This is a genomic window from Saccharothrix longispora (assembly GCF_030852425.1).
Lineage (GTDB): Bacteria > Actinomycetota > Actinomycetes > Mycobacteriales > Pseudonocardiaceae > Actinosynnema > Actinosynnema longispora.
Window position 1 is genome coordinate 1 of record NZ_NSDM01000004.1, and the last position, 56,888, is coordinate 56,888.

54 protein-coding genes and 2 pseudogenes (1 of these 56 running past the window's edge) are annotated in these 56,888 nt (G+C 73.9%); 36 read left to right on the forward strand and 20 right to left on the reverse strand.

Going from position 1 to position 56,888, the window contains the following annotated elements:
* Nucleotides 1–124 (forward strand): annotated as a pseudogene (locus CKY47_RS10695) (IS481 family transposase); the annotation flags it as partial.
* Nucleotides 125–136: 12 nt separating this feature from the next.
* Here the strand turns inward: CKY47_RS10695 and CKY47_RS10700 are convergent.
* Complete coding sequence (locus CKY47_RS10700) at nt 137–769, reverse strand: peptide deformylase (RefSeq protein ID WP_306745559.1); 633 nt, start codon at nt 767–769, stop codon at nt 137–139.
* A 111-nt stretch (nt 770–880) separates the two neighbouring features.
* Between CKY47_RS10700 and CKY47_RS10705 the strand changes: the two genes are divergently transcribed.
* Nucleotides 881–1,177: a DUF3263 domain-containing protein gene (locus CKY47_RS10705; protein ID WP_306745560.1), complete on the forward strand. Its 297-nt coding sequence runs from the start codon at nt 881–883 to the stop codon at nt 1,175–1,177.
* Entirely contained in the window at nt 1,174–1,833 is a 660-nt protein-coding gene (locus CKY47_RS10710) for a LytR C-terminal domain-containing protein (RefSeq protein WP_306745561.1), read from the forward strand. The genes CKY47_RS10705 and CKY47_RS10710 overlap by 4 nt, the downstream gene beginning before the upstream one ends.
* Nucleotides 1,834–1,890: 57 nt before the next feature.
* Here CKY47_RS10710 and CKY47_RS10715 read toward each other — a convergent pair whose 3' ends face one another.
* The 4 genes from CKY47_RS10715 to moeA all read right to left on the reverse strand — a co-directional run bounded on the left by CKY47_RS10715 (nt 1,891) and on the right by moeA (nt 7,917).
* The gene (locus tag CKY47_RS10715; RefSeq protein ID WP_306745562.1) at nt 1,891–4,236 is read right to left on the reverse strand and encodes an AAA family ATPase; all 2,346 of its coding nucleotides are present in this window, start codon (nt 4,234–4,236) and stop codon (nt 1,891–1,893) included.
* A 605-nt stretch (nt 4,237–4,841) separates the two neighbouring features.
* Complete coding sequence (pssA, locus tag CKY47_RS10720; RefSeq protein WP_306745563.1) at nt 4,842–5,810, reverse strand: CDP-diacylglycerol--serine O-phosphatidyltransferase; 969 nt, start codon at nt 5,808–5,810, stop codon at nt 4,842–4,844.
* A gap of 4 nt (nt 5,811–5,814) precedes the next feature.
* Nucleotides 5,815–6,528, reverse strand: a complete 714-nt coding sequence (locus CKY47_RS10725; protein WP_306745564.1) for a phosphatidylserine decarboxylase — start codon at nt 6,526–6,528, stop codon at nt 5,815–5,817.
* A gap of 174 nt (nt 6,529–6,702) precedes the next feature.
* Entirely contained in the window at nt 6,703–7,917 is a 1,215-nt protein-coding gene (gene moeA, locus CKY47_RS10730) for a molybdopterin molybdotransferase MoeA (RefSeq protein WP_306745565.1), read from the reverse strand.
* Between the two features lie 54 nt (nt 7,918–7,971).
* On the opposite strand from moeA, the gene CKY47_RS10735 reads away from it, so the two are divergent.
* The 6 genes from CKY47_RS10735 (at nt 7,972) to CKY47_RS10760 (ending at nt 13,791) form a co-directional block, all read left to right on the forward strand.
* A complete protein-coding gene (locus CKY47_RS10735) occupies nt 7,972–8,616 on the forward strand; it encodes an AIM24 family protein (RefSeq protein WP_306746004.1) in 645 nt (214 codons plus the stop codon).
* 79 nt (nt 8,617–8,695) lie between these two features.
* Nucleotides 8,696–8,902 (forward strand): cold-shock protein, encoded by a 207-nt coding sequence (locus tag CKY47_RS10740; protein ID WP_033432301.1) that lies wholly within the window; start codon nt 8,696–8,698, stop codon nt 8,900–8,902.
* A 135-nt stretch (nt 8,903–9,037) separates the two neighbouring features.
* Nucleotides 9,038–10,363 (forward strand): serine/threonine-protein kinase, encoded by a 1,326-nt coding sequence (locus CKY47_RS10745; RefSeq protein ID WP_306745566.1) that lies wholly within the window; start codon nt 9,038–9,040, stop codon nt 10,361–10,363.
* Between the two features lie 214 nt (nt 10,364–10,577).
* Nucleotides 10,578–12,200: a chaperonin GroEL gene (gene groL, locus CKY47_RS10750; RefSeq protein ID WP_306745567.1), complete on the forward strand. Its 1,623-nt coding sequence runs from the start codon at nt 10,578–10,580 to the stop codon at nt 12,198–12,200.
* A 323-nt stretch (nt 12,201–12,523) separates the two neighbouring features.
* Nucleotides 12,524–13,303 (forward strand): phosphodiesterase, encoded by a 780-nt coding sequence (locus CKY47_RS10755; protein WP_306745568.1) that lies wholly within the window; start codon nt 12,524–12,526, stop codon nt 13,301–13,303.
* Nucleotides 13,300–13,791: an NUDIX domain-containing protein gene (locus CKY47_RS10760; RefSeq protein WP_306745569.1), complete on the forward strand. Its 492-nt coding sequence runs from the start codon at nt 13,300–13,302 to the stop codon at nt 13,789–13,791. Before CKY47_RS10755 ends, CKY47_RS10760 begins: the two co-directional genes overlap by 4 nt.
* 41 nt (nt 13,792–13,832) lie before the next feature.
* Here the strand turns inward: CKY47_RS10760 and CKY47_RS10765 are convergent, their stop codons facing one another.
* From CKY47_RS10765 to CKY47_RS10780, 4 genes are all read right to left on the reverse strand, one after another.
* Entirely contained in the window at nt 13,833–16,511 is a 2,679-nt protein-coding gene (locus CKY47_RS10765) for a CHAT domain-containing protein (RefSeq protein WP_306745570.1), read from the reverse strand.
* A gap of 250 nt (nt 16,512–16,761) precedes the next feature.
* A complete protein-coding gene (locus tag CKY47_RS10770; RefSeq protein ID WP_371320657.1) occupies nt 16,762–17,184 on the reverse strand; it encodes a carboxypeptidase regulatory-like domain-containing protein in 423 nt (140 codons plus the stop codon).
* 59 nt (nt 17,185–17,243) lie between these two features.
* A complete protein-coding gene (locus CKY47_RS10775; protein ID WP_306745572.1) occupies nt 17,244–17,849 on the reverse strand; it encodes an RNA polymerase sigma factor in 606 nt (201 codons plus the stop codon).
* Between the two features lie 185 nt (nt 17,850–18,034).
* On the reverse strand, nt 18,035–18,190 hold the full coding sequence (locus tag CKY47_RS10780; RefSeq protein WP_306745573.1) for a hypothetical protein: 156 nt from the start codon (nt 18,188–18,190) through the stop codon (nt 18,035–18,037).
* A gap of 166 nt (nt 18,191–18,356) precedes the next feature.
* Here CKY47_RS10780 and CKY47_RS10785 point away from each other — a divergent pair, with 166 nt between their 5' ends.
* The 5 genes from CKY47_RS10785 to CKY47_RS10805 all read left to right on the forward strand — a co-directional run bounded on the left by CKY47_RS10785 (nt 18,357) and on the right by CKY47_RS10805 (nt 23,478).
* Entirely contained in the window at nt 18,357–19,010 is a 654-nt protein-coding gene (locus tag CKY47_RS10785) for a copper homeostasis protein CutC (RefSeq protein WP_306745574.1), read from the forward strand.
* A 94-nt stretch (nt 19,011–19,104) separates the two neighbouring features.
* The gene (locus CKY47_RS10790; protein ID WP_306745575.1) at nt 19,105–20,382 is read left to right on the forward strand and encodes an extracellular solute-binding protein; all 1,278 of its coding nucleotides are present in this window, start codon (nt 19,105–19,107) and stop codon (nt 20,380–20,382) included.
* Nucleotides 20,379–21,272 carry a carbohydrate ABC transporter permease gene (locus tag CKY47_RS10795; RefSeq protein ID WP_306745576.1) on the forward strand — a complete coding sequence of 298 codons (894 nt, stop codon included), beginning with the start codon at nt 20,379–20,381 and terminating at the stop codon, nt 21,270–21,272. Before CKY47_RS10790 ends, CKY47_RS10795 begins: the two co-directional genes overlap by 4 nt.
* Nucleotides 21,273–21,277: 5 nt before the next feature.
* Nucleotides 21,278–22,126, forward strand: coding sequence for a carbohydrate ABC transporter permease (locus tag CKY47_RS10800; protein WP_371320658.1), 849 nt, complete (start codon nt 21,278–21,280; stop codon nt 22,124–22,126).
* Entirely contained in the window at nt 22,123–23,478 is a 1,356-nt protein-coding gene (locus CKY47_RS10805; protein WP_306745578.1) for a beta-N-acetylhexosaminidase, read from the forward strand. Before CKY47_RS10800 ends, CKY47_RS10805 begins: the two co-directional genes overlap by 4 nt.
* A gap of 12 nt (nt 23,479–23,490) precedes the next feature.
* Here CKY47_RS10805 and CKY47_RS10810 read toward each other — a convergent pair whose 3' ends face one another.
* Nucleotides 23,491–23,736, reverse strand: coding sequence for a PspC domain-containing protein (locus tag CKY47_RS10810; RefSeq protein ID WP_306745579.1), 246 nt, complete (start codon nt 23,734–23,736; stop codon nt 23,491–23,493).
* A 184-nt stretch (nt 23,737–23,920) separates the two neighbouring features.
* On the opposite strand from CKY47_RS10810, the gene CKY47_RS10815 reads away from it, so the two are divergent.
* The 8 genes from CKY47_RS10815 (at nt 23,921) to CKY47_RS10850 (ending at nt 32,642) form a co-directional block, all read left to right on the forward strand.
* Entirely contained in the window at nt 23,921–24,835 is a 915-nt protein-coding gene (locus CKY47_RS10815) for an AAA family ATPase (protein ID WP_306745580.1), read from the forward strand.
* On the forward strand, nt 24,832–25,917 hold the full coding sequence (locus CKY47_RS10820; RefSeq protein ID WP_306745581.1) for a vWA domain-containing protein: 1,086 nt from the start codon (nt 24,832–24,834) through the stop codon (nt 25,915–25,917). Before CKY47_RS10815 ends, CKY47_RS10820 begins: the two co-directional genes overlap by 4 nt.
* Nucleotides 25,910–27,031: an XdhC family protein gene (locus CKY47_RS10825; protein WP_306745582.1), complete on the forward strand. Its 1,122-nt coding sequence runs from the start codon at nt 25,910–25,912 to the stop codon at nt 27,029–27,031. Before CKY47_RS10820 ends, CKY47_RS10825 begins: the two co-directional genes overlap by 8 nt.
* A 59-nt stretch (nt 27,032–27,090) precedes the next feature.
* Entirely contained in the window at nt 27,091–27,567 is a 477-nt protein-coding gene (locus CKY47_RS10830; RefSeq protein ID WP_306745583.1) for a (2Fe-2S)-binding protein, read from the forward strand.
* Nucleotides 27,564–30,041 carry a xanthine dehydrogenase family protein molybdopterin-binding subunit gene (locus CKY47_RS10835; RefSeq protein ID WP_306745584.1) on the forward strand — a complete coding sequence of 826 codons (2,478 nt, stop codon included), beginning with the start codon at nt 27,564–27,566 and terminating at the stop codon, nt 30,039–30,041. Before CKY47_RS10830 ends, CKY47_RS10835 begins: the two co-directional genes overlap by 4 nt.
* Nucleotides 30,038–30,898 (forward strand): FAD binding domain-containing protein, encoded by an 861-nt coding sequence (locus CKY47_RS10840; protein WP_306745585.1) that lies wholly within the window; start codon nt 30,038–30,040, stop codon nt 30,896–30,898. Before CKY47_RS10835 ends, CKY47_RS10840 begins: the two co-directional genes overlap by 4 nt.
* Entirely contained in the window at nt 30,895–31,545 is a 651-nt protein-coding gene (locus CKY47_RS10845; protein WP_306745586.1) for an SRPBCC family protein, read from the forward strand. Before CKY47_RS10840 ends, CKY47_RS10845 begins: the two co-directional genes overlap by 4 nt.
* Before the next feature lie 71 nt (nt 31,546–31,616).
* On the forward strand, nt 31,617–32,642 hold the full coding sequence (locus CKY47_RS10850) for a CapA family protein (protein WP_306745587.1): 1,026 nt from the start codon (nt 31,617–31,619) through the stop codon (nt 32,640–32,642).
* Between the two features lie 154 nt (nt 32,643–32,796).
* Here the strand turns inward: CKY47_RS10850 and CKY47_RS10855 are convergent, their stop codons facing one another.
* From CKY47_RS10855 to CKY47_RS10865, 3 genes are all read right to left on the reverse strand, one after another.
* Nucleotides 32,797–33,735 (reverse strand): o-succinylbenzoate synthase, encoded by a 939-nt coding sequence (locus CKY47_RS10855; protein ID WP_306745588.1) that lies wholly within the window; start codon nt 33,733–33,735, stop codon nt 32,797–32,799.
* A 9-nt stretch (nt 33,736–33,744) separates the two neighbouring features.
* Nucleotides 33,745–34,236, reverse strand: a complete 492-nt coding sequence (locus CKY47_RS10860; RefSeq protein ID WP_306745589.1) for a hypothetical protein — start codon at nt 34,234–34,236, stop codon at nt 33,745–33,747.
* Between the two features lie 200 nt (nt 34,237–34,436).
* On the reverse strand, nt 34,437–36,098 hold the full coding sequence (locus CKY47_RS10865; RefSeq protein ID WP_306745590.1) for a DNA repair helicase XPB: 1,662 nt from the start codon (nt 36,096–36,098) through the stop codon (nt 34,437–34,439).
* 217 nt (nt 36,099–36,315) lie between these two features.
* On the opposite strand from CKY47_RS10865, the gene CKY47_RS10870 reads away from it, so the two are divergent.
* From CKY47_RS10870 to CKY47_RS10885, 4 genes are all read left to right on the forward strand, one after another.
* A complete protein-coding gene (locus CKY47_RS10870; RefSeq protein WP_306745591.1) occupies nt 36,316–36,942 on the forward strand; it encodes an LppU/SCO3897 family protein in 627 nt (208 codons plus the stop codon).
* A gap of 68 nt (nt 36,943–37,010) precedes the next feature.
* Nucleotides 37,011–38,198: an LppU/SCO3897 family protein gene (locus CKY47_RS10875; RefSeq protein ID WP_306745592.1), complete on the forward strand. Its 1,188-nt coding sequence runs from the start codon at nt 37,011–37,013 to the stop codon at nt 38,196–38,198.
* A gap of 72 nt (nt 38,199–38,270) precedes the next feature.
* Entirely contained in the window at nt 38,271–38,732 is a 462-nt protein-coding gene (locus CKY47_RS10880) for an LppU/SCO3897 family protein (RefSeq protein WP_306745593.1), read from the forward strand.
* Between the two features lie 82 nt (nt 38,733–38,814).
* Complete coding sequence (locus CKY47_RS10885; RefSeq protein WP_306745594.1) at nt 38,815–39,672, forward strand: LppU/SCO3897 family protein; 858 nt, start codon at nt 38,815–38,817, stop codon at nt 39,670–39,672.
* A 58-nt stretch (nt 39,673–39,730) separates the two neighbouring features.
* Here CKY47_RS10885 and CKY47_RS10890 read toward each other — a convergent pair whose 3' ends face one another.
* On the reverse strand, nt 39,731–40,708 hold the full coding sequence (locus CKY47_RS10890) for an ABC transporter substrate-binding protein (protein ID WP_306745595.1): 978 nt from the start codon (nt 40,706–40,708) through the stop codon (nt 39,731–39,733).
* A gap of 337 nt (nt 40,709–41,045) precedes the next feature.
* Between CKY47_RS10890 and CKY47_RS10895 the strand changes: the two genes are divergently transcribed.
* Genes CKY47_RS10895 through CKY47_RS10910 form a run of 4 tightly spaced genes read left to right on the forward strand, consistent with a single transcriptional unit; the run spans nt 41,046 to nt 46,310 of the window.
* A complete protein-coding gene (locus CKY47_RS10895) occupies nt 41,046–44,519 on the forward strand; it encodes a sensor histidine kinase (protein WP_371320651.1) in 3,474 nt (1,157 codons plus the stop codon).
* Nucleotides 44,516–44,935: a roadblock/LC7 domain-containing protein gene (locus tag CKY47_RS10900; protein ID WP_033442969.1), complete on the forward strand. Its 420-nt coding sequence runs from the start codon at nt 44,516–44,518 to the stop codon at nt 44,933–44,935. Before CKY47_RS10895 ends, CKY47_RS10900 begins: the two co-directional genes overlap by 4 nt.
* A gap of 30 nt (nt 44,936–44,965) precedes the next feature.
* On the forward strand, nt 44,966–45,724 hold the full coding sequence (locus CKY47_RS10905) for a DUF742 domain-containing protein (protein WP_306745597.1): 759 nt from the start codon (nt 44,966–44,968) through the stop codon (nt 45,722–45,724).
* Nucleotides 45,705–46,310, forward strand: coding sequence for a GTP-binding protein (locus CKY47_RS10910; RefSeq protein WP_073887831.1), 606 nt, complete (start codon nt 45,705–45,707; stop codon nt 46,308–46,310). The genes CKY47_RS10905 and CKY47_RS10910 overlap by 20 nt, the downstream gene beginning before the upstream one ends.
* A 479-nt stretch (nt 46,311–46,789) precedes the next feature.
* Here the strand turns inward: CKY47_RS10910 and CKY47_RS10915 are convergent, their stop codons facing one another.
* Nucleotides 46,790–49,036: a helicase-associated domain-containing protein gene (locus CKY47_RS10915; protein WP_306745598.1), complete on the reverse strand. Its 2,247-nt coding sequence runs from the start codon at nt 49,034–49,036 to the stop codon at nt 46,790–46,792.
* A gap of 58 nt (nt 49,037–49,094) precedes the next feature.
* The gene (locus CKY47_RS10920) at nt 49,095–49,502 is read right to left on the reverse strand and encodes a RidA family protein (protein WP_306745599.1); all 408 of its coding nucleotides are present in this window, start codon (nt 49,500–49,502) and stop codon (nt 49,095–49,097) included.
* A 60-nt stretch (nt 49,503–49,562) separates the two neighbouring features.
* Here CKY47_RS10920 and CKY47_RS10925 point away from each other — a divergent pair, with 60 nt between their 5' ends.
* Nucleotides 49,563–50,174: a TetR/AcrR family transcriptional regulator gene (locus CKY47_RS10925; protein ID WP_306745600.1), complete on the forward strand. Its 612-nt coding sequence runs from the start codon at nt 49,563–49,565 to the stop codon at nt 50,172–50,174.
* Between the two features lie 56 nt (nt 50,175–50,230).
* Here CKY47_RS10925 and CKY47_RS10930 read toward each other — a convergent pair whose 3' ends face one another.
* Nucleotides 50,231–50,806 carry a 3'-5' exonuclease gene (locus CKY47_RS10930; protein WP_306745601.1) on the reverse strand — a complete coding sequence of 192 codons (576 nt, stop codon included), beginning with the start codon at nt 50,804–50,806 and terminating at the stop codon, nt 50,231–50,233.
* A 134-nt stretch (nt 50,807–50,940) separates the two neighbouring features.
* Between CKY47_RS10930 and CKY47_RS10935 the strand changes: the two genes are divergently transcribed.
* The 4 genes and pseudogenes from CKY47_RS10935 to CKY47_RS36880 all read left to right on the forward strand — a co-directional run bounded on the left by CKY47_RS10935 (nt 50,941) and on the right by CKY47_RS36880 (nt 54,055).
* Nucleotides 50,941–51,126, forward strand: coding sequence for a hypothetical protein (locus CKY47_RS10935; RefSeq protein WP_306745602.1), 186 nt, complete (start codon nt 50,941–50,943; stop codon nt 51,124–51,126).
* 98 nt (nt 51,127–51,224) lie between these two features.
* Nucleotides 51,225–52,619, forward strand: coding sequence for an NAD-dependent malic enzyme (locus CKY47_RS10940; protein WP_306745603.1), 1,395 nt, complete (start codon nt 51,225–51,227; stop codon nt 52,617–52,619).
* Nucleotides 52,620–52,668: 49 nt separating this feature from the next.
* On the forward strand, nt 52,669–53,142 hold the full coding sequence (moaC, locus tag CKY47_RS10945; protein WP_306745604.1) for a cyclic pyranopterin monophosphate synthase MoaC: 474 nt from the start codon (nt 52,669–52,671) through the stop codon (nt 53,140–53,142).
* 32 nt (nt 53,143–53,174) lie between these two features.
* A pseudogene (locus tag CKY47_RS36880) lies at nt 53,175–54,055 on the forward strand (molybdenum cofactor biosynthesis protein MoaE).
* A gap of 87 nt (nt 54,056–54,142) precedes the next feature.
* Here the strand turns inward: CKY47_RS36880 and CKY47_RS10960 are convergent.
* The 3 genes from CKY47_RS10960 to moaA all read right to left on the reverse strand — a co-directional run bounded on the left by CKY47_RS10960 (nt 54,143) and on the right by moaA (nt 56,600).
* A complete protein-coding gene (locus tag CKY47_RS10960) occupies nt 54,143–54,808 on the reverse strand; it encodes a LysM peptidoglycan-binding domain-containing protein (RefSeq protein ID WP_306745608.1) in 666 nt (221 codons plus the stop codon).
* A 379-nt stretch (nt 54,809–55,187) separates the two neighbouring features.
* Complete coding sequence (locus CKY47_RS10965; protein ID WP_472909120.1) at nt 55,188–55,475, reverse strand: MoaD/ThiS family protein; 288 nt, start codon at nt 55,473–55,475, stop codon at nt 55,188–55,190.
* Nucleotides 55,476–55,541: 66 nt separating this feature from the next.
* Nucleotides 55,542–56,600 (reverse strand): GTP 3',8-cyclase MoaA, encoded by a 1,059-nt coding sequence (gene moaA, locus CKY47_RS10970; protein WP_306745610.1) that lies wholly within the window; start codon nt 56,598–56,600, stop codon nt 55,542–55,544.
* A gap of 116 nt (nt 56,601–56,716) precedes the next feature.
* On the opposite strand from moaA, the gene CKY47_RS10975 reads away from it, so the two are divergent.
* On the forward strand, nt 56,717–56,888 hold the 5' end (the start) of the coding sequence (locus CKY47_RS10975; protein WP_306745611.1) for a MarR family winged helix-turn-helix transcriptional regulator. The gene runs 293 nt beyond the window's last position; the window shows 172 of its 465 coding nt (coding positions 1–172); its start codon is at nt 56,717–56,719; its stop codon lies beyond the right edge, outside the window.

Consider the following 56,888-nt stretch of genomic DNA (forward strand, 5'->3'; position numbering starts at 1 on the left):
AACCGAACGACGAGCGGCACTGCCGCGATGGCTGCACACCTACAATCACCACCGCGGCCACACCGCGCTCAAGGGCCAACCACCCGCCAGCCGCGTCCCCAACCTCACAGGACAGAACATCTAGCGCCCGCGGGCGTCAGTGCCGGTGACCGTGCCCGTGGTCGTCGTGCCCGTGCCCGTCGTGGTCGTCGTCCTCGTCGTCCGCGAACGGGTCCGGCGAGGTGGCCGGGTCCCAGCTCAGCCCCGGCACGCCCCACCCGTTCGCCTTGAGCATCTTCCTCGCCGCCCGCTTGTGCCGCCCCACGAGCCGGTCGAGGTAGATGAACCCGTCGAGGTGGTCCGTCTCGTGCTGGAGGCAGCGCGCGAAGAACCCCGTGCCCTCCACCTCCACCGGCCGGCCCTCGCCGTCGACCCCGGTCACCTTCGCCCACGACGCCCGCCCCGTCGGGTACGCCTCGCCCGGCGCCGACAGGCAACCCTCGAAGTCGTCGTCCGGGTCCGGCATGCCCAGCGGGACCTCCGAGGTCTCCAGCACCGGGTTCACCACCACACCCCGGTGCCGCACGCCCTCGTCGTCCGGGCAGTCGTAGACGAACAACCGCAGGTCGATCCCGATCTGGTTCGCCGCGAGCCCCACGCCGTGCGCCGCCGCCATCGTCTCGTACATGTCGTCGACGAGCGTGCGCAACGCCTCGTCGAACACCTCGACGGGACGGGTCGGGGTGTGGAGGACGGGATCGCCGGCGATCCGGATGGGGTGAACTGCCATGACGGGCAGCCTAACGGCGCGTTCCGGCGGACGCGCCGGGCGATGAACCGACCCCGGCGAAGATCACGTGATTGAATGGCACCCACGCACGGGACACGGCTGAGGAGCCAGATGGACGCCGCAGAGGCACTGGCGCCGGCGGAGGGGCCGGCCGACGGTTTGAACGACCGGGAACGCGAGATCCTGGCCTTCGAACGCCAGTGGTGGAAGTACGCGGGTGCCAAGGAACAAGCGATCAAAGAGCTGTTCGACATGTCCGCGACGCGGTACTACCAGCTGCTCAACGCGTTGATCGAGAAGGAAGAGGCGTTGGCCGCCGACCCGATGTTGATCAAGAGATTGCGCCGGTCCCGCTCCGGGAGGCAACGCGCCCGCCTGGCGAAGCGGGCGGGTGTCGAGCGCCGATGACGAACCCCGAACAGCCCGCGGGCTCCGCGCAACCCGCCCGCGCCGCGGGTTACGTGCTGCTCGGCGTGTCCGCCATCGCCCTGGTCGTCGGAGTGGTCAGCCTGTTCACCGGCGGCCCCGACGACGAACCCCCCGCCGCCCAGTCCACCCCGCCGTCGGCGTCCTCGTCCGCCTCGCCCGACCCGTCGGACCCGTCCGGCTCGGACACCGGCACGCCCACCTCACCGGACGCGCCCGCCGAGTCCTCCGCCGGCCAGGCCCCGACCACCGAACCGCCCGCCACCACCGGCGGCCCGACGACCACCACCGCCCCCGGCGCGGCCACCCCCGGAACCCCGCCACCCCCGGTGACCCCGAAGCCCCAGGTGCGCGTCTACAACAACAGCACCACCCCCAACCTCGCCTCCCGCGCGTCCGACGACGTGCAGAAAGCGGGCTGGCCGGTCGCCGAGACCGGGAACTACTCCCAGGGCGTCATCCCGACCACCACCGTCTACTACCGGCCCGGCACCGACGAGGAGGAGTCGGCGAAACTGCTGGCCACCACCCTCGGCGCCCGCGTCGAGGCCCGCTTCGACGGCATCCGGGACGCGCACGCCGGGATCATCGTGATCGTCACCAACGACTACCGCGGCCCGTCCGGCAAGGTCTCCTGACCCGCCCCTCGCCACAGGTGCCCCGACCCCTCCGGCCGGGGCACCCGCCGCGAACGGCTACGCCCTCGCGCGGCTCTCCGCGTACGCCGCCAGCGACGCGAGCTGAGCCGGGTCCAACGACGGCCGGACCGCGGCACGCGCCGTGGCCAGGTGAGCCGCAGTCACCTCCGCCGCCTCCAACGACTCGCGCATCGCCGTCAAGGCGGCCTCCCGCACCAGCGCCGCGCAGTCGGCCGCCGAATAGCCCTCCAACTCCTCCGCCAGCGCGGCCAGGTCCACGTCGTCCGCCAACGGCGTGTTCCGCGACGACGCCCGCAGGATCTCCGCCCGCGCCTCGCCGTCCGGCGGCGGCACGTACACCAGCCGCTCCAACCGGCCCGGCCGCAGCAACGCCGGGTCGATCAGCTCCGGCCGGTTCGTCGCACCCAGCACGATCACGTCCCGCAACGGCTCCACCCCGTCCAGCTCGGTCAGCAGCGCCGCGACCACCCGGTCCGCCACACCCGAGTCCGACGACTGCCCCCGCCTCGGGGCCAGCGCGTCCACCTCGTCCAGGAACACCAGCGCCGGCGCCGCCTCCGCCGCCCGCCGGAACAACTCGCGCACCGCCCGCTCGGACTCGCCCACGAACTTGTCCATCAGCTCCGCGCCCTTGACCGACAGCACGTTCAACCGCCCCGTCCCGGCCAGCGCGCGCACCAGGAACGTCTTCCCGCACCCCGGAGGCCCGTACAGCAGCAACCCGCGCGGCGGTGCCACACCCAGCCGCGCGAACGAGTCCGGGTACTGCAACGGCCACAACGCCGCCTCGGTCAGCGCCTGCTTCACCTCGACCATGTCGCCGACGTCCGCCAACGTCAGCCCACCCGTCCGCAACGTGTCCGAAGTGGACATCGAGATCGGGCGCACCGTGTCCAGCGCACCCAGCAGGTCCACCTGCCCGACCCGCGGCTCGGCCGCCTCGCGCTGCCGCAACGCCGCCCGGACGGCCGCCTCGCGCCGCAGCGCCAGCAGGTCCGCGACCACGAACCCGGGCGTCCGGTCCGCCACCGCACCCAGGTCCACATCGGACTCCACCGGCACGTCCCGCAGCAGCACCCGCAGCAGGTCCGTCCGCGCCTCCCCGTCCGGCAGCGGCAGCACCAGCTCCCGGTCCACCAACTCCGGCGCCCGCAACCGCGGGTCGACGGCCTCCGGGTGCGCGGTCGTCACGACCAGCGCCACCCCGTCCGGACGCCCCCGCAACGCGTCCAGCACCACCGTGGCCACCGGCGGCGGGGAGGACGCGGGCAGCAGCACCTCGACGTCCGTCACCAGCAGCACCGCCGGCGCCTGCGCGGCGGCGATCGCGTCGGCCACCCGCTGCGCCGTGGCGTTCGCCTCCAGGACCGCGATGCTGGGCGCGGCGACCTCCACGACAGCGGCCCCGGCCGCGGCCGCGACCGCGCGCACCAACGTCGCCTTGCCGACCCCCTCGGGTCCGCTGACCAGTGCCGCGAGCCGCGAGGTGGTGCCCAGCTTCGCCAACAGCTCGGGGTGGGTGAAGCTCAGGTCGAGCCACTCGGCCAACCGCTTGGCCGCGTCCCGCTGCCCCACCAGGTCCGCGACGGGCACAGCCGGCACCGCCGACGCGACGCCCACCACGACCCCGGAATCCGCGCCGAGGCCCTCCACCCCGGCCCCACTCCCGGAAGCCGCCGCGCCACCACCCGCCGATGTTCCCGCCGGTTCCGCCCCGGTACCTCCCGGCGCCGCCCCGGCACCCGCACCCCGGCCGGCGGGCCACGAGCCCCCGACCGCGGCGACAACCCCCGCGGGTCCGCTCGTGACCGGCACGACATCGCCCGTCCGAGCCCCGTCCCGCCACCCGACGACGGTCGAAGGCTGAACCGCCACCGGCCCACCGGCCGGCTCGGTGGCGGTGATCGTGAGCAGTTCGTTGGTCCAGGTCATGCCGATCGCGTTGGACAGCTTCCGCCGCGTGGCGCTCACGTCGGCGCCGGGCGGCGGCGCGAGGTCCTGGGGCAGCAGCGACACCGCGTCGCCGACCGTCAGCACCTTCCCGGTCAGCGCCATGCGCAGCGTCTCGGGCGTGAGCGACGTGCTGGCCAGCCGCGACCCGGCCACCGTGACCGCACGGGCGGCGGCGACCTCGACCGGGGCCACGACGACCTCCGAGCCCTCGGCGAGCCCGAGGTTCGACAGGGTCACGTCGTCCACCAGCGCCACGCCGGGCGGACCGTCACCGGCGGCGGCGAGGGCGGCGCTGACCCGGGCGCCGGTGAGGCGCACGGCGTCCCACGCGCGCAGACCCAGCGCGTCGAGCACCTCGGGGTGCAGGCGCACCACGCCGCGGCGGGTGTCCAGGGCCGACGGGGACAGGCGGGCCGTCAGGGTGATCACGCCGTGGAGCGTAGTGCGGGTTCGCGGTCGGCGACGGTTCGTCCCGCCCCGTGCCCGCCCGGGACCCCCACGACCACGGCGTCGAGCGCTCCCCGGGAGTGGTCCGGGTACGGCGTCGGGTGTGGTGTCGACGTCGGACCCGGCGTCAGGTGTCAGGTGTCAGGTGTGGTGGCGGAGAGGAGCGGGAGGGGTGCGGGTGGCGGATCGGCAGGGGTGTGGCTGGTCGGCGGCTCCTTCGTTTCCAACCGAGTCCCGAGACCCCCGATCACGTACATGTTTTCCCGATGATCACCCCATCGTGTCGCCCAAGGTCAGGAAAGCGCAGGTCGTGCTCCGCATTGCCCGACCACAGTGCCCGGCCACCCCGCCACCCGACAACCTGCCGACCCCGACCTGTGGACAACTCCGAACCCGCACGAGGAACACCGGGGAAAGAAACCGGGGCCCGGGGGAATCCCCGAGCCCCGGAACCGGGACCGAAACGCCGATCCGAACGCCGACCCGAACCCGAACCCGAACCCGATCCGAATCCGATCCCGTTCCCGAATCCGAATCCGGTCCGAACCGCGATCACACAGCGCGTTCCCGAACCGCGGACCGTGAAGTCACGGCCGGTCCTGCCGGCGCAATCCCATGTGCCGCCAGCCGCGCCTCTTCCCGGCGCGGCCCGCCCCGTTCGTCTCGGCCGCCACCTGCGTGGGGTCGACCCGACGCGGCCTGCGCACCGCGCGCCGCGCCGCGCCGGCCACCCGGCCGCCGAGCGGTTGCCGCAACCCCAGCCGACGCGCCGCCACGCCGTGCGCGCGCTTGATGGCGCGCCGGTCCGCCGCGGGCACCGACCACGCCTCCGGGTGCTTGGCCAACCACCGGTACCGGCGCACCGAGTACGGCAGGTGCCCCAGGTACACGAGCATCGCCGCGATCAGCGCCACCAGCGGGAACGTGATGACCGCCGCCGCCAGCAGGCCCACCAGCACCAGCAGCGGGGCGACGTAGCGCGGCGGGACCTTGATGGTCTTCACCGACAGCGTCGGGATGCGGCTGACCAGCAGCAGCGCGACGGCGACGGTCCACACCGCGACCACCGGCCCGCTGGACCACCACCCCGGCCGGCCGATCTGCTCGTCCACGATCAGCGGCAGCAGCAGCAGCAGCCCGCCGGCGGGCGCGGGCACGCCGACGAAGAACTCCTTCGCGTACGGCGGCTGCTCGACCTCCAGCAGGGTGTTGAACCGCGCCAGTCGCAGCACCATGCACACCGCGAACACCAGCGCGATGACCCAGCCCTGGCGGCTGCCCTCGAACTGCCACACGTAGATCACCAGGGCGGGCGCGACGCCGAACGAGATGGCGTCGGCCAGCGAGTCCAGTTCGGCGCCCATCTTGCTGGTGGCGTCGAGCAGCCGGGCCAGCCGGCCGTCGAGCCCGTCGAACAGCGCCGCCGCCGCGATGGCGCCGATGGCCGCGCCCCACATGCCGCTCAGGGCGAAGTGCACGGACGACAGGCCGGCGCTCATCGCCAGGACGGTGATGGCGTTCGGCAGCAGCCTGATGCCCGGCCCGCTGGGAGCCATCCGCTCAGCCCTCCGAGGGGAGTTCGGCGAGCACGGTCTCGCCGCCGATGGTGCGCTGACCGGCCTCGACGAGCACGCGGCTGCCGAGCGGCACGTAGAGGTCGACGCGGGAGCCGAACCGGATCAGGCCGTAGGTCTGCCCGGCGGCCACCTTGTCGCCCTCGGCGACCTGGCACACGATGCGACGCGCCACGAGCCCGGCGATCTGCACGACGACCACGTCGTGACCGCCCTCTGAGGTGAGCCACACGGTGTTGCGCTCGTTGTCCTCGCTGGCCTTGTCCAGGTCGGCGGACAGGAACTTGCCGGGCCGGTACGACACCTGCCGCACCAGGCCGGGCACGGGCACGCGCTGCACGTGCACGTCGAACACGGACAGGAACACGCTGATGCGCGTCATCGGCGCGCTGCCCAGGCCCAGCTCGGCGGGCGGCGCGGCCTCGACGACGTGGGACACGGTGCCGTCGGCGGGCGCGACCGCCAGGCCGGGCCGGGTGGGCGTGGTGCGCGCGGGCTCGCGGAAGAACCACGCGACCCACGCCGTCAGCAGCGCGCCGGCCACGCCGAAGCGCTTGGAGAACCGGCGCAGCAGCAGCGTCGCGACGGCGGCACCGGCCACGAAGGGGCGGCCGGCGGGGTGCATCGGGGGGACGATCCCCCTGGCCAGCTGGACGAAGTGGGAGACGGCACCACTGTTCTGGTCGCGATCGGAGGTCATGGCTCTTCCGTAATAGGGCTGTGCTTCCGGCCCGCCACACGCTACGCGGCTTCGCCGGTCCCCGTCGTGCCCGCCCGTGCGTCCCCCGACGAACGCACGCGCGGGCAGGACGGGCGCGACCGGAGTGTAAGCCCGATCACATCACATGATCAACGCTTGGCCGTGACGGCGGGACTACCGACCGTGCAGGAGCCGGACGACGACCTCGTCGTCCTGGGCCAGCGACGTCACGTCCTCGGGCACCTCGATCAGGCAGTTGCTCACCGCCAGCGCCGACAGCAGGTGCGACCCCGGCCCGCCCACCGGCGTCACCACCCGCCCCGACGCCGGGTCGAACAGCCCCCGCCGGAACTGGGTGCGCCCCGCCGGCGACGTCACCGGCGCGCTCAACCGGGCCGTCGCCGACGGCCGCTCCACCTCCGCGAACCCCATCGCCGCCCGCAGCGCCGGCCGCACGAACACCTCGAACGACACCTGCGCGCTCACCGGGTTCCCCGGCAGCGTCGCCACCGCCACGCCCCGGTACCGGCCCGCGCCCTGCGGCCCGCCCGGCTGCATCGCGACCTTCGTGAACTCCACCCCGCGACCGGTGAACGCGTCCTTCACCACCTCGTACGCGCCCGCGCTCACCCCGCCCGAGGTCAGCAGCAGGTCCACCGACCCGAGCCGCGGCTCCAGCGCCGCGCGGAACCGCTCCACGTCGTCCGGCACGAACCGCAGCAGCTCCGCCTCGCCGCCCGCCTCCCGCACCGCCGCCGCGAGCATCACGCCGTTCGACTCGAAGATCTGCCCGCGCTCCAGCGCCCCGCCCGGCCCCACCAGCTCCGACCCGGTCGACAGCACCAGCACCCGGGGCCGCCTGCGCACCGGCAGCGACCCGAACCCCAGCGCCGCCGCCAGCCCCAGCTGCGCCGGGCCCAGCGCGGTGCCCGCCACCAGCACGGTCGCGCCCACCGCCACGTCGTCGGCCGCGCGCCGCACGTTCTGCTCCACCGCCACGGCCCGGTCCACCCGCACCGACGACGTGCCCCCGTCGGTCCACTCCACCTGCACCACGGCGTCCGCGCCCGGCGGCAGCGGCGCGCCCGTCATGATCCGGTGCGCCGTGCCCGGCGCCAGCGGCGCGTCCCCCGCCGCCCCCGCCGGGAGGTCCCGCTCCACCGGCAGCACCACCGGCGGCGACGCCACGTCCGCCGCGCGCACCGCGTACCCGTCCATCGCGGAGTTGTCGAAGGGCGGCAGCGGGATCGGCGCCACCACGTCCCGGGCCAGCACCAGGTCCAGGCAGTCGGACACCGGCAGGTCGACCACCGGCATCACGCCCACGAGGCCGGCGACGCGGGACTTGTGATCAGCGACTCGGGTCAGCGCGTTCGTCACGCCCCCCATCCTGCCCGGCGCGTGGCAGACTGCTCCGACCGGCTGATCACGACAGGGGGAACGTTGCAGGTCCGGACGCGCCACACCCCCACCTTCGGGGTGGCCAGACTCGTGCTCGCGCCGGCGGAACCGGTGCTCGTCGAGCGGTCATCCGTGCTCGCCACCAGCTACGGCATCGGCATCGACACCAAGGTCAAGGCGCCCGGCGTCACCGCCGCCCTGTGCACCGCGGGCCCCGAGGGCGGCTGGGTCGACGTCGCCCCGCCGCTGCCGGGCGACCTGCACGTCCTCGAACTCGACGGCGCCACCGGCTGGTGCGTCGCCCGCGACAGCTGGCTCGCCGCCTCCGCCACCGCCCGCCTCGACCCGGCCGCGCCCCCCGTGCGCGCCCTGCACGGCGGCGACCACGGCTTCCTCGCCTACGCGTTCGGCAGCGGCCCCGTCGTGCTCTCCTGCTACGGCACCCTCGACGTGGTCACCCTCGACGCGGGTGAGCTCGTCACCCTCGCCGCCGGGCACGTCGTCGCCTTCGCGGACACCCTCCAGTGCAGGCTGCGCGCCGTTTCCCCGGACGCGCCGCAATCCGTGCGCAACGGCGGTGGACTCGCCCTGGACTTCGCCGGACCGGGTCTCGTGCTCACCCGGACGCGCAGTCCGCGGTCACTCGTCACTTGGTTGCGCGACAACGGATTCAGCGCGCGCTCATGACTCCATAAGGAGGTATCGGCGAACCCCCTCGTGCCTCTAGCGTGGCGGTTTGCTCAGGTATTTCTCGAAGGAGGACGTCTTGGCTGTCGGCACGGTCAAGTGGTTCAACTCGGAGAAGGGGTACGGCTTCATCGCCGCCGACGGTGGGCCGGACGTGTTCGTCCACTACTCGGCGATCCAGATGGAGGGCTTCCGCACGCTGGCCGAGGGCGACCGCGTGGAGTTCGAGATCCAGGCCGGCCGTGACGGCCGGAGCCAGGCGTCGGACGTCCGGAAGGCATCGTGATCCCCGCCCGGCCCGCCACGCGGCGGGTCGGGCCGCTCACCGGACCACACCGCCGGGCCTTCCCGACCGGCCTCCGGTGCCGGTTTGCCGGGAACCCTTCGCACGTCGCGCCGTCCGGACGTTAGGCTGCCTCGCGTGTCGGAGGACCTGAGCGGGCGGCGGCTGGGGCACTACCGGATCGACGGCGTGCTCGGGCGCGGGGGGATGAGCGTCACCTACCGGGCCACGGACGTCAGGCTCGGCCGCAAGGTCGCGCTGAAGGTCATCGGCGAGCACCTCACCGCCGACGCCGAGTTCCGCGAGCGGTTCGTGGACGAGGCGCGCAACACCTCGGCGATCGACCACGCCAACATCGTGCCGCTGTACGACTTCGACGAGGTCGACGGCCTGCTCTACATCGCGATGCGCCTGGTGGACGGCCAGGACCTCGCCGCGCTCATCAAGGACGGCCCCCTCTCGCCCGCGCGCACGCTCACGCTGCTCGGCCAGGTCGCCGAAGCGCTCGACATGCTGCACGGCAAGGGCCTCGTCCACCTCGACGTGAAACCGGCGAACGTGCTGGTCACGGCCAAGGAAGCGGTGCGCGAGCACGTGTACCTGGCCGACTTCGGCCTCACCCGGCGCGGCGCCACCGGCCACCGCACCCGCACCGGCGACTTCCTCGGCTCGCCCACCTACGCCGCGCCCGAGCACCTGCGCGGCGAACCCCTCGACGGCCGCACCGACCAGTACGCGCTCACGTGCATGCTGTTCGCCTGCCTGTCCGGCCGGCCGCCGTACCAGGGCGGCGTGCAGGAGGTCATCCAAGGCCACCTCGCGTCCGAGACGCCGTCGCTGACCGCGCTCGTGTCGCTGCCGCCCGCCATCGACGACGTGCTGCGCAAGGGCACCTCCAAGGACCCGTCCCAGCGCTACGCCTCGTGCGCGGAGCTGATCAACGCCGCCCGCGTCGCGCTGTCCGCCGCACCCCAGGGCGCCCCGCCGCCCCGCCGCACCGACTCCGGCTCCATGCCCGCGCTCGGGGCCCAGGGGCAGGGCGGTGGTGCCCAGGCCGGTGGTGCGCAGGCCGGTGGCGTGCAGGGTGGTGGCGTGCAGGGTGGTGGCGTGCCCGGCCGGCAGCAGCCGGCCCAGCAGGGCCAGCCCGGCCAGCAGCCCTACCGGCCGCCGTACCAGCAGCAGCCCCCCGGGTTCCTCCAGGAGCCGGTCCGGCTGCGCCCGCCCGCGCAGGTGGGCGCGTCCGCGTTCGCCGGCACCGGCAGGACCCGGCCCGCCTGGTTCGCGCCCGTCGTCGTGGGCGCCGTCGCGATCGCGGCCATCGTCGTCCTCGTGTTCATCCTCACCCCGAAGGATGAACCGCCGCGACCCGTCGACGAGACCGGCACCACCCAGTCCATCGACGTCGGAGGCACTTCCGACACCAAGCCGCTGCCCACCAGCGTGCCCGTGCGCACGTCCCGCTGACCTGCACTTCTTGCACTCTCCTGCGGCGAGTGCTAAACACGGTACTGGCACTCGGAACACCTGAGTGCCAACACGCAGGCTGGGACGGTGAGGCCGGCTCCTCCGGGGGCGGGTCGTCCGTCGCGGGCACCGAGCCTGGCCGAAGCACCGTGTTCCGCTGTGGGCTCGCGCCCCCAGTGGCCCCATTCGTAATCAGGCGGAGGAACACACCGCAATGGCCAAGATGATCGCGTTCGACGAGGATGCCCGCCGCGGCCTTGAGCGTGGCATGAACCAGCTCGCCGACGCCGTCAAGGTGACGCTCGGCCCCAAGGGCCGCAACGTCGTGCTCGAGAAGAAGTGGGGCGCGCCGACCATCACCAACGACGGCGTCTCCATCGCCAAGGAGATCGAGCTCGAGGACCCCTGGGAGAAGATCGGGGCCGAGCTCGTCAAGGAAGTGGCGAAGAAGACGGACGACGTCGCCGGTGACGGCACCACCACCGCCACCGTGCTCGCCCAGGCCCTGGTCCGCGAGGGCCTGCGCAACGTGGCCGCCGGCGCCAACCCGCTCGGCCTCAAGCGCGGCATCGAGCAGGCCGTCGAGGCCGTGATCGAGCAGCTGCACAAGACCGCCAAGGAGGTCGAGACCAAGGAGCAGATCGCCGCCACGGCGTCCATCTCCGCGGGCGACACCACCATCGGCGAGCTCATCGCCGAGGCGATGGACAAGGTCGGCAAGGAAGGCGTCATCACCGTCGAGGAGAGCAACGCCCTCGGGCTCGAGCTCGAGCTCACGGAGGGCATGCGCTTCGACAAGGGCTACATCTCCGGTTACTTCGTGACCGACCCGGAGCGGCAGGAAGCGGTCCTCGAGGACCCGTACATCCTGCTCTACGGCTCCAAGATCTCCACGGTCAAGGACCTGCTCCCGCTGCTGGAGAAGGTCATGCAGGGCGGCAAGCCGCTGCTGATCATCTCCGAGGACGTCGAGGGCGAGGCCCTGGCCACGCTGGTCGTCAACAAGATCCGCGGCACCTTCAAGTCCGTCGCCGTCAAGGCCCCGGGCTTCGGCGACCGCCGCAAGGCGATCCTCCAGGACATCGCCATCCTCACCGGTGGCCAGGTCATCACCGAGGACGTCGGCCTCAAGCTGGAGAACGCCGACCTGTCGCTGCTGGGCAAGGCCCGCAAGGTCGTCGTCACCAAGGACGAGACCACCGTCGTCGAGGGTGCGGGTGACGCCGAGCAGATCCAGGGTCGCGTCAACCAGATCCGCGCCGAGATCGAGAAGTCGGACTCCGACTACGACCGGGAGAAGCTCCAGGAGCGCCTGGCGAAGCTCGCCGGCGGTGTCGCGGTCATCAAGGCCGGCGCCGCCACCGAGGTGGAGCTGAAGGAGCGCAAGCACCGCATCGAGGACGCCGTGCGCAACGCCAAGGCCGCCGTCGAGGAGGGCATCGTCGCCGGTGGTGGCGTGGCCCTGCTCCAGGCCGCCGAGATCGCGTTCGCGGGCCTGAAGCTCGAGGGCGACGAGGCCACCGGTGCCAACATCGTCAAGGTGGCCGTCGAGGCGCCGCTCAAGCAGATCGCCGTCAACGCCGGCCTCGAAGGCGGCGTCGTGGTGGAGAAGGTGAAGGGCCTCCCCGTGGGCCACGGCCTCAACGCCGCCACCGGCGTGTACGAGGACCTGCTCGCGGCCGGTGTCCCGGACCCGACCAAGGTGACCCGCTCGGCGCTGCAGAACGCCGCGTCGATCGCCGCCCTGTTCCTCACCACCGAGGCGGTCGTCGCCGACAAGCCGGAGAAGGCGGGCGCTGCGCCGGCCATGCCCGACGCCGGCGGCATGGACTTCTGATCGGTTCGCCGATCGGTTGAGCTCCGCTCTCGAAGGGCCCGGTTCGCATCACGCGAACCGGGCCCTTCGGCGTTCGGCAGGCGCTGACACGATGGAGTGATCATGGGGCGGAACATGTACGGAAACGTCGTTATCGCCATCGGTTGGACATGTCGACGCCCCGAACCACCCGGCCTGCCACCACAGACCTGCCACCCCCGGCCCTGCTGCCACACCGGCCCCGCCACCGCGACCTGTCACCGGAGCCGTCGCCGGCCTCCTCGACGGGCGCGGGCTCGACGGTCGCGGGCCCACCACCGTGACCCGAGGACAGGAGATCGCCCGTGCTGATCGCCCACCTGAGCGACCCGCACCTGCGCACCGACGCCCTGGCCGCCGAGCCCGCGGCCAACCTGGACCTGGCGCTCGGGCGCGTGCTGGCACTCGATCCGCAGCCGGACTGCGTGGTGATCACCGGCGACCTGTGCCACGTCGGCCACCGCGCGGCGTACGTGCAGCTGCGCGAGGTGATCGGCGCGTTCCCCCTGCCGCTCCACCTGACCACCGGCAACCACGACGACCCCGGTGAGCTGCGCGAGGTGTTCGGGGGGACGCCCTTCCTGGGCGGCGGGTCGAGCACGCACTACGCGGTCGACCACGCGGGGTTCACGGTCGTGGTCCTGGACTCGTGGTCGACCGAGGGGCCCGCGGGGCGCCTGGGGGACGGGCAACTCGCCTGGCTGGACGAGGTGCTCGGCCGGCGGCCCGGGGTGCCCGCCTTCGTCTGCCTCCACCACCCGCCGGTCGCGGTGGGAATCCCGCTGCTCGACGGGATGCGGTTGTCGGACGGGCCGGCGTTGGGCGAGGTGCTGGGGCGGCACCGGAACGTGGCCCGGGTGTTGGCCGGGCACGTGCACCGGGCGATCAGCGTGCCGTTCGCGGGGACCGTCGTGTCGGTGGCGCCCAGCACGTACCGGCAGACGTCGTTGACGTTGCGCGCCGACCGGCGGACCGGGTACCTGACCGAGCCGCCCGCGTTCCTGCTGCACGTCGCGGCGGGGGACGGGTTCGCCACGCACACCGTGCCGGTGGTCGGCGCGGGTGCGGTGGTCGGTGGGGTGTGACGGACCTGCCGAGTCCGGTCGAACTGCCCGATCCGGTGGACGCGCTGAATCCGGCGGTGCACCGGCACCTGGTGGACGTGCACGTGAAGCTCGTGCGCGGTGACGGGCGCGTGCTGCTGATCCGGCGGCGTGATCCGGACCCCCGGTTCGACGGGAAGTGGCACCTGCCGGCGGGGAAGGTCGAGGCCGGCGAGTCGGCGCCGGCCGCCGCGGTGCGGGAGGTCGCCGAGGAGGTCGGGGTCCGGATTCAGGACGTAAAGATATTTCATGTCACGCATGCCGTCGCCCCCGGCGTCGAGGGACGGGTCGGGTTCTTCCTGGAGGCAGGCGGGTGGGAGGGCGAACCGGTCGTCCGGGAGCCCGACAGGTGCTCGGGGATCGGGTGGTTCGCGCTCTCCGACCTGCCCGACGACCTGCTCGGCTGCACCGCGATCGGGTTGTCGGCCGACGAGCCGTTCAGCGTCGTCGGGTGGGAGCGGGACACCTGAGCCGAGCGGGGCACCGGAACCGGACGGGGCACCGGGGTCGGTCAGGCGCCGAAGCACACGAACGGACGGCGCAGCGGGGCTTCCGCGGTCGCTTCGGCCAGGGCGTGCGACATCGGTTCGCCCTCGGCCAGCAGGCGGTGGAACGTCTCCATGGTCAGGGCCGCGGCCTTGTCGCCCACCTTGCTGACCGCCGCGACCACGGTGCGCGAACCGCTCGCCAGGAGCGCCCCGGCGAAGCCCAGGGCCTCGTCACCCGGCCGGATCCGGCTCAGGGCCAGGGAGCAGGCGGCCAGCACGACCTGCTCGGGCGCCTGGCGCAGGCGGGCCGTCTCGTGCGCGAACAGGGGACCGTCGGCCAGCTCCAAGCGGGAGAACAGGGCGTTGTCGGCCACGTGCTCGCCGTGCGCGGCGATGTGCGCCAGGCGCGCCCCGTCCAGGGCCTCCAGCACGCCGGGCACCGACTCCGCCACCACCGCGTCCGGGTAGGCGGCACGCAGGCCGCCGACCTCGCCCACCGCCTCCGGCAGGTCCGGGCCGCCCACCAGGACCACCCGGGTGGCACGCGGCCGGGCGGACCGGGCGTTCAGCCACGCCGTCGCGGACGGGGCGACGACCACCGGCCGGCGGTGCAGGGACGGCAGGGCGTTCCACGGCACCGCGTACAGCTCGCCGGTGGGGACGACCACCAGCTCGCGTGATCCGAGGTGGGCCGCCAGCGGCGCCACGAGCAGGTCGTCCAGGCGTGCGGCGCGGAGCGTCGCGGACTCGGTGATCGCGTCGGCCAGCGCCGGGGCGAGGTGGTCGGGGGCCAGCACGTCCAGGTCGGCGTGCAGCTGCCTGGTCAGCTCGAAGACCTCGCCGGCCCGGCCCAGCCGGACCAGGGTGGCGCCGGCCGTCGACAGGACCACCGCGGACAGCACGTCGCCGCGGGTCACGAAGCTGATCACGGTCCGGTCGCCCAGGTGCGGCAGCACGTCGCCCACCCGGCAGACGGGCCTCGGCCTGCCCCACACGCTGGTGTGCCAGCCCAGGCGCGCGACCTCGTTCTGGAGGGCGTCCAGGCGGGCCTCCAGCTCGTCGACGGGACGACCGTCGAGGCGGGCCTGCTGCACGGCGCGGGACAGCGAGCGCGATTCGGCCACGCGCCGCGCCAGGACCGGGTCGTCGATCGCCGGCAGCGGCTCGTAGCGGTACACCTGGGCACGGGTGCGCTCCAGCCAGTCGAACGCCCGGCCGGCGTCCCCGCCGTGCTCCCCGTCGTGGTCCAGGACGAGGCCGACGGCCAGTTCGCCCAGCTCGCGGCCGTGCACGGCGGTGCCGCACAGCAGGTCGAGACCGCCCATCCGGTCGCGGACGCGGCCCAGCTCGGCCAGGCCCTCCTCGGCTTCGCGCAGGGCGGCGGCGGGCGAACCGGTCGCCACGGCCAGCTCGGCCCGGCACAGGCGGCGCAGCATCCGGTGGTCCACCGGGGTGATCGGGGTCGGCGCGGGGACGCGGTCCAGCAGCGCGCGGGCGCCGGGCAGGTCGCCGCGGCGGATCGCCATGCGGACCGCGAGCAGCGTCGCCACGGCCGCCTCGTCGGTCAGGCCCACGCTCGTCAGGCGTTCGGCCAGCTTCGCGGCCCGGGCCGGGGTCGCCCGGCGGCCGGGTCGGACCGGGGCGCCTCGGGGGACCGTGACGGTGACCGCGACCGGGGCGTGCGCGGCCGCGGTCCGGCCCGGTCGCGACGGGACGGCGGCGGCCGGGCGTCGGGCGGACGTGAGGAAGAAGCCCTCCACCTGCGGGAGCACCACCTCGGACGTGCCGCCGGGGGAGTCGGGGGAGTCGGCGGAGTGCGGGGGCGACGCGGCGGGCGGGTGGGTGGCGGCGAACTCGGCCCTCATCTTCATCAACGCCGCCAGCTCCGCCCACGACGTGCTGCCGCGCCGGCGGAAGCGGCGCTGCGCCTGACCCGCCAGCTCCAGCGCGGTCGACGGGTCGCCCTGGAGCAGGGCCGCCGCCGCACGGGCCAGCTCGGCCTCCGCCAGGTCCTGCCCCACCCGCCGGCGGCGCAGCACGACCAGGGCCTCGTCCAGGTGCTTGGCGGCCTCGTCGGCCAGCCCGGCCGCGAGCATCACGCGCGCCCGGTCGATGCGGGTCCGCGCCACCAGGTCCGGCGCGAGCACGCGGAACGTCCGCTCGGCCTGCTCGTGGTGCCGCAGCGACCGGGGCGCGTCACCGGTCATCTGCGCGAGGTCGCCGAGGTTGCCGTACGCCTTGGCCCGCATCAGCGGCAGGTCCTCGGCCTCGGCCAGCTCGACGGTCCGCCGGATGTCGCGCTCGGCGGCCTCGGGCAGCCCGAACGCGATGTTCGTCAGGCCGCGGTTCATCAGGGCCGTCGACAGCGTCGTCGTGTCGACCGCGCCGGCCGCCAGCCCGTCCTCCAGCAGGCGCACGGACTCGTCGTGCAGCGCGATGGCCTCGGCGGTGCGGCCGGCGCGGTGCAGGATGAGCGCCTGCTGGTCCTTCGCGATGGCGCGCAGGGACACCGCGTCCGGCCCGTCGGGCAGCGCGGTGATCAGGGCGTTGGCCGTGGCGAGGTGCGCGAGGCCGTCCTCGACCGACCCGGTCTCCGCCTCGCCGTAGGACAGGGTGATCAGCACCCGGATGCGGACCGTGGTCACCTCGGTGCCCGCCGGTGTCGCGGGCAGTGCGCCCAGGGCGCGGCGCAGCAGCCTCACCGCGTCCGCGGGACGTCCTCGCGACGCCGCCCGGTAAGCCTGTTTCCGCAGCTCGACGGCAACAGCGAGGCCGTCGGTGGCAGCACTGGAGGCAGGTACGACGGCGCGGGGCAAGGGCACGTCCTAATGCCAACACACGGAACGTGTCCGAGAAGCCGTCCAGTGGAGGGATTGACTGAGCCGAATGGGTCACTCTCCGTGAGAGTGCGACCGGTCGACCCATCGTGACGGAATGGCCCCCCGGCCCCGCCTACAACATGATCGTCGGGGTCACGACCGTGCGCCCGGGTTCGCCCCGGGAGTTCACCAGGTGCACCAGGATCTGCGTGGTGCCCGCCGGCACGTCCGAGAGCACGAACCGCCCGCCGTCGTCGGCCTTGGTCGTGCTGGACTCGTGCTCGGCCACCCGCACCTCGACGGTGTGCTCACCCGCGGGCACGAGCCAGCCGTCGATGCGGTGGCGCGCGCCGGTCGAGGTGAAGTTCACCATCAGGGTGAGGTTGTCGACCGTGAACGTGATCGTGCCGGGGTTGCCGCCCCGCACGCCGGCCAACGAGCCCGCTCGTTCCCAGCGCGCGACCTCGACGTCCAGGTTCTCCAGGGCGACCGCGAACCGGATGCGTTCGACGAGCCCCGGCGGGGGCGCGTCCAACTCGTACACCAGGCGGTTCAGCTCCGTGAGGACAGCGGTGTCCTCTTGGCCTCTGCGGTCATCGCGCGGGTCGATGTCGTTCACCGCGATCCTCCTTCCGCGTCGAGATGTGTGCGCAGCGTCGTCAGGCACCGGCCCCTGGTCGGGCCGATGCTGCCGCGTGGCATGGACAGTGCTTCGGCGACCGCGCGGTACTCCGCCCGCCCGGCCAGCACGGTGAGTCGCAGGAGTTCCTGGCACTTCTGCGGCAGCTTCCCGAACGCCCGCCACAACCGGTGGTCCCGGTCGTCGACCAGGGCGGCGTCCTCGGGAAGGCCGTACTCGCTCTCCAACTGCTCCGCCAGCTCGTCGCTCAGCGCGGCTTCGCGACGGGCGGGCGTCCAGGTCCGTTGCGCCTCGCGGCGCGTCGCGACGACCAGCCAGCCGGCCAGCGCGCGCGGTTCGACCAGCCGGTCGAGGTGGCGCAGCAGCGCGAGCCACACCGTCTGCACCACGTCCTCCGCGGTGCTGCGGTCCAGCCCGTGCCCCCGCGCGACGTGCCACACGAGCGGGGTCAGGTCCGCGATGAGCGCGTCCAGCGCCCGGCGGTCGCCGTCGCGCGCGGCCACGACGCAGGCCGCGTGGCGGTCCGTGCCGTCGAGCCCCTCCCACGGTGGGCGCTCACCGGCCGTGCGCAGTTCCCCCACGTCGTCACCTCCTCGTCGGCTTCCCCAGCCGGAGCTGATCGTCACACACGCGGGCGGTGCGCCCGCCGCGGGCGGTCCGCGATGCCCCCCTCGCACCGCGGACCGCCGTTTCCCTCTTCCACCGCGGGTGGCGTCCGGTCGACACCCCTCGAAGCCGACCGACCGCCGCCCTTCCCCCAGCGTCTTCAGTGGGTCTGGTGGTGGCCGTCGGGTGAGGTCGGCGGCGGCTCCGGCAGTTCGGGGTCCTTGGGCGACCCCGCCCCGTCGGTGGTCGCGGACAGGTCGGGGTCGAGCTCGTCGACGGGGTCGAGCTCGTCGACGCCAGGCGGGTTGGCGTTCACGCGCGGATCTCCTCAGTCGGGGTCGAGGCCGGTCACCAGATAAGGAGTGAGTAGATCCACGGGGGATACGACGGCTGCGATTAACAGTTCACAGACCGACCGATCGGGTGACGGGGCGTCGGCGGGCCGCCGCCGGCGCGGGCGGTGGCTCGCTATGGTCCAGACCATGCTGGAAGTCATCGCACTGCACGCGGCCGACGCCGAGGCCGCGCAGGCCGGCGGCGCGGACCGCCTGGAACTGACCGTCGACATGGCCTCGGACGGCCTCACGCCGCCGGTCCGCGTCTACCGCGAGGTCGCCGCGGCGACCGACCTGCCGGTGCGGGTCATGCTGCGCGACGCCACCGGGTTCGCGCCCGGCGACCCCGACCGGTTGCGGCGGGACGCGGCGGCGCTGCGCGAGGCGGGCGCGTCGGAGTTCGTGCTGGGGTTCCTGGACGGCGACGGGTGGGTCGACGCGGACGCCGTGCGGGCCGTGCTGGCCGAGGTCGAGGGCTGCGCCTGGACGTTCCACCGGGCGCTCGACCACTCCGCCGACCCCGAGGCGGCGTGGGGCGTCGTCACCGGGCTGGGCTGCGACACGGTCCTCGCCGCCGGCAGCCCGCGCGGCGTGGCGGACGGCCTGCCCGTGCTGGAGCGCCTCGCCGCCCGGCAGCGCGACGCCCGGCTGCTCGTCGGCGGCGGGCTGAAGGCCGAGCAGGTCGCCCCGCTCAAGGCCGTCGGCGTCACCGCGTTCCACGTGGGCGGGGCCGTGCGCCCAGGCGGGTGGGACGCCCCGTTGTCCGCCGACGCCGTCCGGACCTGGGCGAATCTGGTCTAGACCGCTTGCCGATCCGGACATTAGCATCCCCGTTGCTTCCCTTGAAATAGGCGTTGCGCATCGCGCAACGAACTCCCAGGAAGAGGTGGCGAGGATGCGGTTCGTGGTGGCGGCAGCCGCGGTGGGCGCCGCCGTGCTGGCCGGGTGCGCCCCGGTCCAGTCCGGCCCGGCGTCCACCGGCGCGGACGAGCAGACCGGGCAACTCCGGGTCTGGCTGTTCGACGAGGTCAACAGGGGACCGAAGGAGGCGGTCGTGCAGGAGGCCGTCACCGAGTTCCAGCAGGCGCACGAGGGCGTCACCGTGGACGTCCAGTACATCCAGGTGCAGACCCGCGCCGAGCGGTTCAAGGCCGCGTTCAGCGACCCGCGGAGCGCGCCCGACGTCGCCGAGTTCGGCAACACCGACCTCGCCGGCTACGTGGCCGGCGGCGGGTTCGCCGAACTCGACCTGTCGACGTGGGACGAGGCGGGCGACCTGCTGCCCGCCGTCCTCGACACCGCGAAGGTCGACGGCAAGGTCCACGGCGTCCCCTGGTACGTCGGCGTGCGCGCGCTCTACTACCGCACCGACGTCTTCCGGGAGCTGGGCCTCCGGCCGCCGACGACGCTCGACGAGATCGCCACGACCGCCCGCGCGATCCGCGCCGCCAAGCCCGACCTGCTCGGCATCTCCGCCGGCGGCAAGTACACCTACGGCGCCATGCCGTTCGTGTGGGCCAACGGCGGCGACATCGCGAGGAAGGACGGCGGGAAGTACGTCTCCGCCATCGACAGCGCCGAGTCCAAGGCCGGCATCGAGCAGTACACCGAGCTGATCGCCGACGACATCTGCCCGCCCGCCCAGTGCGCCGGCAACGGCGGCGACGCCAGCGTCGAGGCGTTCCGCGCCGGCAAGGCCGCCATGGTCATCGGCGGCGACTTCAACCGCAAGTCCGTCGACGCCTCCACCGCCGCCGGCAAGTACGCCGTCGTCCCCGTGCCCGGCAAGGCCGAGGGCACGATCGCGCCGGCGTTCGCGGGCGGGAACCTGCTCGGCGTCCTCAAGGGCTCGCAGCGGCAGACCCTCGCCCGGGAGTTCACGCGGCTCCTCGGCGGCAAGACCTACCAGCGCAAGATGTTCGACGCCATGGGCAACCTGCCCACGTTCGGCGACGTGCAGGCCGAGGTCGCCCGGGCCAACCCCGTGCTGGAGCCGTTCATCGAGACCCTGGAGGCCGGCACGAGGTTCGTGCCCGTCACCGCCGACTGGGCCAAGGTCGACGCGCAGGCCGTGCTGCCGAACCTGCTCCAGAAGATCGCCGCGGGCGGTGAGGACGTCGACACCGCGGCCGAGGCGGCGGCCGACGAGATGAACGCCGCGTTCGGCTCGTGACGGCGGCCGTCGAGAAGGGGGACGGTCGGGCCGCGCTCGCCTACCTCGCCCCCGCCCTGCTGCTGCTCGTCGGCCTCCTGGGCTACCCGATCTACCAGCTCGTCCTGATCTCCCTGTTCGACTACGGCCAGGAGCAGGTCAGCGGTGGCGCGCCGCTGACCTTCCTGGGCCTGGGGAACTACGCCACCCTGCTGCGGGACGCGCGGTTCTGGTCCGTGCTCGGGCAGACCGTCGGCTTCGCGGCGGTGTGCGTGGTCGGGACCCTGCTGGTCGGCGCCTCCCTCGCGGTGCTGGCCACCAGGGTCCGCGCGTGGGCGCGCACCACGCTGTTCCTGGCCGCGCTCGGCGCGTGGGCCACGCCCGCCGTCGCCGGGTCCACGATCTGGCTGTTCCTGTTCGACGCGAACTTCGGCTTCGTCAACGAGGTCCTCGGCACCACCGGGTTCTCCTGGACCTACGACAGGTGGACCGCGTTCGGGCTCGTCGCCGCGCAGGTGGTCTGGTGCTCGTTCCCGTTCGTCATGGTCACGCTGTACGCGGGGATCAAGGCGATCCCGGGCGAGGTGCTGGAGGCCGCGGCGCTGGACGGCGCGTCGACCGCGAGGACCGCGACCAGCGTGATCCTGCCGCTGCTGCGGCCGCTGCTGATCGTCGTCACCATCCAGTCGGTCATCTGGGACTTCAAGGTGTTCACCCAGATCTACATCATGACGAACGGCGGCGGCATCGCCGGGCGCAACCTCGTGCTCAACGTGTACGCCTACCAGCAGGCGTTCGCCGCCTCCGAGTACGGGCTGGGCGCGGCGATCGGCGTGGTGACGACGCTGATCCTGCTGCTCGTCACCGTCGGGTACCTGCGGGCGCTGCGGCGGAGCGGGGAGGTCCTGTGAAGGGGATCGGCGCGAACCGGAAGGTGTCGCGCGGGATCGCCGAGGTCGTCACCGTGGTCGTCGCGGGCGTCGTCGCGTTCCCGCTGTACTGGATGGTGCTGACCGCCCTCAAGCCCGAGTCCGAGGTCGTCTCGACCGACCCCCGCCCGTGGACGCTCGTGCCGACGCTCGACAGCTTCGTGCGGGCGCTCACCGTGCAGAGCTTCGGCCGCTACCTGGTCAACAGCCTCGTCGTGGCGGGCGCGGTGGTGGTGCTCAGCCTGTTCGTCTCGTTCCTGGCGGCCACCGCGCTGACCCGCTTCCGGTTCCGCAGCCGCACCACGCTGCTGGTGATGCTGCTGGTCGTGCAGATGGTGCCGGTGGAGGCGCTGACCATCCCGCTGTTCTTCGTCATGCGGTCCGTGCGGGACGTCGCGCCCGCGTTCGGGCTCAACCACCTCGGGTCGCTGGTGCTGGTGCACCTGGCGTTCAGCCTGCCGTTCGCGATCTGGATGCTGCGCGGGTTCGTCGCCGCCGTGCCCGTCGAACTGGAGGAGGCCGCCACGCTGGACGGCGCGTCCCGCTTCCGGTTCCTGTGGCAGGTGCTGTTCCCGCTCGTCGCGCCCGGCCTGGTGGCGACCAGCGTGCTGTCGTTCATCCACGCCTGGAACGACTTCCTGTTCGCCAAGACGTTCATCATCTCGGCGGCGGAGAACCAGACGCTGCCGCTCGCCCTGCAGGTGTTCATCAAGCCCGACCAGAACGACTGGGGCGCGATCATGGCCGGGTCGACCCTGATGACGATCCCGGTGCTGGTGTTCTTCGTCCTCGTCCAACGGCGCCTCGTCGCCGGTCTCGCGGGAGCCGTCAAGTGAACCTGCTGCCCAGGCCCGTGTCCTTCACCCCCGGTGACGGCGAGGTCGACTTCGACGGGACGTACGCGGTCGAGCGGGTCGACGGGCCCGCCGAGGGCTACCGGCTGTCCGTGTCGCCCGACGGGGTGCGCGTGCTGGCGTCCGACGACGCGGGCGAGTCCCACGCCCGGCAGACGCTGCGGCAGCTCGGCGGACCCGCCGCGTTCCGGGCCGTGCCGCCCGGGGTGGTGCGGCTGCCGGTGTGCGAGGTGGTCGACCACCCGCGGTTCGCGTGGCGGGGCGTGATGATCGACGTGGCCCGGCACTTCCTGCCCAAGCACGACCTGCTGCGCTACGTGGACCTGCTCGCCGCGCACAAGCTGAACGTGCTGCACCTGCACCTCACCGACGACCAGGGCTGGCGCTTCGAGTCGCGGCGCTTCCCGCGGCTGCACGAGGTCGGCGGGTGGCGGCCCGACTCGCGGTTCGGCGACCGGCGCTCCGGCGGCACGACCGGGCGTCCGCACGGCGGCTACTACACCCAGGACGACCTGCGCGAACTCGTCGCCTACGCGGCGGCGCGGCACGTCACCGTCGTGCCGGAGGTCGACGTGCCCGGCCACAGCCAGGCCGCCATCGCCGCCTACCCGGAGCTGGGGGTCGCCGGCGGCGGTGTGTGGACGGACTGGGGGGTCAACCCCAACGTGCTCCGCGCGGACGAGGCCACCGTCGACTTCTACCGGCACGTGTTCGACGAGCTGCTGGACGTGTTCCCGAGCGAGGTCGTCGGCCTGGGCGGCGACGAGGCCGAGGGCGGTGACGGGCGGTTCGTGCGGCGCATCGCGCAGCACCTCGCGGCGCGCGGGCGGCGGCCGTTCGGCTGGGACGAGGTGCTCGACGTCGGCCCCCTGCCGACGTCCACCGTCGTCGCGTCGTGGCGCGGCGAGGAGCGCGGGCTGCGTGCGCTGGACCGCGGCCACGACGTCGTCATGTGCCCCGAGGAGCACGTCTACCTGGACTACCGGCAGTCCGACCACCCCGACGAGCCCATCCCCGTCGGGACGCGGACGACCCTGGAGGACGTCCACCGGTACGAGCCCGCCGGGGCGGACCGGGTGCTCGGGGCGCAGGCGAACCTGTGGACCGAGCACCTCGACTCACCGCGGCGCCTGGACTACGCCGCCTTCCCCCGCCTCAGCGCGTTCGCCGAGGTCGTGTGGAGCCCCGCGGGTCCCCGCGACTTCGCGGAGTTCCGGACCCGCCTCGCCGCGCACCACCTGCCGAGGCTGGACGCCCTCGGCGTCGAGTACCGCCCCCTCGACGGTCCCCGGCCGTGGCAGACCCTCCCCGGGGTGCCCGGTTTCCCCCGCTAGACCCCGTGCCCGTCAGGCCTCTTCGGGCACCAGGACCCACGCGGCGAGGTAGAGGATCGCGCCGGTGCCGAACCCGAAGAGGGTCCCGGCGACCAGCAGGATGCGCAGCAGCGCCGCGTCGACGCCGAGGAGCTTCGAGAGGCCGCCGCACACGCCCGCGACCATGCGGTCGTCCCGGCTGCGGCGGAGCTTCTTCACCTTGTCGGTGGCCTGGTTCAGGGTGTCGGTCGCCTGGTTCAGCACGGTGTTCGTCGTCATGGCACGAGCCTGCTGGACCGGGCGTCGCGGCACATCGGGGACGCACCCCGGTTCTCCCTCAGGGTCCACCACGACCCCGCCCCCGAGGCCACGACCCCGCCCCCGGGCTTCCCGGCCTCGGCGCCGCGTTCGAGCAGCCGCTCGGCGGAGCGCCGGGCCGTCGTCGCCGCCTACCCTCGGACGTGTGACGCCAGTCGAGCCCGCCGCACCGCCGGAGCCCGCGACGCCGGACGACCTCGCCGCCGCGCTCGACCGCGTCGGCTACCTGCCGGACGACGGCGTGGCCACCGCCGCGTTCCTGGCCCTGCGCATGCGCCGCCCCCTGTTCTGCGAGGGCGAACCGGGCACCGGCAAGACCTCGCTGGCCGCGGCCCTCGCGACCGCCCTCGGCCTGCCGCTCCTCCGGCTCCAGTGCCACGAGGGCATCGACGCCACCCAGGCCCTCTACGACTGGGACTTCCCGCGCCAGCTCCTGCACCTGCGCGCCCTCGAAGCGGCGGGCGCGGTCGACGCCGAGGCCGCCGAGGCGTCCCTCCACACCCGCCGCTTCCTCCTCGCCCGGCCCCTCCTCCAGGCCCTCGAACGGGCGCCGTGCGTGCTGCTGGTCGACGAGGTGGACCGCGCCGACGACGAGTTCGAGGCGTTCCTGCTGGAGGTGCTGAGCGAGAACGCCGTGACCATCCCCGAACTGGGCCGCATCGCCGCCGACACCCCGCCGCTGGTCGTGCTCACCTCCAACCGCACCCGGGACGTGCACGACGCCCTCAAGCGCCGCTGCCTCTACCACTGGCTGGAGCACCCGGACCTGACCCGCGAGGTCGCCATCCTGCGCCGCGCCCTGCCCGAGGTCACCGAGCGCCTCGCCACCCGCGTCGCCACCGCCGTCCGCGCCCTGCGCGCCCTCGACCTGCTCAAACCGCCCGGTGTCGCCGAATCCCTGGACTGGGCCCGCGCCCTGCTCGCCCTCGGCCGCACGGACCTCGACACCGCCACGGCCGCCGCGACCCTCGGCGCCGTCCTCAAGTACCGGGAGGACACCCGGCGCGCCCTGGCGAGCGGTGTCCTCGACCGGGTCGCCGGGAACGCGGTCGCGGGATGAGCGGAGCCGACGCGCCCACCGCGCTCGTGGGGTTCGCCCACGCCCTGCGGCACGCCGGCGTGGCGTGCGGACCGGACCGGGTGCGGGCGTTCACCGCCGCGCTCGACCACCTCGACGTGGCGCGCTCCGCCGACGTGTACTGGGCCGGCCGGGTCGCGCTGTGCGCGGAGCCGGACGACCTGCCCCGCTACGACGCCGCGTTCGCCGCCTGGTTCGGCGGCGACGGGCTGCCGGCGACCCGGCCCCGCGCCCGCACCAGGACGGCCTCGCACCTCGCCGCCCTCGGCGGAGGGGAGGGGCGCGGCGGCCGGGCGCCCGCGCTCAGGGTCGCGGCGAGCGACGTGGAAACCCTGCGCCGCAAGGACATCGCCACCATGAGCCTTGCCGAGCGCGAGCACCTGCGGCGGTTGACGGCCGAGCTGCGCCCCGTGCCGCCCCGGCGGCGGGCGGTGCGGACGCGGCCCGCGCGCCGCGGCGCCGTCGACCCGGACCGGGTGCTGCGCCGGATGGTCGCCACCCGCGAGGCGGTGCCCGCGTACCGGCGCCGGACGACCCGGCCGCGCCGGGTGGTGCTGCTGGTCGACGTGTCCGGCTCCATGAGGCCCTACGCCGACGCCCTGTTGCGGTTCGCGCACGTCGTCGCCCGCGCGATGCCCGTCGAGGTGTGCACCCTCGGCACCCGGCTCACCCGCGTGACCCGGCAGCTGCGGCACCGCGACCCCGAACTCGCGCTCGCCGCCGCGGCCCGCGCCGTGCCCGACGCCGACGGCGGCACGCGGCTCGGCGAGACGCTCAAGGCGTTCCTCGACCGGTGGGGGCAGCGGGGCGCGGCGCGCGGCGCGGTCGTCGTGCTGTGCTCCGACGGCTGGGAGCGCGGCGACACCGCCCTGCTCGCCGAGCAGGCGGCCCGGCTCGCCCGGCTGGCCCACCGGGTGCTGTGGGTCAACCCGCACGCGGGCCACGACGGCTACCGGCCCGTGCAGTCCGGCATCGCCGCCGCCCTGCCGCACCTGGACCGGCTGCTCGCCGGGCACAGCCTCGACACCCTGCACGCCCTGCTGGAGGAGGTCCGACGTGCGTGACGTGCTGGACGAACTGGCCCGCCGGGTCGACGCCGGGGAGACCGTCGGCGTCGGCACGGTCGTCGCGACGTTCAGCTCGGCCCCGCGCCCGCCCGGCGCGGCGATGCTCGTCGGCGCCGACGGCGAGGTCGTCGGCAGCGTGTCCGGCGGCTGCGTCGAGGGCGCGGTGTACGAGCTGGCGCGGGAGGTCGTGGCCGGCGGCACGCCCGTGCTCCAGCGGTACGGCGTCAGCGACGACGACGCGTTGGCCGTGGGCCTGACCTGCGGCGGGATCATCGACGTGTACGTGGAGCCGGTGTCGTCGGCGACGTTCCCGCAGCTGCCCGACGTGCTGGCGAGCGTGCGCGCCGGGGAGCCGGTGGCCGTCGCCACGGTCGTCGAGCACCCGGAGTGGGTGGGCCGCCGGCTCGTGGTGCGGGCGGACCGGGTGGAGGGCGACGTGCCGTCCGACCGGGTCCGCGACGCCGTCGCCGACGACGCCCGCGGCCTGCTCGCCGCCGGCCGCAGCGGCACCCTGCGCTACGGGCCCGACGGCCGGCGGCGCGGCGAGGGCATGGCGGTGTTCGTGAACTCGTTCGAGCCGCCGCCCCGGATGCTGGTGTTCGGCGCGATCGACTTCGCCGCCGCCCTCGCGCGGCTGGGCGCGTTCCTCGGCTACCGCGTCACCGTGTGCGACGCGCGACCGGTGTTCGCGACCGCCGGCCGGTTCCCCGAGGCCGACGAGGTGGTCGTCGACTGGCCGCACCGCTACCTGGCCGCGCAGGCCGCGGCCGGGGAGGTCGACGGGCGCACGGTCGTCGCCGTGCTCACCCACGACCCGAAGTTCGACGTGCCGCTGCTGGAGGTCGCCCTGCGGCTCGACCTCGGCTACGTGGGCGCGATGGGGTCCCGCCGGACCCACGACGACCGGCTGCGGCGGCTGCGCGAGGCGGGCGTCACCGAGGACGAGCTGGCCCGGCTGTCCTCGCCCGTCGGCCTCGACCTCGGCGCCCGCACCCCCGAGGAGACCGCCGTGTCGATCGCCGCCGAGGTCATCGCGCTGCGCTGGGGCGGCGGCGGGGAGCGGCTGACCCGAACCGACGGCGCCATCCACCGCGCACCGGGGGTTGTCTGACCCGACGGCCGGGAGCAGGCTCGAGTGTGACCCCCACCACCACCGGACCTGGAGGGTTCATGCGGATCACCGTCACCGTCGACGGGGTGGCCTACACCGACGAGGTCGAACCCCGGACGCTGCTGGTCCACCACCTGCGCGAGCGGCTCGGCAAGACCGGCACCGTCGTCGGCTGCGACACGAGCAACTGCGGCGCCTGCACCGTCCACCTCGACGGGCGCAGCGTGAAGTCGTGCTCGGTCCTCGCCGTGCAGGCCCACGGCCGCGAGGTGACCACCGTCGAGGGGCTGGCCCCCGACGGGCGGCTGCACCCCGTGCAGCGCGCGTTCCACGAGAACCACGCCCTCCAGTGCGGGTTCTGCACCCCCGGCATGATCATGCAGGCCATCGACCTGCTCGCGGACAACCCCGACCCCGACGAGGACGAGGTGCGGCACGGCCTGGAGGGCAACCTCTGCCGCTGCACCGGCTACCAGAACATCGTCCGCGCGGTCCGCGACGCCGCCGCCCGCACGCGCGCCGGCGGTGCCGGATGACCGCGACCGCCGACCCCGCCGGCGCCGAGCGGGAGATCGGCCGGGCCCGCCGCCGCAAGGAGGACGCCCGGCTGATCACCGGCGCCACCCGGTGGACCGACAACCTCCGGTTACCCGGCATGCTGCACCTGGCCGTGCTGCGCAGCCCCGTGGCGCACGCCCGCGTCACGTCGGTCGACGTCGCCGAGGCCGCCCGCATGCCCGGCGTGATCACCGTCCTCACCGGCCGCGACCTCGCCGACGAGCAGGGCAGCCTGCCGTGCGCGTGGCCCATCACCGAGGACATGAAGGCGCCGCCCGCGCCGTCCCTCGCGGTGGACGAGGTGAACTTCGCGGGCGAGGCCGTCGCCCTGGTCGTGGCCCGCTCCGCGGCCGAGGCGCACGACGCGCTCGCCGCGATCGACGTCGACTACGAGGACCTGCCCGTGGTGCTCGACGTGACCCGCGCCGTCCAGGACGGCGCGGACCTCGTGCACCCCGACCTGGGCACCAACACCAGCGCCACCTGGGTGTTCGACTCCGCCGAGGCGGGCACCGGCGGGGACGTCGACCGGGCGGTCGACGAGGCCGAGGTGGTCGTGCGCCGCACGTTCCGCCAGCAGCGGCTCATCCCCGCGTTCATGGAACCCCGCTCGGTCGTGGTCGACCCGTCGCCCGACGGCGTCACCCTGTGGTCGTCCACGCAGGTCCCGCACATCCTGCGGTGGATGCTGTCGGCCGTGCTCGGCATCCCCGAGCAGAAGATCCGGGTCGTCGCTCCGGACGTCGGCGGCGGGTTCGGCGGCAAGCTCCAGGTCACGCCCGAGGAGGTGCTGACCCTGCTCGTCGCGCGCCGGCTCGGCAAACCCGTGAAGTGGACCGAGACGCGCACCGAGTCCATGCTGTCCGGCCACCACGGCCGCGACCAGGTGCAGCGGCTCACCCTCACCGCCCGCCGCGACGGCACCGTCACCGGCCTCGACGTCGACCTGCTCGCCGACATGGGCGCCTACCTGCGGCTGGTCACACCGGGCGTGCCGATCCTCGGCGCGTTCATGTTCAACGCCATCTACAAGTTCCCCGCCTACCGGTTCACCTGCACGAACGTGTTCACGAACAAGGTGCCCACGGACGCCTACCGCGGCGCGGGGCGGCCCGAGGCCACGTTCGCGATCGAACGGCTCATGGACGAGCTGGCCGCCGAACTGGGCCGCGACCCCCTGGACCTGCGCCGGCAGAACTGGATCAGGCACGAGGAGTTCCCGTTCACCACGGTCGCGGGCCTCACCTACGACACCGGGAACTACGAGGCCGCCACCGACCGGGCCGTCGAGCTGTTCGACTACGACGCGCTGCGCGCCGAGCAGGCCGGGCGCCGCGCCGCCGGCGACACCGTGCAGCTCGGCATCGGCGTGTCCACCTACACCGAGATGTGCGGGCTCGCCCCGTCCCGCGTGCTCGGCGCCCTGCGGTACGCGGCCGGCGGCTGGGAGCACGCGGCGCTCCGCGTGCTGCCCACCGGCAAGGTCGAGCTGATCACCGGCACCTCGCCGCACGGCCAGGGCCACGTCACGGCGTGGAGCCAGATCGTCGCCGACCGGCTCGGCGTCCCGTTCGAGGACGTCGAGGTGCTGCACGGTGACACCCGCGTCGCGCACCGCGGCATGGACAGCTACGGGTCCCGCTCGCTGGCCGTCGGCGGCGCGGCCGTCGCGCTCGCCGCGGACAAGGTGCTGGCCAAGGCCCGCGCGCTGGCCGCGCACCTGCTGGAGGTCGGCGAGGACGACGTCGAGTTCGCCTCCGGCGCGTTCGCCGTGCGCGGCACGTCCACCGCGCTGGCGTTCGGCGACGTGGTGGTCGCCGCGCACGTCGCGCACGACCTGCCCGACGGCATGGAACCCGGTCTCGACGCGGAGGCCGTGTTCGACCCGGAGAACTTCTCCTACCCGCACGGCACCCACCTGTGCGCGGTCGAGGTCGACACGGAGACCGGCGCGGTGCGGATCCGCTCGTACGTGTGCGTGGACGACGTCGGCACGGTGGTGAACCCGCTGATCGTGGAGGGCCAGGTGCACGGCGGCCTGGCGCAGGGCATCGCGCAGGCCCTGTTCGAGGAGGCCGTGCACGACGAGCACGGCACCCTCACCACGGCCACCCTCGCCGACTACCTGCTGCCCTCCGCGGTGGACCTGCCGCACTTCACCACCGACCGCACCGAGACGCCCGCCGACTCCAACCCGCTGGGCGTGAAGGGCGTCGGCGAGGCGGGCACCATCGCGTCCACCCCGGCCGTGGTCAACGCCGTCGTGGACGCCGTGCGGCACCTGGGCGTGACCGACGTGGAGATGCCGTGCACCCCGCTGCGGGTGTGGAAGGCGATCCGGGGCGCGTCCACCGACCTGCCCACCGTGCCCGCCGCCGGCGGCGGCCTCGGTTCCCTCCACCCCGGTTCCACCGGCCCGACTCCCACCCCCTCGACCGGAGGCGACGCATGATCCCGGCCGCGTTCGACTACGTCGCGCCCACCACCGTCGAGGACGCCGTGCGGGCCCTCGCCGAGGGCGGCGAGGACGCCAAGGTGATGGCGGGCGGGCAGAGCCTCATCCCGGTGCTGCGGATGCGCCTGGCCGCGCCGACCCTCGTGGTCGACGTGACAGGGCTGACCGCGCTGGCGGGCGTGCGCGACGAGGGCGACTCGCTGCTCGTCGGCGCCCTCACCACGCACCACGACGTGCGGCGCGACCCGCTGGTGCGCGAGCACGCCGACCTGCTGCGGCTCGCCACCGACACCGTCGCCGACCCGCAGGTGCGCCACCGCGGCACGGTCGGCGGCTCCCTGGCCCACGCAGACCCGGCCGGCGACCTGCCCGCGGTGGCGCTCGCGCTCGACGCGGTGATGGTGTGCGCGGGACCGGGCGGGACCCGCGAGGTGCCCGCGGCGGAGTTCTTCGTCGACTACTTCACCACCGACCTCGCCCCCGACGAGCTGCTCACCCACGTGCGCGTGCCGAAGCTGACCGGCTGGGGCGCGTGCTACGAGAAGTTCGCCCGGGTCGCCCAGGCGTGGTCGATCGTCGCGGTCGCCGCGGCGGTGCGGGTCGTCGACGGCGGGATCGCCGGCGCCCGGGTCGGCCTGACCAACATGGGGCCCACCCCGGTGCGGGCCCGCGGCGTGGAGGAGGCGCTGGTCGGACGGCCCGCGACGGCCGAGGTGATCGCCGGGGCCGCCGCCCGCGCCGCCGAGGGCGCGAACCCGGCGACGGACGCCGACGGCGACGCCGAGTACCGCTCGCACCTGGCCCGGGTGCTCACCCGACGCGCGGTGACCACCGCGGTGGGGGTGCGCCCGTGAAGCTGGAGCACCGGTTCCCCGTGCCCGCGCCCGTGCCCGACGTGTGGGCGGCGCTGCTCGACCCGGAGAAGGTGGCGCCGTGCATGCCGGGCGCCACCCTGACCGGCGTCGACGGCCGGTCGTTCACCGGAACCGTCAAGGTCAGGCTCGGCCCGGTGACCCTGCTCTACAAGGGCGCCGGCGAGTTCACGTCCGTCGACGACCGGGTGCGCGCCGCCGTCCTGAAGGCCACCGGCAAGGACACCAGGGGCAACGGCACGGCGTCCGCGACCGTGTCCGTGGCGCTCACCCCCGCCGACGGCGGCACCGACGTCTCCGTGGTCACCGACCTGAACGTCACCGGGCGTCCCGCGCAGCTCGGGCGCGGCCTCGTGGCCGACGTCGCGGGCAAGGTCGTCGCCGAGTTCGCCGAATGCCTGGCGACGCGGCTCTCGCCGGCGGAAGCTGAGGAGGTGACTCCCCCACCGGGCACCACCGGTCCGAGCGCGGCGGCGCCGCCCCGGCCGGAGCCGCGCGCCGTCCCGGCCGAGCCGCTCGACCTGCTCGACGCGGCGGGCGCGCCCGTGCTCAAGCGGCTGCTGCCGGTGGCCGCCGGACTGGCGGTGCTGGTGCCGCTGGTCCGCGCCCTGCGCCGGCGGCGCAGCTGAACGCGCGCGGCAGGCGGCTGGCCCTCGGGCTGGTCGCCTGCACCGCGGCGGTGGCCTGCACCGGGTCGCCCGTGGTGATCACGCCGTCCCGCGCGCCGACGACGACCGCCGGCACGACCGCCGCACCCGAACCCCCGTCGTTCACGCTCGCCGCGGGCGGTGACATCCTCGTCCACCCCGCGCTGACCGAGCAGGCCGACCAGGACGGCGCCCGCGACTTCACGCCCCTGCTGGAGGGGCTGCGGCAGGCGATCGACGCCGACGTGTCCATCTGCCACCTGGAGACGCCGCTGTCCGCGCCCGGCGCGCCGACGTTCGGCTACCCGGCGTTCAGCGCGCCGCCCGAGGTGGCGACCGCGCTGCGGAACATCGGCTACGACAGCTGCTCGACCGCGTCCAACCACACCCTCGACCGGGGGCCGTCCGCCATCGCCACCACGCTGGACGTGCTGGACGCGGCGGGGCTGGAGCACACCGGCTCGTTCCGCTCGCCCGAGGAGTCCGCCACGCCGCTGCTGCTCGACGTGAAGGGCGTGAAGGTCGGGCACGTGGCGTTCACGTACGGCTTCAACGGCATCCCGCTGGACCAGCCGTGGCGGGCCAACCAGCTCTCCGTCGAGGGCGTCCTCACCGCCGCGCGCGCCGCCCGCGCCGCCGGCGCCGAGGTCGTCGTGGCCTCCCTGCACTGGGGCGACGAGTACCGGCACGAGGCGACGCCGCAGCAGCGCGACATGGCGCGGGCGATCCTCGGCGACCCGGCCGTCGACCTGATCATCGGCACGCACGTGCACGCCGTGCAGCCGATCGAGCGGATCGGCGACAAGTGGGTCGTCTACGGCATGGGCAACGAGGCGGCCCGCCACTCCGAGCCGCGCGGCATCACCGAGGAGGGCATCGTCACCCGCTTCCGCTTCGTCAAGACCGACGCCGGCTGGACCGTCCGGGACGCGTCGTACGTGCCGACCCTGGTGGAGTTCGGCCCCCCGATCCGCGTGGTCGACCTGACCCGCGTCCCCGCCTCCCCGCGCCGCACCGAGGCCCTGACCCGCACCGACGGCGTCGTCCGCAGCCTGGGCGCGGACATCACCCACCCCTGACCCGAGAGTCCGACGCCCAGGACTTCCGAGTTCTGCACCCAGGCGTACCGCGACACCCGTCGGCACGTCCCGAACGTAGGACTCGGAGGACCTGGACGTAGAACTCGGAGGACTTGAGCGTCGGACTCTCGAGACCTGAGGGTTGGACTCCCGGTCAGCCGATCAGGCGGCGGACCCGGCCGATGCGGTCCAGCCAGCGGTCCTCCGCGCCGGGGTCCGCGGCGAACTCGGCCAGGCGGTCGGGGACCGGGGCCTTCGTCGGCACGGGCAGCCGGCCGTCCACCGGGCGCAGCGACCCGCTGGTCACGTCGCCGTCCAGCAGGGACAGCGTGCCCAGTCCGCACGCGAACTCCAGCGACGGCAGCGCGCCCGCCAGCGCCAGGCCCGCCGCCATGCCCACGGAGGTCTCCAGGGCCGACGACACCACGCACGGCAGGCCGCACGCCTCCGCCACCTCCAGCGCCCGCCGCACCCCGCCCAGCGGCGCGACCTTGATCACCGCCACGTCCGCCGCGCCCGCCACCGCGACCTTCATCGGGTCCTCGGCGTGCCGGATCGACTCGTCCGCCGCGATCCGCACGTCCACCCGCCGCCGCACGGCGGCCAGTTCCCCGATCGTCCGGCACGGCTGCTCGACGTACTCCAGGCCGCCGGCGGCGCGGTCCAGGGCCCTGATCGCGGACACCGCCGCGTCCACGTCCCACGCGGTGTTCGCGTCCACCCGCACCGCGCCCGACGGACCGAGCGCGTCGCGCACCGCCGCCACCCGCTCCAGGTCGGCGGACAGCGGCGTGCCCGGGTCGGCGACCTTCACCTTCGCGGTCGAGCAGCCCGACGCCGCCACGAGCTCGAACGCCCGCTCCGGCGACACCACCGGCACCGTGCAGTTCACCGGCACCGACGTGCGCACGGGCGTGGGCCAGCCCTGCTCCACCGCCTCCAGCGCGCACAGCAGCCACGGCACCGACTCGACGTCCGAGTAGTCCTCGAACGGGCAGAACTCGCCCCACCCGGCCGGTCCCTCCCAGATCACGCCGTGGCGGACGGTGATGCCGCGGAACCGGGTGCGCATGGGGATCGAGTAGACCTGCACCGGCGAATCCTAGATCGGGTCCAGCGCGGCCACCCGGCGCAGCGCGCTGTCCAGCGTGCGGTCGTCGCACTCGGGAGCGGTGCTCTCCTCGGCGAGCACCCGCAGCGCCGCGAACCGGTCGACCCGCGCGTCCAGGTCGGCCGGCTCCCGCGTCGTCTCCGCGACGGCCGCCGCCAGACCGGGCCGGTTCTCGGCCACCCGCAACGCCTCCCGCACGACCAGCGACCCGCGCAACGCCACCAGCGCGCCCCGCAGCAGGTGCTCCACGTGCGCGACCCGCCGCGGTTCCAGGTCGCGCACGAGGTCGAAGTCGGCGCACAACCGCCCCGCCCGCCGCCGCCGCGCCACGTCGGTGAACTGCCCCGCGTGCACGACGTCGGCCGCGTCGGCCGCCACCACCGGCACCGGCACGCACGCCAGGCCGACCGACCACCACACCGTCGGCCCCACCGCGGCCGACGCGCACGCCACCAGCGCCGCCGGCGCCGGCAGCGGACGCACCCGCGCCCGCCGCACACACCGCCGCCGCGGCCGGGCCCGGATCGGCACCCGGACGCCACATCCACCACCGCGGTAACGGCACCACTCGCGTCGTGACCCGCCGACCGTGGGCGAAACGCCGATCAACCTGGTGGGCTCTGCCGACCTCGGTGAGCTTCGAGTCCGCACCGCCTCCGCGCGGCTCCGCGCGGAGGCCCCGCTCAGCTGATCTCGGGGAGCTTCGGCCCGAGCAGGTCGTCCGCGTCCACGATCCGGTAGGCGTAGCCCTGCTCGGCGAGGAACCGCTGCCGGTGCGCGGCGTAGTCGGTGTCGAGCGTGTCGCGCGACACCACCGAGTAGAAGTGCGCCTGCCGCCCGTCGCCCTTGGGCCGCAGCAGCCGGCCGAGCCGCTGCGCCTCCTCCTGCCGCGACCCGAACGTGCCCGACACCTGCACCGCCACCGACGCCTCGGGCAGGTCGATCGAGAAGTTCGCCACCTTCGACACCACCAGCGTGCGCAGCTCGCCCCGCCGGAACCGGTCGAACAGCTCCTCGCGCTCCTTGTTCTTCGTCGAACCCTGGATCACGGGCGCGCCCAGCGCCTCGCCCAGCGACTCCAACTGGTCCAGGTAGGCCCCGATCACCAGCGTCGGCTCACCGGCGTGCCGGTCGAGGATCGCCCGCACCACCGGCAGCTTCGTGCGGGCCGTGGAGCACAGCTTGTAGCGCTCCTCCGGTTCGGCCGTCGCGTACTCCAGCCGCTCGTTGTCGGTCAGCGTGACCCGGACCTCGGTGCACTCGGCGGGCGCGATCCAGCCCTGCGCCTCGATGTCCCGCCACGGCACGTCGTACCGCTTCGGCCCGATCAGCGAGAACACGTCGCCCTCCTGGCCGTCCTCGCGCACCAGCGTCGCGGTCAGGCCGAGGCGGCGGCGCGACTGGAGGTCGGCCGTCATCCGGAACACCGGCGCGGGCAGCAGGTGCACCTCGTCGTAGACGATCAGGCCCCAGTCGCGCGAGTCGAACAGCTCCAGGTGCTTGTACTCGCCCTTCGACTTGCGGGTGATCACCTGGTAGGTCGCGATGGTGACCGGGCGGATCTCCTTGCGCTCACCCGAGTACTCGCCGATCTCGTCCTCGGTGAGCGACGTGCGCGCCACCAGTTCCCGCTTCCACTGCCTGCCCGCCACCGTGTTGGTGACGAGGATCAGCGTGGTCGCCTGCGCCTCGGCCATCGCCGCCGCGCCGACCAGCGTCTTGCCCGCGCCGCACGGCAGCACGACGACGCCCGAGCCGCCCGCCCGGAACGCCCGCGCGGCCAGCCGCTGGTAGTCGCGCAGCTGCCAGCCGTCCTCCTCCAGCACGATGGGGTGCGCCTCGCCGTCGACGTAACCGGCGAGGTCCTCGGCGGGCCAGCCGACCTTGAGCAGCAGTTGCTTGAGGCGACCACGCTCGCTGGGGTGCACGACCACCGTGTCGTCGTCGACGCGGTCGCCGAGCATCGGCTTGACCTTCTTGTGCCGCATGACCTCTTCGAGCACGGCGCGGTCGAGCGAGACGAGGGTCAGGCCGTGCACCGGGTGGTTGGCCAGCTGGAGCCGGCCGAAGCGACCCATGGTGTCGACCACGTCCACCAGCAGCGCCTGCGGCACCGGGTAGCGCGAGTAGCGGACCAGGGCGTCCACGACCTGCTCGGCGTCGTGGCCGGCGGCGCGGGCGTTCCACAGCGCCAGCGGCGTCACGCGGTAGGTGTGCACGTGCTCGGGTGCGCGCTCCAGCTCGGCGAACGGCGCGATGGCGGTGCGCGCGTCGTCCGACAGCGGGTGGTCCACCTCCAGCAGCAGGGTCTTGTCCGACTGGACGATCAAGGGGCCGTCGGTCACGGGTGCGCACTCCTGTCGGTTGTGTACCCCCAGTGTGCCCACCGCGGGCAAGTCGGTCGCGCAGCGTCCCCGGCCCACTACCGAACGCTCACGGACTCGGTTCGGTAAAGCGGGTCACGCCGGTGTGGCGCAGCCGTTAGCGTCCTGCCGCCCCCACCGCGCACCCTTCGCGCGGGCGGACGACAGGGGGCTCCCCGACTGACGAACGAAGGCACAGATGAGCACGGACGCGCCCGCGCCCACCCCCCAGTTCCCGCAGGGCCCGCAGCACCCGGCGCCCCACGGCCAGGCCCCCCAGTACCAGGGCGGCCCGGCCCCCGAAGCGCCGAAGAAGAAGAGCGTCCTCACGCGCATCCTCGGCTACGTCGCGGGCCTGGTCGTGGCCGGTCTGGTGCTGTACGGCTTCAACTACTTCACCAGCGACGCCGCCCAGACCAAGGCGGGCGACTGCGCGAGCGTGACCGGCACGGCCACCAAGCCCGAGTACAAGACGGTGGACTGCGGCGCGGCCGAGGCCAACTACACCGTGGGCAAGGTGCTCGACTCCACGTCCGCGTCGTGCGGCGGCGACGGCGTCTACGACGAGTACACCGAGACCGCCCGCCGGGGTCCCGACTCGAAGCTGTGCCTGATGCCGAACTTCGTCGAGGGCAAGTGCTACGAGCTGACCTCCAGCACGACGCAGATGGGCTACCCGCCGGTCGACTGCGGTCAGCCGCAGGTGTTCGAGCTGGTGAAGGCGGTCAAGGGCAGCGCGGACGGCAGCGCGTGCGGCGACGCCACCCCGCTGGTCTACGACGAGCCCAAGACGACGTTCTGCTTCGGTGAGCCCGTGAGCGCCTGATCGGTGCGGAGGGTGCGCGTGCCGCTACCTTTTGGGGCGTCACGCGCACCCGTCCAGCGAGGATGATCATGAGCAACGAGCCGACGAAGCCCGACGACGACGCGCCCGAGCCCGTGGCGGGTGGCGCCTCACCGGCCAAGCCCACCGCCTCGTCCTCGCCGGACACCCCCGCGACCGGTCCCGCGGACCGGACCGACGCCGCCCGGGCCGCGGCCGCCGCCGACGCGGACCGCGTCGCCGCCGCCGAGGCCGCCGCCGCGAACGCGCGGGAGCCGGAACTGGCCCCGCCCGCCTCGTCCTCCGTGGGGCCGGGCTCCGCGGGTTCGGGTTCCGCCGGGTCCACCGGCGCCGCCCCCGAGTCCGGCGCCGGCGCCCGCGACCAACCGGTCGCCGGCAACGAGCCCGTCACCCCCGCCGGTCCGACGCCCGTCCCCGGTGCCCGCCAGGTGCCCTCCGCGGACCCGGTCACCCCCGGTGCCGACGACCCGGCCTCCCCGGCGCCCGCCGTCGACGAGCCGACGGGGGGCGACCGGGTCGCCGCTCCCGGCGCGGCGGCCGGTGGCTCCGCCGCCGGGGTGCCGGCCGGCACCGCCGCCCCCGCCGGCGCGGTGACCCCGTCCCCGCCCGCGCGCCCGGTCGGCGAGGTCCCGCCCGGTCCCGGCGCCGCGATCCCCGGCGCCGCGCCGGCCGACTCGATCTCCGACTCCGTCCCGCCCGCGCGCCCCGCCGACGACGGCGAACCCGCCCGCGGAACCGGCGGCGGCGGGAAGAAGGTCCTCATCGGCGTGCTGATCGTGCTGCTGGTCGGCGTCGTCGTGTACGGCGTGCGCATGCTCACCAACGACGCCTCGAACGCCGAGGCGGGCGACTGCGTCAGCCTCACCTCGCAGAGCGAGGACCGCGCCGACGTGGACACGCTCGACTGCTCCGCCGACAAGGCGTCCTACAAGGTCGGCAAGGTCCTGGAGGCGACCGACGCCACCTGCCCGGAGGACGGCCTCTACACCGAGATCGCCCCGGCCTCCCGCGTCGGCGACGGCTTCAAGCTGTGCCTGCTGCCCAACATGGCGGAGGGCGCCTGCTACAAGCCTGACGAGGGCACCGGGTTCGTGAAGACCGAGTGCACCGGTCCGGAGACCATCAAGGTGACCAAGGTCATCCAGGGTTCGGTCGACCTGGAGGGCTGCCCGGACGCCGCCGGCATGTCGTACCCGGAGCCCGCCGTCACCTACTGCCTGGCACCCGCCGAGGAGTGATCCCCGCTGCGGGGTAACCCGTTCGGGTGAACCGACTCAACCGGTCGGACGGCCGTGCCGATGCCCAAGGCCATGCGGAAGACGATCCGGTGGGGCATCGGCGCGGTCGGTCTGGTCGTGGTGGGCGCGTTCGCCGCCACGGCGCTCGAGGCCGACCCGGAGGGCCCGCCGGTGGGTGCGTGCGCCCGGATCGAGGGCACGGCGAAGGCGCCGAGGTACCTGGCGCTGGACTGCTCCTCCGACCGGGCGACGGTGAAGGTCGCCAAGGTCGTCGAGGAGGGTGGGAAGTGCCCGACGGGCGGTGCGCCCTACTCGGCCTACGTCGGCTCGGCCACGCTGTGCCTGATCCCCAACTTCGTCGTGGGCGGCTGCTACCGGCAGGACCGGAAGACGGGCCTGCACAAGGTCGACTGCACGACCGCCGGCTCGATCCGCGTCGCCAGGGCGTCGAAGGACCCGGTGAACTGCGGTGACGACCGCGCCCTCAGCTACCCGGAGCCCGCCGTCACGTTCTGCCTCAGCCGCCCCGCCTGACGCGGCGCCGTGCGCTGAAACGGCTGCGCCCGCCTGCTGCCCGGAGGTACGTTCCGCTCGCCCGATTCGAGAGGAACGCCAGGTGACCACGCCCCCCGACCAGCCGCCGCCGCCCTACGGCCAGCCCCAGGGCCACCCGCCACCCCAGCAGCCGGGCTGGGGACAGCCGTCGTCACCCCAGGGGTTCCCGGCCCAGCCCCACCCGCAGCAGCAGCCCGGCGGCTACGAGCAGCAGCCCGGCTACCCGCAGCCGGGGTACCCGCAGCCGGGATACCCGCAGTCCGGCTACCCGCAGCCGGGATACCCGCAGCAGGGCCCTCCGCAGCCCGGCGGCTACCAGGCCCCGCAGAACGCGTACCCGCCCCCGCCGCCCGGCTACCCCCAGCAGTTCCAGCCGGGTCGGCAGTTCCCGCCCCCGCCGCCCGCCAAGGGCGTGTCGAGCGGTGCGAAGAAGCTGATCGGCGTGGTCGTGGTCGGCATCGTCGGCATCGTGGTGGCGGGCGTCATCGCGAACCTGACCGGACCGTCCGGCGCGGACCCCGGCGAGTGCATCAAGATCGTCTCGGCCGGCGTGTCGAACGCCAAGGTGGAGAAGGTCGACTGCGGCTCGTCGGAGGCCGCGTTCAAGGTCGCCTCGAACCTCGACAGCAGCGCCGACTCGTGCCCGGACGGCGACTACGCGGAGTACTCGGACCGGGGCGGGCGGCGCAGCAACGGCTTCAAGCTGTGCCTGATGCTCAACGCGGCCGAGGGCGACTGCTTCAAGCAGGAGGGTTCGATCGTCGCGGCCAAGACGACGAAGGTGACCTGCGGGCCGGAAGCCACCTACAGGGTCAGCAGAGTCGTCGCGGGCCGGGCCGACGAGAACGAGTGCAAGGGCGGCGAGACGCCGTCGGTCTACTCGCAGCCGGCGACCACGGTGTGCCTCGTCGAGGCGTGAAAGCGAAATGGACAAGGGGCCTTCCGGAAAAGAAGGCCCCTTGTTTCCTCACTACGTGTCAGTTGGTGGTTCCGGGCGGCAACAACGCGCCGACGTCGAGCCGTTCGTCGAACACCTCTTCGGTGTCCATCATGTCGGCGACCCGCTGGAGCCGGACCGGGTTCAGCGACAGCGGGAACACCCCCACGGACACCAGCGCCGCGGTCTGCTGGTCCACGTCGACGTAGCCGGTCAGCACGTCCTGCACGGACAGCTTGTTGTTCGACGCGGCTTCCTGCGCGTCCCGCAGCACCTGCCGGAACAGGGCGAGCGTGCGCGGGTTGGCTTCGGCGAACTTCTTGCTCGACGCGTACCCCGACATGGGGAAGTCCTTGGTGGGGCCGATCGCGGTGTCGGTGACGACGCGGGCGCCCGCGTCGCGCTGGGCCTTGGTGATGAACGGCTCGGTCATCCACGCCGCGTCGACCTGCTTGGCCTTCATCGCGTCGACCATCTGGTCGAACGGCATCTCGCGCAGCACGATCCGCTGCTTCTCCACGCCGGCGGTCTTGAGCACGGCCTTCGTGGTGAGCGCGCCGACGTCCTCGGTGGAGTTCACCGCGATGCGCGGCGCGGCCAGCGCGCCGGGGGCGTCGTACTCCTTGTCGAGCGTGACCAGCGCCATCGTGCCGGTGCCCGCCTGGTACGCCTCGCCCTGGAGCTGGATCTGGGCGCCGGCGACGTAGCTGCGGAACAGGTTGACGTGGCTCGCCCAGGTCAGGTCGAGGGTCGTGTCGAGCTGCTGGATGCCCTCGTCCTCGGTGCTCAACGTCACCAGCTGGACCTGGAGGCCCGCCTTCTCGAACAGCTTGTCGTTGAGGGCGAGCTTCAGCGGCGCCACGTCGACGACCGGCAGCACGCCGATGCGCAGCGTGTTGCGCTCCACCTCGGGCCGGTCGCCGCTGTCGCCGCCCGGCAGCAGGCCGCACGCCGTCAGGGTCGCGGCGCACGCGAACAACGCTGCCGCACGTCGCAGAACACGCGCTGGGGTAGGCATGGCACCTCTCGCCGGAACGACCTTGGACCGAGGTCTTTTGATCAACGAATTGTCGACGAACGTGTCGATGTGGGGGATGGTAACCACCCAGAGGTATGAAACGACAGTCCTGCTCGGATACGGTGGGTGCTCTCGGACTCTTCCCCGCAGCAGGGATCGAGCACTACGCTCCCCGGCTGGTGGCACCGGTCGTCGCAGACGGTCGTGATCACCGCGCGGGGGTGGGGTGCCTAGCCAACGCCACCGTCCCTGTGCTGCAATTCGCCCGATTTCGTGTCCATGCTTCGGTCCGTGGGGAGAGGCCGGGGAACACTGCTGCAAGAAGAGGAAGCCCAGCGTGGCCCGTCGAGAGAGAGGCCCCAGCCAGTCAGGCGTGGGGAACCCACCACGCTCCGAAAGGCCCGGACCGGGTGAGGAAATGACTGCGCTGCGTGAGGGAAGTGTGACCGAGTCCACGGGCGCCGTTGCGACGTCGGACGTGCGCGCTCCCCGACGGGACACCCGCACCGGGAACTGGCGACTGCGGAACTGGCGACTGCCCACCAAGCTCGCCGCCGTGCTGCTGATCCCCACGGTCGCGGCGCTCGCCCTCGGTGGCCTGAGGGTGAACTCCGACCTGGCCGACGCCACCGAGTTCAACCAGTTGGCGAACCAGATCCAGCTGGAGTCCGCGGTCGCCGACCTGGTGCAGCAGCTCCAGCGCGAACGCGACCTCAGCACCCTGCACGTCGCGTCCGACAAGGCGCTGGACCGCGTCGTCCTCGACCGGCAGCTGCGCCGCGTCAACGACACGATCGACGCCCTGAACAGCAAGATCCTCGAACTCAGCGGCGACCTCGGCGACACCGTGGTGACCCGCTTCCGGCAGGCGTCGAGCCAGCTGAACCGGCTCAACAGCCTCCGCAACGCGGTCCGCGACACCGCCTACCCGTCGGACGCGGTGCTGCGCACCTACTCCGAGTCGATCGAGGGCCTCCTGGACCTCGGCGAGCAGGCCATCGCGGGCATCAACGACCCCGAGCTGGTGCGGCTGCACCTGGCGACCAACGCCATCGCCCGCATCAAGGAGCAGGAGTCGCGCAAGCGCGGCATCATGCTCGACGTCTTCCAGCGCGGGCAGCTCGGCCCGACGCAGGAGCGCCTGATCCTGTCCGCCGAGGCGGAGCTGAACGCGGCCCGCAACGACTTCCGCAAGTCCGCGACCCCCGACCAGGCCAAGATCTACGACGACACCGTCACCGGCCTGATCGTCGACACCGCGAACGACATGGTGGAGACCGCGCTCAACCTCGGCGAGAACGAGCAGAGCCTGGAGTCCCTGCGCCCGGAGAAGTGGGACATCGCCGCGACGCTGACGGTGAACCTCACCCGCGACGTGGAGAACCTGCTGCTGGAGCAGCTCCAGAACCGCACCGACGAGCTGACCGGCCAGGCGCGCGCCGCGGCGTTCCGCGACTCGGGCATCGTGCTCGTGTCGCTGCTGCTGGCGCTGGTCATGGCGCTGTTCGTGGCCCGCTCGATCCTCGTGCCGCTGCGCGTGCTGCGCCGCACCGCCCTCGACGTGGCCGACCACGGCCTGCCCGAGGCGGTCGACCTGATCCTGAAGGACCCGAACCCGCAGGAAGCCGCCAAGTCCGCCATCGCGCCGGTGCCGATCACCACCCGCGAGGAGGTCGGCCAGGTGGCCCGCGCGTTCGACGCGGTGCACGGCGAGGCGGTCCGGCTGGCCGCCGAGCAGGCCCTGCTGCGCGACAACGTCAACTCGATGTTCGTCAACCTGTCCCGCCGCTCGCAGGCCCTCGTCGAGCGCCAGCTGAACCTGATCGACCGGCTGGAGCAGGACGAGCAGGACCCCGACCAGCTGGCCAGCCTCTTCGAGCTGGACCACCTCGCGACCCGCATGCGGCGCAACAGCGAGAACCTGCTGGTCCTGTCCGGCACGGACCTGTCCCGGCGGCTCACCCGCCCGGTCCCGGCGGCCGAGGTGCTCGGCGCCGCGGTGTCCGAGGTCGAGCAGTACGCCCGCGTGCAGGTCGGCCAGACCCCCGAGCTGACGGTCCAGGGCCGCGCGGTCAACGACCTCGTGCACCTGATCGCCGAGCTGCTCGACAACGCCACCGCGTTCTCCGACCCGGTGACCAAGGTCACCGTGCGCACGGCCCGCACCCGCAAGGGCGAGCTGGCCGTCGAGATCCAGGACCGCGGCGTCGGCATGGGCGAGCAGGAGATCAACGACGCCAACGAGCGCCTGGCCGACCCGCCGGACGTCGACGTCGCCGTGTCCCGCCGCATGGGCCTGTACGTGGTCGCGCGATTGGCCAAGCGGCACGACATCAAGGTGCGGCTGCGCGCCAACGAGGACATCGAGGGCGGCACCACCGCGCTCGTGCTGGTGCCCGACACGCTCGTGCAGCAGCCCGGCCAGGCCGCCGCGCCGCTGGAGCCCGCCGCCGCGTTCCCGAGCCAGAACCCCGCGCAGCGCTCCGCCGGCATCGCCGGGGCGTTCGGCGGTGGCGGTCTGGGTGGCGGCGGTCTGGGCGGCGGACCGGTCCGCGGGGACGACGAGCCGAGCTTCCCCAGTTTCCCCGGCCTGCCGCGCGTCGAGGACGAGCAGCCCGCGTTCCCGGTGAGCTTCGTGCGGACCGAGGGCGAGCACGACGCGGCCCGCGTGCCCGCGTTCGGCGACGCGCCGGCCGAGGCGCCCGCCGAGACCTCCGCGGAGATCTCCCAGTCGTGGCTGCCGGTGGGCGACGAGCGCGACGTGGAGCGCGAGCCGTCCGGCTCGTTCGGCGAGCCGACGCTGTTCACCGCCTACGAGGACCGCGACGAGCAGGACAAGGACCAGCACGGCTTCGAGACGACCCAGTTCGCCGTCGCCGTCGACACCGGCTTCGACACCGACACCGACACCGGCTTCGACGGGTTCGACGGCTTCGACACCGGGGCCGGCCTCGGCGCCGGGTTCGAGGCCCGCGAGCCGGAGGCGCCCGCCCACCGCAACGGCACGGCCCCGGCGCCCGCCGCCGGGGAGGTCGAGCGCGACCTGGACGCGCCCACCGAGCGGCTGCCGATCTACGAGGCGGTCCTCTCGCAGTGGTTCCAGGTCGTGGGCAGCGAGACCTCCGCGGCGACCGCGCAGGCCGTGCCGCCCGCGCCGGAGGCCGGGAAGCGGGAGCCGGCCGGGGAGTCGTCCCTGCCGACCCGCCGGCCGCAGCCGGTCCCGCCGGTCGCCCCCACCACGTCCGAGGACGCCCTGCCGCAGCGCGGCACCCTCGACGTGGCCGCCAACGGTCATGCCGCGCGCGAATCCGAGGGTGCGCTTGCCCGACGGGGTGACGCCGCGCCTAGTCTGACCGAGGGCGGGCTGCCCAAGCGGCAGCCCGGCGCAGCACCCAGCACCCTGCCCAAGCGCGCTTCGGAGAACCCTCATGGGGAGGTGTCCCGCGTGACCGAGCCCGAACCGGTCGCCGAGCCCGAGCCGTCCGCGCCGTCCGCCGAGTCGGTGTGGCACTCGCCCGCCGACGAGGGGTGGCAGGCAGCACAGGCCTTGCTCGGCAAGGCCCCCGAAACCACGACACAGGCGGGGTTGCCCAAGCGGGTGCCCAAGGCTCAGCTTGTGCCGGGATCAGCCGCGCCGAAGCCCCAGGCGTCGGAGCGGCAACCGCAGCGGCCCCCGCTGCCACCACGATCGGCTGACGCGATCCGTGGACGCATGTCGAGTCTTCAGCAGGGCGTCCGTCGAGGGCGACACGCTTTGATCGACGCTTACGCTGGTGACATGTCGAGCCGGCAAGACGAGGAGCAGGAGTGACGACCGCAGCTCAGCCAGGCAGCTTTGGTTGGCTTATCACCGACTTCGTGCGCCGGGTTCCCGGTGTAGCGCATTCCGTGGTCGTGTCGGCGGACGGGCTTCTGCTCGCCGGCTCGCAGGGCCTGCCCCGAGACCGCGCCGAACAACTGTCCGCGGTGGCGTCGGGGCTGGTCAGCCTCACCGCCGGCGCCGCACGGTGCTTCGAGGCGGGCACGGTCAACCAGACCGTGGTCGAGATGGAACGGGGTTACCTGTTCCTGATGTCCATCAGCGACGGGTCGTGCCTCGCGGTGCTCGCGGCCCCGAACTGCGACATCGGCCTCGTGGCGTACGAGATGACCTTGCTGGTCGAGCGCGTGGGCCAGCAGCTGACCCCGGAGCTGCGCGCGCAGCTCCAGGGCGTGGTTCGGCGGTAGCTCCTCGTGAGATCGTGGGGGTGAGGGTAGATGGCTGAACGATCTGGCGCCGGCGGCCGCCGCTTCGGTAGGAACTTCAACTACCAGGAGTGGGCGGTCGGCGGCTTCCAATTCGCTGAGCCGGATGCCGACCCCACACAGGACGAGGAAGCCGAGGACGCACCCAACTCGTGGACGGGCCGCCGGGCTGCACGGGCGCAGGCGCCACGGGTCGAAGGCACAGGGCAGGGGCAAGGCGACATGTCACAGCGTGAGGTTGACGACTCGTCGTACGACTACGACGACGTTCCCAACCGGTTCGACATCGACGGGTACGGCAGCGGGTTGTTCGGAGGTCCGGGCGCCGACCTGTTCGGCGCCCACGGCCTGCCCGACAGCGTGCCGGAACAGGTGCCCTACACGACCGGTCCGCAGCCGGTCGTGCGACGGGAGGAGAACCCGGCCGCCGAGTCGGGTTCGCTCGTCCGCCCGTACACCAGGACCGGTGGCCGTACCCGGCCCGACTACGACCTCGCGATCGAGGCGCTCATCTCCACCAGCGAGAAGGGCCTCGACCGGGACGCGGCCGTGCTCCCCGAGCACCGGTCCATCTGCGGGCTCTGCACCGACACGCGATCGGTGGCCGAAGTCGCCGCGCACCTCCGGCTGCCGCTGGGCGTGGCGCGGGTGCTGATCGGTGACATGGCGAGCATGGGTTTGGTTTTGATTCACCAGGGTGGCCTGGTCGTGGGGGACAGGCCGTCCATCGATTTCCTTGAGAGGGTGCTCAGTGGGCTTCGCAGGCTCTAGCCCCAACGCGGCCGAAGGCGCCAAGAAGCCGACGACCTCCGCGAAGATCGTGGTCGCGGGTGGCTTCGGCGTGGGCAAGACGACGTTCGTCGGTTCCGTGTCGGAGATCGTTCCGCTGACCACCGAAGCGGTGATGACCGAGGCCAGCGCCGGGGTCGACGACCTCTCGGCCACGCCGAACAAGGTCACGACGACGGTGGCCATGGACTTCGGCCGCGTGTCGTTGGACCAGGACCTGATCCTGTACCTGTTCGGGACGCCCGGGCAGCACAGGTTCTGGTTCATGTGGGACGACCTGGTACGGGGCGCCATCGGCGCGATCGTGCTGGTGGACACGCGCCGGTTGGCGGACGCGTTCGCGTCGATCGACTTCTTCGACGACCGGCAGCTGCCGTACGTCGTCGGGGTGAACTGCTTCGACGGTTTGCTGCACCACCGGATCGAGGACGTCCGGGACGCGCTGACCATCGACCAGTCCGTGCCGATCGTGACGTGCGACGCGCGCAACCGGCAGTCGACCAAGCAGACGCTGATCACGCTGGTGGAGCACGCCATGCGCCAGTGGATGTCCGTCCGCGCGGGCTGATCCGGACGTTCGTGATCGAGGGCGGCCCCCGGTGGGGGCCGCCCTCGATCACGTCCGGCGAGGGCCGGGATCGCCGTACCCCGCCGGAGGTGCGGAGGGCGGGGACCCCGGGGCCCCTGCCGGGCACCGCGCGCGGAGGCGGGCGCGCCGCGCCCCGGGGCAGGCCGGTCCGCCGGTGCGACCGGGCTCAGTCGTCCCAGCCGCCGTCCCAGCCGCCGTCGCACTCCCACCAGTCGTCCCGGCATCCCCGGGTGGTCGTGGTGCTCGTACCCGGACCGGCGGCGGTCGGGGTGAGGGGGCGGCCAGGGCGCTGCCCGTGGACAGGGCGATCGCGGCGGTGGCGGCGAGCGCGGTCCTGCGGAAGATCCTCATCGGGGTGGCTCCCTTCACGTCGTCGTGCGGGCGTCCGGGGACGCCCCGCCCACGACGCCAGGTCGCCGCGACGACACCGACAGGTGGTCGCGCGCCACGTCCGGTGACTACGCGCCGTCGTCCTCGACCAGCGCGGCCGACGTGATGCGGTGCAGCGGGAACCGGCGCACCTCGCCGTAGCTGACGTCCACGCCCTCCAGCACGCCACCGCCCACGACGTGCGGCGTGATGACGCGCCGCGCCGCCGTGCCGTGCCCGTCGACGAAGTCGACCAGCACGCTGCGGCCCAGCCTGGCCGCGCGTTGGAGCAGGTCGAGGGTCGCGGACGGTCCCGCGCCCAGGTGACCGGGCACCGACACGCGCGCGCCACCCGTCGTGGTCGCCGCCCGGTCGCCCGCCCGCACCAGGCGCACCAGCTCGCCCAGCTGCTCGTCGGACGGCGTGGTCGGCTGCGCCGTCCTGCGGCGCCCCTTGCCGGCGATCCGCCGGCCGCCCTCGCGCAGGTCGAGCACCCGGCCGTCCGGTCCCTCCGCCGAGGGCGCGAACCCCGCCGCGCGCAGCACGTCCAGCACCTCGGCCAGCGGCAGCGGGCCGACCAGCACGGTCGGCGCGATCCGGCGCAGCTCCAGCCGCTCGGCCGCCGGGTGCGCGAGCACCTCGGCGACCAGCACCGGGTCGTCGCAGCGCAGGAACGACCCGGCCGCGCCGCCGCGCAGCCTGCCGTGCTTGCGGGCCGCGTCGTCGATCAGGTAGGTCAGCGACTGCGGCACCGGCGTCCGCGACCGCGCCCGGAACAGCTCGTGCAGGTCGGCGGCGCTGCGGCCCGCGTCGAACGCCCGCCGCACGGACCCCTCGTGCACCCGGTAGACGGTCGCCCCGCCCGCCGACTCGACGTCCGCGACCAGCGCGATCTCGTCGGCCAGCTCCGGGTCCAGCCGGCCGGGCGCGACGACGGTCAGGTCGGCCTGCACCAGCACGTGGTCGACCGGCGCGGGCAGCGCGTCGCCGAGCCGCTTGGCCGCCGCGGCGGGGCCCTCGGCGAGCAGCGTGCGGCCCTGCGCGGTGAGGGCGCCCAGCGCGAGCACGCCCACCGCCGTGCCCTCCTCGACGGTCCAGCGCACCAGCTCGTCGCGCAGCCGACCGCCCCGCCGGGGCGCGCGCCACGCCAGCACGGCCGCCAGCTCGTCCGGGTCGGTGACCGACGTGCCGGGCTCCAGCGCGGCGAGCGCTTCGAGGACGCGTCGCCGGTCGCGCGGCGCGGCGGGGCGGTTCAGCTCCGGCGCCAGGGGGTTGAGCAGGCGGTCGCGGTCGTCGCGCCGCCCGATCAGGCCCGGCAGCCGGGGCAGGTCGACCCACGCCTGGGCGAGCGTCGCCCACCGGTGCTCGGGCGCGGAGACGAGCCACGCGTCGGTCTGCGTCGTCGGCACCCACTCCGGTTCGGCGCCGTCGCTGTCGGCCACCAGGCCCGCGTTGACGACCAGTTCCACCAGCAGCGCGGCCCGGCGCTCGTCGACGTCGAGGTCCCGGGCGAGCTTGCGCAGCTCGCGCACGCCGACGCCGCCCGACCGCAGCACCGGGGGCGGCTCGTCCGACCAGGCGCGCAGCAGCGCCTCGACGTGCCGGGACAGCTCCAGCGCCGCGCCGCCGCCGGTGTGGTCCACCGTCGCCGGGTCGCGCTCCACCGTGCCCAGCGCGGGCTCCTTCGCCTGCACGGGGCCGAGCGGGGACGCGCCGCGCACCTTCAGCCCGACCTCGCGCGGCAGCTCGACGGTCTGCGCGTCGCGCCGGACCAGCAGGCCGCGGGCGAGCAGCTTCTGGATCGGCGTCGTCGCGCCCTCCAGGGGCACGAGCCGCGTGGCGTCCTTCGTCTGCCCGACCGGCGGCCCGGCGGCGAGGGCCCGCAGCACGCGCCGCTCGTCCTCGGGCAGGTCGTCCACGTCGACGTCGGCGAGGCCGGGCACGGAGCGGCCCAGGCCGCACGGGAACGGGTTGACCGCGTCCCGCGACGCCGGCGGGGTGGAGATCGCGTCGTCGGGCCCCCACAGCAGCGCCCGCGCGCGCAGCAGCCGCAGCGCCGGCCGCACGTCGGTCTTCCCGAACAGGGCGCGGACGGCCTTCGCGTCGACCGGCGCGAGGTCCGCGTCCAGCACGAGCAGCGCTTCGAGCACGGTCAGCGTGAGCGTGTCGAGGTCTTCGCAGGCCCGCGCCACGGAGGCGCGCGAGCCGATGCGGGTGGCCAGTACGGCGGTGTCGGCGGGCGGTGGCGTGGCCAGGTCCGGCCGGGCGCGCAGCAGTGCCACGAGCGCGGGGTCCTCCTGCGCCCGCAGCCACTCGGCGAGGGTGGTGCCGGACATCCTCACCACGGTATATGCCCGCCGCGCCGGCCCGTCGTGCGACTCCGGTCCCGAGCGGTCAGTCGAGCACCGCGGTGGCCTCGACCTCGACCATCAGGTCGGGTTCGGCGAGCGCGGCGACGCCCACCAGCGTGGCGGGCGGGACCGGGGTCACGCCGAGCTTCGCGGCGGCCCGCCCGACGCCCTCCAGGAAGGCGGGCATCTTGTCGGGCGTCCAGTCGACGACGTACACGGTCAGCTTCGCCACGTCGTCGAAGGACGCGCCGACCGCGGCCAGGGCGGTGCCGACGTTGAGGTACGCCTGCTCGGCCTGCGCGGCGAGGTCGCCCTCGCCGACCCGGTTGCCGTCGCCGTCCCGGGCGACCTGCCCGGCCACGAAGACCAGCTTCGAGCCGGTGGCGACCGACACCTGCCGGTACACGCCCGCCTTCGGCAGCCCGTCGGGGTTCACCAGGGTGATGGCCATGCCAACTCCTCACGTCGTGGATGCGGACAGACCATAGCATTGCAATGCTATGGTCTGTCCATGGTCAGGACGAGGGACCCGGCGGTGCGCACCCTGCTCGTCGAGCGGGCCGCGCACCTGCTCCGCGCCCGCGAACCCGTCACCCTGCGCTCGCTGGTCGCCGGCACCGGTGTGTCGACGATGGCCGTCTACACCCACTTCGGCGGCATGGACGGCGTGTGGCGCGCCCTGCGCCAGGAGGGCTTCACGCGCCTGGCGGCCAGGTTCGCCGCGGTGACCGCCACCGACGACCCGGTCCGCGACCTGACCGCGCTGTGCGCCGCCTACCTCGGCAACGCCCTGGACCACCCCGACCTGTACCGGGTCATGTTCGACGCGGACTTCGACCTGGAGGACCTCCAGGCCGCCGACGACACCCTGGAACACCTGGTCCAGGCCGTCCGCCGGGGCCGCGCGGCGGGCCGCTTCCGCGCCGGCACCGTCCCGCTGGACCTGGCCACGCAGAGCTGGGTCGTCGGCCACGGGCTGGTCTCGCTGGTCGGCACCGGCCCCCTGCCGCGCGAGGCGCTCGCCCACGGCCCCGTCCTGCTGTCCGCGCTGTTCACCGGCGCGGGTGACGACCCCGACCGGTGCCGCCGGTCGGTCGCGCTGGGGTGGGAGGGCCTCGGCTGAGCGGGACCCGGCCTGAGGGGACCCGGCCTGAGGGGACCCGGCCCGGGCGGACCCCGTCAGGGCTCCAGGTCGGGCGGGGTGGTGGGCTCCTCCGGCCACGCGCCGCGCGCGACCAGGTCGAGCACCAGGGCCCCGATGTTCCACGCGTCGTCCTCGCCCCGGTGGTGCCTGCCCTCCAGCGGCAGGCCGGCGATCTCCAGCGCCTGCGCCATGCCGGGCCGCCTGCGCAGGCCGTGCGCGCGGGTGAAGACCGCCCTGGCGTTCGTGTGGTGCCGCCCGAACGGGTAGCGCACGCCCGTCGCCCGGCACTGCCGGCCGAACTGGTTCCGGTCGTAGTCGCCCCAGCTCACCCACGGCCGCGTGCCCGCCGCGTGCTCCTCGGCCAGCAGTCGGCAGGCCTCCGCGAACGTCACGCCGCCGTCCACCTCGGCCTGCGTCAGGCCGGTCAGCCCGGTGCAGAACGCGCTCACGGTCGACCGCCGCGGCCGCACGAGCACCCCGTGCCGGGACACGCGCGTGCGCGCGGCCAGGTCCACGACGGTCAGCCCGACCTCCACGATCTCGCTCACCTGGCCGGGCGGGGGCTGCCCGTCCCAGCACGTCGCCTCGACGTCCACCACGTTGACCAGCACCCGGGGAGGTTAGCCACCCCACAGGTGACGATGCTCTCCCGTTTCCCGCGCGTCCCGGTCCGGTCACCGCGTCGGCGCGGCGGCGGGGCCGTGAGGCACACTTGTGGCGAAGCAGGCACCACCGAGGAGGAACAGTGGCCAAGCTCCGCCCCGAGCGCATCGACCCGAACTGGCCGGAGGCCCCGGAAGGCGACAAGCACGCGGTCAGCGAGTTGGCCGCCGACGTGCAGGGCGCGCTGTCCCCCTTCGGCAAGGTCACCTTCCCGCTGCCGGTGGAGGAACTCGGATACCACCACCCGGTCACCGAGATCAACCGCTAGTCCCCGAGCGGCGCGCGCGGCGGTCGAGTCGCGCGCGTTCCGCAATCCATCCGGGACTACGCTCGACTCCCGCCGCGCAGTGCTCTATGGGAGGAACGATGCCGGTCCCCGGCCCTGGATACTCGATCACCGTCCGCCTGGAGGCCCCGCCGTCGGCGTCGGCCGCCGGTGACCTCACGTCGGCGGTCGGTCGGGCCGGTGGTGTCATCACCGCCTTCGACGTCGTCGAGTCCCACACCGACCGCGTGATCATCGACCTCACGTGCAACGCCCTGTCGGCCAACCACGCCAAGGACATCACCGACACCCTGGAGCTGCTGCCCGGGATCGTCGTGCGCAAGGTGTCCGACCGGACGTTCCTGGTCCACCTCGGCGGCAAGATCGAGATCTCGTCCAAGGTGCCGCTGCGCAACCGCGACGACCTCTCCCGCGCCTACACCCCCGGCGTCGCCCGGGTCTGCATGGCCATCGCCGAGAACCCGGACGACGCGCGCCGCCTCACCATCAAGCGCAACACGGTCGCCGTGGTCACCGACGGCTCCGCCGTGCTCGGCCTGGGCAACATCGGCCCCGCCGCCGCGCTGCCGGTGATGGAGGGCAAGGCGGCGCTGTTCAAGAAGTTCGCCGGCGTCGACGCGTGGCCGGTGTGCCTGGACACCCAGGACACCGAGGAGATCATCCGCGCGGTGGAGCTGATCGCCCCCGTCTACGGCGGCATCAACCTGGAGGACATCGCCGCGCCCCGCTGCTTCGAGATCGAGGCGCGGCTGCGCGAGAAGCTCGACATCCCCGTCTTCCACGACGACCAGCACGGCACCGCGATCGTCGTGGTCGGCGCCCTGCGCAACGCGCTGCGCGTGGTCGGCAAGAAGATCTCCGACTGCAAGCTCGTGGTGTGCGGCGTGGGCGCGGCGGGGTCGGCGATCATCCGGCTGCTGCTCAAGCAGGAGCCGGGTGACGTGGTCGCGGTCGACGTGGACGGCATCGTGCACCGCGACCGACCCGGCCTGGACGACAACCTGAGGTCCATCGCCGCCGCCACCAACAAGGACAACGTCAGCGGCCGGCTGCACGACGCGCTGGTCGGCGCGGACGTGTTCATCGGCGTGTCGGCCCCGAACCTGTTCGGCGCCGAGCAGGTCGCCACGATGAACTCCGACGCCATCGTGTTCGCGCTGGCCAACCCGGACCCGGAGATCGACCCGATGGAGGCGCAGAAGCACGCCGCCGTCGTGGCCACCGGGCGCAGCGACTTCCCGAACCAGATCAACAACGTGCTCGCGTTCCCCGGCGTGTTCCGGGGCCTGCTGGACGCCCACGCGCGCACCATCACCGACGCCATGCTGCTGGCCGCGGCCAACGCCATCGCCGACGTGGTGGACGGCGAGCGGCTCAACGCGTCGTTCATCGTGCCCAGCGTGTTCGACAGCACCGTGGCGCCCGCCGTGGCGGAAGCGGTGCGCAAGGCGGCTGCCGACCAGGGCGGCGGCTGAGCAAGCGCGACGTCGGGCGGTCGTGCCGCCGGGGCCTAGCATCGGCGGCATGACCCAGCAGTTCACGCACCTGGACCAGGCCGGGGCGGCCCGGATGGTCGACGTGTCCGGCAAGGAGCCGACCACCCGCACCGCCGTCGCCTCCGGCGTGCTGCGCACCACCGCCGAGGTGGTGGCGCTGCTCGCCCGCGACGGCCTGCCCAAGGGCGACGCGCTCGCCACGGCCCGGATCGCCGGGATCATGGCGGCCAAGCGCACGCCGGACCTGGTGCCGCTGTGCCACCCCATCGCGCTCTCGGGCGTGGAGGTCGACCTGGAGCTCGGCGACGCCGAGGTCCGCGTCACGGCGACCGTGCGCACCGCCGACCGCACCGGCGTGGAGATGGAGGCGCTGACCGCGGTCGCCGTGGCCGGGCTGACCCTGCACGACATGGTGAAGGCGGTCGACCCGGCGGCGTCGATGGACGCGGTGCGCGTCGAGCGCAAGGAGGGCGGCAAGACCGGCCTCTGGGAGCGCCCGTGACGCCGCCCGCGAAGCCCGCCCGGACCGCCCGCGTGGTCACCGCGTCCAACCGGGCCTCGGCCGGGGTGTACGAGGACCGCGGCGGGCCGATCATCGTCGGCTGGCTGCGCGAGCGCGGCTACGACGTGCCGGACGCCGCGGTCGTGCCGGACGGCGACCCGGTGGCGGAGGCGCTGCGCGCGGCGGTGGCGGACGGCGTGCACGTGGTCGTCACGACCGGCGGCACGGGTGTCAGCCCCACCGACCGCACGCCGGAGGCGACCCGCTCGGTGCTCGACTTCGAGGTGCCGGGCGTGGCGGACGCGATCCGCTCGTCGGCGTGGCCGGGGGTGCCCGCCTCGGTGCTGTCGCGCGGGGTGGCGGGCGTCGCGGGCCGCACGTTCGTGGTGAACCTGCCCGGTTCGACGGGCGGGGTGCGGGACGGGCTGGAGGTGCTCGGCGCCGTGCTGGAGCACGCCGTCGACCAGGTGGCCGGAGGTGATCACGCGTGACCGGGGTGCTGCGCGCGACCGTCAGCGATCAGCCGCTGTCGGTGGAGGAGCACGCGAAGCTGGTGGAGGACGCCGCCGCGGGGGCGGTCGTCACGTTCGCCGGGGTGGTCCGCGACCACGACGGCGGGCGCTCCGTGCGGGAGTTGGAGTACGTCGGGCACCCGACGGCCGCGGCCGTGGTGGCGGAGGTGGTCGCCGACGTGGTGGCCCGCTTCGACGGGGTGCGGGCGGTCGCCGTGTCGCACCGGGTCGGGCAGCTGGCCATCGGGGACGTGGCGCTGGCCTGCGCGGTGGCCGCCGAGCACCGGCGCGAGGCGTTCGACGCCTGCTCCGAGCTGGTCGACGAGGTGAAGCGGCGGCTGCCGGTGTGGAAGCGGCAGGTGTTCGCCGACGGCACCGACGAGTGGGTCAACATGCCCTGAGCGCCCGGTGACGGGAAAGGACCCCGGCCGCCGGGTGAAGGCGGTCGGGGTCCCCGTCCGTGGTGCGTCGGCTCGCGCCGACCGGGATCACTTGGTGGCGATCTTCATGCCCGGCATGATCAGGTCGGCGTTCGGGATGAAGTCCTTGTTCAGCTCGTGGAGCTTCGCCCAGCCACCCTCGATCTTCAGCTCGTCCGCGATCTTGGACAGGCTGTCGCCCGCCTTGATCTCGTAGTCGCCGGCGGGGTTGGACGACGGCAGCGCCACCACCACGGGGGCGGGGGCGGCCTGCTGCTGCACCGGGGCCGAACGCTGCTGCTGCTGCTGGACCGGGGCGCTCTGCTGCACCGGGGCCGGCGGGGCCTGACGGGCGGGGGCCGCGGCGCCGCCGAGGCCCTTGGGGCCGCAGACGGGCCAGGCGCCGATGCCCTGGGAGACCAGGACGTTCTCCGCGACGCGGATCTGCTCTTCCCGTGAAGCCTGGTGGGGCATCCCGGAGCCGCCGTTGGCACGCCACGTGGACGGCAGGAACTGCAGCCCGCCGTAGTAGCCGTTGCCGGTGTTGATGCTCCAGTTGCCGCCGCTCTCGCACGCGGCGACCGTGTCCCAGTTGACGCCGGAGCCCTGCGCGGACGCGGTGCCGGCGGCCATCGCCAGCGGCGCGCCGACGATGACGCCGGCGACGGCGACCTTCGCGACACGACGGGCGGCGGGGGAGACGGACGGGCGGTGCTTGCCTCGGTAAGAAGCCATTTCCCTCTCGGTCCACCCGCACCTCCTCGGACGACTCGGGTTCGGGGCCCGGGGTGTCGCCCAGTTCCTGTCCGGCGGTTGTCTCTCGCTCGGGGGTGTTCCCGGAACACCGGTGGACAGGTTCGGTGCGTGGCGTTCCGGGTGGTGCTCTGGTCGGTTCGGGGCCAACCGAGAAGCGACGGTACGTAACCGGGAACGCCGCGCCAAACGGAAGCGTACGTGATGCACGTCACAGTAACACTACGGAGTGATCCTTCGACCCTTGCGTTTAGGCAGGTCAGGGCACCGTTATGGTTCCGTTTCCGTTCCGAGATCGGGCGAAACAAATCACGGAAAGTGAGGTATGGGTCACGCCCTAACCCATCCGGGAATGGCCTCGTCAGCCCCCGGCGAAGGGCGGCAGCACGTCCAGTTGTGATCCGGGCGACACGGGAGTGTCGAGGTTCCTGACCGCCACGCCGTCGAGGAGGTAGCTGCACGCGGGCAGGACGCGCGCCAGCTCGCCCCCGTGCCGGGCCGCCAGGACCGCCACGGCGGCCCGCACGGTCGGCTCGCCGCCGGGCAGCCCCACCTCCTCCCCGTCCACGCCCGCGGCCGCCCGCGCACCCGCGAAGTACCGGACCGCCAGAGCCGCCACGCCGTCCTCCGCCACGCCGTCCTCCGCCACGCCGTCCTCCACCGCGCCGTCCTCCACCGCGCCGTCCTCCACCGCGCCGTCCTCCCGCACGCGCCGTCACCCGCCGATCGCGCTCATGGGCCGGTCGGGCTGGTTGAAACCGGCGTCGTTGATGCCGTGCCCGGCGGCCTTCGCCCACGAGTTGCCCCGCCACGCCGCCGCGACCTCCTCGTCGGACGCGCCGCCGCGCAGCAGCGCCCGCAGGTCCGTCTCGGTCCGGCTGAACAGGCAGTTGCGCACCTGGCCGTCGGCGGTCAGCCGGGTCCGGTCGCAGGCCGCGCAGAACGGCCGCGTCACCGAGGCGATCACGCCCACCACCGCCGGCCCGCCGTCCACCAGCCACTTCTCGGCGGGCGCGCCGCCGCGCCCACCCGGCTCCGGGTCCAGGGTGAACGCCGTGCGCAGCGCCGCCAGGATCTCCTCGGCGGTCACCATGTCGTCCCGGTCCCAGCCGTGCTGCGGGTCCAGCGGCATCTGCTCGATGAACCGCAGCTGGTAGCCGTGCTCCAGGCAGAACCGCAGCAGCGGCACGGCCTCGTCCTCGTTGACGCCGCGCATCAGCACCGTGTTGACCTTCACCGGCGTCAGCCCGGCGGCCCGCGCCGCGGCGAGCCCGGCGAACACGTCGTCGAGCCGGTCGCGCCTGGTCAGCGTGCGGAACCGGGCCGGGTCGAGGGTGTCCAGCGAGACGTTCACCCGGTCCAGGCCGGCCGCCGCGAGCCCTTCGGCGCGCCGCGCCAGGGTCAACCCGTTCGTGGTCATCGAGATCCGCGGCCGGGGCCGCAGCGCGGCGGTCGCCGCCACGACCTCGTCCAGGCCGGGGCGCAGCAGCGGCTCACCGCCGGTGAACCGGACGTCGGTCACCCCCAGCCGGGTCACCGCGACGTCGAGCAGCCTGGTCAGCTCCGCGTCGGTGAGCAGGTCCGGCTTCGGCAGCCAGTCCAGCCCCTCCGCGGGCATGCAGTAGGTGCAGCGCAGGTTGCAGCGGTCGGTGAGCGACACGCGCAGGTCGGTCGCGATCCGGCCGAACCGGTCGACCAGCAGAGGTGTGCCCGGACGTCCCGCGGTGTCCGGGTTGCCGCGCACGGCGGGTAGCCCCAACTCGACAGCTGTCACCTCGTCCAGGGTAATCGGACCACACGCCGGGGTGGGCGGGGAGAAGCCGCACTGCGCACGCGGGGAGAGCGGAGGAGCATGCCCCACCCGGCGCCCCAGCCGCTAAGTTGCTCGGCATGACGAGCGAGCACGACGTTCCCGCCGACGTGGTGGAGCGGTTCGGCTCCTACGCCCGGGAGACGAGTGCGCTCACCGCCCGGGTCCACGGCAGGCTGGCGGAGCGGCTGGGCCTGTCGCAGACCGACGAGAAGTGCCTCGACCTGGCGCTGCGCGCGGAGGGACCGGTCA

Coding starts and splice junctions, on each gene's coding strand:
- CKY47_RS10875 (WP_306745592.1), top strand. CDS start 37,011: ATGAGCAACGAGCCGACGAAGCCCGACGACGACGCGCCCGAGCCCGTG.
- CKY47_RS10710 (WP_306745561.1), top strand. CDS start 1,174: ATGACGAACCCCGAACAGCCCGCGGGCTCCGCGCAACCCGCCCGCGCC.
- CKY47_RS10880 (WP_306745593.1), top strand. CDS start 38,271: ATGCGGAAGACGATCCGGTGGGGCATCGGCGCGGTCGGTCTGGTCGTG.
- CKY47_RS10705 (WP_306745560.1), top strand. CDS start 881: ATGGACGCCGCAGAGGCACTGGCGCCGGCGGAGGGGCCGGCCGACGGT.
- CKY47_RS10700 (WP_306745559.1), bottom strand. CDS start 769: ATGGCAGTTCACCCCATCCGGATCGCCGGCGATCCCGTCCTCCACACC.
- CKY47_RS10915 (WP_306745598.1), bottom strand. CDS start 49,036: ATGTCCGGCACCACCCTCGCCGAGTGGCTGCGGGCGCAGGAGGACCCC.
- CKY47_RS10890 (WP_306745595.1), bottom strand. CDS start 40,708: ATGCCTACCCCAGCGCGTGTTCTGCGACGTGCGGCAGCGTTGTTCGCG.
- CKY47_RS10820 (WP_306745581.1), top strand. CDS start 24,832: ATGAGCGGAGCCGACGCGCCCACCGCGCTCGTGGGGTTCGCCCACGCC.
- CKY47_RS10790 (WP_306745575.1), top strand. CDS start 19,105: ATGCGGTTCGTGGTGGCGGCAGCCGCGGTGGGCGCCGCCGTGCTGGCC.
- CKY47_RS10905 (WP_306745597.1), top strand. CDS start 44,966: ATGGCTGAACGATCTGGCGCCGGCGGCCGCCGCTTCGGTAGGAACTTC.
- CKY47_RS10830 (WP_306745583.1), top strand. CDS start 27,091: ATGCGGATCACCGTCACCGTCGACGGGGTGGCCTACACCGACGAGGTC.
- moaC (WP_306745604.1), top strand. CDS start 52,669: ATGACCCAGCAGTTCACGCACCTGGACCAGGCCGGGGCGGCCCGGATG.
- CKY47_RS10920 (WP_306745599.1), bottom strand. CDS start 49,502: ATGGCCATCACCCTGGTGAACCCCGACGGGCTGCCGAAGGCGGGCGTG.
- moeA (WP_306745565.1), bottom strand. CDS start 7,917: ATGGGGGGCGTGACGAACGCGCTGACCCGAGTCGCTGATCACAAGTCC.
- CKY47_RS10925 (WP_306745600.1), top strand. CDS start 49,563: ATGGTCAGGACGAGGGACCCGGCGGTGCGCACCCTGCTCGTCGAGCGG.
- CKY47_RS10725 (WP_306745564.1), bottom strand. CDS start 6,528: ATGACCTCCGATCGCGACCAGAACAGTGGTGCCGTCTCCCACTTCGTC.
- groL (WP_306745567.1), top strand. CDS start 10,578: ATGGCCAAGATGATCGCGTTCGACGAGGATGCCCGCCGCGGCCTTGAG.
- CKY47_RS10960 (WP_306745608.1), bottom strand. CDS start 54,808: ATGGCTTCTTACCGAGGCAAGCACCGCCCGTCCGTCTCCCCCGCCGCC.
- CKY47_RS10810 (WP_306745579.1), bottom strand. CDS start 23,736: ATGACGACGAACACCGTGCTGAACCAGGCGACCGACACCCTGAACCAG.
- pssA (WP_306745563.1), bottom strand. CDS start 5,810: ATGGCTCCCAGCGGGCCGGGCATCAGGCTGCTGCCGAACGCCATCACC.
- CKY47_RS10785 (WP_306745574.1), top strand. CDS start 18,357: ATGCTGGAAGTCATCGCACTGCACGCGGCCGACGCCGAGGCCGCGCAG.
- CKY47_RS10835 (WP_306745584.1), top strand. CDS start 27,564: ATGACCGCGACCGCCGACCCCGCCGGCGCCGAGCGGGAGATCGGCCGG.
- CKY47_RS10870 (WP_306745591.1), top strand. CDS start 36,316: ATGAGCACGGACGCGCCCGCGCCCACCCCCCAGTTCCCGCAGGGCCCG.
- CKY47_RS10940 (WP_306745603.1), top strand. CDS start 51,225: ATGCCGGTCCCCGGCCCTGGATACTCGATCACCGTCCGCCTGGAGGCC.
- CKY47_RS10840 (WP_306745585.1), top strand. CDS start 30,038: ATGATCCCGGCCGCGTTCGACTACGTCGCGCCCACCACCGTCGAGGAC.